Raw genomic sequence first — 57,671 nt, forward strand, 5'->3', positions numbered from 1 at the left:
ATCTTCATCTGATTTAGAGTTACCATCTTCCATCATCAAGTTTGCGTCAGAAGATTTTTTATCATTTTTAACAGGAGCTTCTATCTGTTCACCTTGGGTGTTTTTAATAGCATCCTTTATATCTTCTAGCCCATCATTTTTATTTGTATTGCTGTCATCCTTAATATTTTTAGCTGCAACCTTGGCGTTATTTAATAGTGGATTTATTCCTTTATCTATCGCTGATTCTTCATTGTTGTTACTGAAGTTTGTAGTGATATCAGCATTTTTTTCTTCATTGCCTAATATAGCTGAAAGCTCGGTTTTTATTTTTTCAAGAACACCATCATCATTCAAATTTAAAGCTTGTACCATATCCGGAGATAACTCTTTCTTAAGCATTCCAAGCAAATCAGTATTTGACTTACTCTGAGATGTAAGGTTTGAAAGAATATTAATTAGCTTTTCAGCATTTCCACTATTTTGGTCAATAATGCTCTTTATATTCATATAGTTAGTGTTATCAAAGTTTCCCTGCATAAGAGACATAAGCATAGCTAGAAGTGAATTTATATTCTCCCCTTCTTTTGCATCTCCACCTAAAAGCTTTTTTACTATAGCTTCTTTTAAGTCCGTTTCTGATTTTATGTTGTCTATTTCGCTATCATTAAATCCAGCTTCTTTTAAGGCAGCCTTTTCTTCCTTTGATAAAGGCTTATTTTTTGAATTATCAACATCATTACTTCTAGTCTTTTCTACATTTCTTTGTTCATTTAGATTAGTTTGATTACTTTGTCTATTTTCAGCAGGTTGACTAGCTTTTTCAAGTACTTTGTTAAAAACGTCGTTGTTTGAAGATTTTGTGCTTGGTTTAGTCGTATTTGAAAGTATTCTTTTTAAGTTTAATGCGTTAATCTCCATTTATCTCACCTCCTTTCAAGTTCTTAAGATTTCTTATAAAACCATATAGAGCAAACTCGTCATTTGCTTTTTGCTCTATAAAATTTTGCTCTTTTAAAAAGGTTTCTTTTTGTTTTTCCTTCAAGGTCTCTACAGTCTTTCTTTCTATCTGCTTTTGCTTCAGCTCATCTCTTCTCTCTTCTAATACTTTTTGCTTTTTTGCAAGTTCTTCATGAGCTTCATTTATACTGTAATTTATAGCATTTAAATAAACATGCCTTATCTTTTGCTCAATAACTGATTCTTTGTTTGATATCGTTCTATATTTTATATAGTTTTCCTTTAATTCATTGAGCTTTTTCTCTACTTTAAGCTTTTCACTTTGTGCCTCTTTAAAGATTCTTTTGCTTTCATCTTCTTTTTGTAATCTAATATCTAAAAGCTTCTGCAATCTAAAATGGTATTGCTGCATTGCTACACCCCACTTTTTCTTGAGTTGAGAGTTGACAGTGGACAGTTACAGAGTATCTGTTTCAATAAATTTAAGATTTTTCATAGAAAAATCATCCTCCACTATCAATTGTTCCTTGTCAACTGTCCACTAATTAAAAATTTTCCCTAACATATCAATGCTTTCTTGAAAACTACAATGCTCATTCATGCCCTGTCTCAAATATTTTACTATTTCATCATAATACTGTATTGAAAGATCTACTTTCTTATTGCTTCCCTTCACATAAGCTCCAATATTTATTAAGTCCTCTGAATTTTTATAGGTTGCAAGTAAATCTCTAGCATAGGAAGCTACATCTTTATGGCTACTTTCTGCTATCTCTGACATAAGTCTGCTTACGCTGTTAAGAACATCTATAGCAGGATAGTGATTTTTTGTAGCTAATGTACGAGAAAGTATAATGTGACCATCAAGTATACCTCTAACAGCATCTGCAATAGGCTCATTAAAGTCGTCTCCATCTACCAGCACTGTATAAAATGCAGTGATAGAGCCTTTATCTGACATCCCTGAACGTTCCATAAGTCTTGGAAGCTTTGCAAACACAGAAGGTGTATAACCTTTTGTAGCTGGTGGTTCACCTATAGCAAGTCCAATTTCTCTTTGAGCCATAGCAAATCTAGTAACTGAGTCCATCATTAATATTACTTTTTTACCTTTATCTCTAAAGTATTCTGCTATTGCTGTTGCTGTAAAAGCTCCCTTGAGTCTAACTAACGCCGGTTTATCAGAGGTTGCGCAGACAATTATAGATTTTTTCAAGCCCTCTTCTCCTAAGTCCTTTTCTAGAAAGTCTTTTACCTCCCTACCTCTCTCACCAATTAATGATATTACGTTAACATCAGCTTCAGCATACCTTGCAATCATTCCAAGGGTGGTACTCTTACCAACACCACTACCAGCAAATATACCAATTCTTTGTCCTTCACCACAGGTTATAAAGCCATCAATAGCTCTAATGCCCGTAGGTATAACATCTTTAATTCTTCTTCTTTTAAGAGGATCTGGAGGGTCTGCATCTAAGGAGTATAGTGTACCTCCAGATATTAATTCTTCATCTAGGGGATTCCCAAGACCATCTAAAACTTTGCCAAATAACTCATCTGAGCATTTTACACTTAGTGGTTTCCCTTCTGGCACCACTCTACAGCCTGGGGCTATGCCTACCAGCTCCCCCAGTGGCATTAGTATTACATTATTGTCTCTAAATCCAACAACTTCACAGGGTATAGGATTTTCTTTTTCACTATATACTGTGCATAACTCTCCTACAAAAGATCTTATTCCTTCTACTTCTACAGTAAGTCCTATAACCTTTTTTACAATACCCTCGGAGTATGTGAAGTTAGTTTCATTTATTTTTTTATTTAACTGATTAAAATTTATATTAATCATTAATTACACCTCTGAATTCAGTTAAGAGTCTAGAATATTATTCTACAGAACTAAATATTTCCCTTACCTTCTCCATAGCTATTTGAGCACTAACTACTATTTTCCCATTATCTCTTTCTATGATAGCACTGCCTTCCTCTACAGAGTCATCTGGTATTATAAATACCTCACCTCTTAAAGGAATTTGTTCCTTCCATAACTCTATATTTTTGCTGAACTCTTCACAGTAAATTTTATTGCTTTTAATTATTATATTTTTAGAGTTTTTTATTTCAGATAAAGTTTCAAAAACTAAACTATCTAATGATTCTTTATCTTTTACTTCTCTTTTTAAAATATTTTCAATGCAATTTATAATTAAATTTTTTATTTCTGCTTCTTTTTCATTTAAATACCTATCTTTTTCTTCTATGCAGCTTTTTAATATATTATCAGCATTGTTTTTTATAATCTCAGCCTCTGCTAAAGCCTTGTCCAAATTGCTTTTATAACCATCTTCATAAGCTTTATTAAATCCGTCATTATAACCTGTTTCATTTCCCAGGCTATATCCTTTCTCATAAGCTTCTTTTTCAATTTTTTCAGCTTCTGCATAGGCAGCAGATAGTATTCTATCACTTTGCTTTCTGGCATTTTCCACCATAGTTTTTGTTAAATTTTCATAGCTGTCAATAAACATTCTAGCATTAGTTTCACTTTGCTCTTTCTGTTTAACTTCTTCTTTTTCTTCAAACTTTGTAACTATTTCTTTAGGTTTATAGCTAACTACACTGGAACTCTTGATGACTCTATACGATGATTGCATCTTCTCCACCTCTTGATATTACTATTTCTCCTGCTTCATCAAGTCTCCTTATAACGCTGACAATTCTTTGCTGTGATTTTTCTACGTCCATAAGCCTTACTGGGCCTAAGAATTCAATATCTTCTTTTAGTGCTGCAGCAGCTCTCTTGGATTGATTTCTATAGATAGCATTTGCCACCTCTTCTGAACATCCTTTAAGTGCCAACGCAAGCTCTTTAGTTTCCACTTCTCTAAGAACTCTCTGAATAGAAACATCATCAAGAGTAATAATATCCTCGAATACAAACATAGATTCTTTGATTTTTTCTGCAAGTTCTGCGTCTTCTTTTTCCAAGGATTCTGTGATATTTCTTTCGGTAGTTCTATCAACTTGATTCAGTATTTCAACAAGAGTTGGAACTCCACCTATTGCCTTCATATCAGACTTAACTACAGATGATAGTTTGTCGTCTAATACTTTTTCAATTTCCTTAACTACTATTGGTGAAGTATTGCTCATAGCAGCAACTCTAAAAGCTACTTCTGCCTGCACCTCTTCTGGCAGTGCAGATATTATCTGCCCTGCCTTATCTGCCTGTAAATAGCAAAGTATTAGTGCTATAGTCTGCGGGTGCTCATTAGATATAATATTTAGTAGCTGCTGAGCATCTGCTTTTCTCGCTATAGCAAAAGGTCTAAACTGCTGTGTAGCCTCTGTAACCTTTTCAAGTATCTCAAATGCTCTTTGACTTCCCAAAGCTTTAGAAAGCAGATTTCGTGCATATTCGATACCACCTTCAGTTAAATAGTCCTTAGCCTTGTTTATTTCTATAAATTCCTGTAATATCTCCTGTTTTTGATCCGACTTTACAGATGCTATATTAGCTATTTCATAAGTTATTTTCTGTATTTCAGATTCCGGCAACTTTTTAATTATATCTGCAGAAGCTTCAGGACCAAGAGTTATAAATAATATTGCCGCTTTTTGAACTCCTGTTAACTTTTGTGCATCTCTTGGCATAATCTATCACCTCTCATCCTCTGCTAACCATGATTTTACAATATCTGCAACTTGTTCAGGTTTTTCTTTAGCATATTTCTTTATTTCATTTTCAATATGAGACTTTTCGTCTTCTACCTCGAAGTCTATAGGTTTAAACTTAGGATGTCCACCTGATCCATCCATTTCGTCACCTATAATGACATCGATGCCTTGAGATTGAAGTTCTTCTTCAAACAGTTCCTCTTCTTCTCTCTTTTTTCTTCTCCATATTATAAATCCTGTTATTGCTGCTGCTAATAATATAGCTGCTACAATTCCCGATATTATATAAGTCCTAAGCTTCTTAGCACTATCTGTGGCTTTGTTCATAGCATCTAAATCTTTCTTTGCATTATCCTTTAATGCAGTATCGAAAGGAATTCCTTCTACACTTATGCTATCTCCTCTATTACCATCAAATCCTATAGCAGATACAGCAAGATTTTTTACAGAAGTTATTGTTGCTGGATCTACATTACCGTCCAATGCTATAGATGCTGTTAACCTCTTAACTGCTCCTGGCGCCTTTATAGTTTTTTGCTCAACCTTTGGTACATTATAGTTTTTAGTATTTTCTTCATGAGTTGAAGTTCCATTATTATTATTGTTATTTGCAGTTGTATTAGTCATATTGTTATCTACTGGACTGCTAGAAGCTCTTGTATTTGGAGTTGTAGAACTGTCCTTCACATTATGCTCACTAACTACAACGCTTTTTGGATCATAGGTTACAGAATCCTGCTGTACTGCATCAAAATCTAAGTCTGCATTAATCTTTACTTTAACCTTATCCTTTCCGTAAACTGCTTCAAGCATACTGAGTAATCTTTTTTCTACATCTTTTTCATACTGCTGTTTTAGCTGCTGCTGCTTTTCCGCAGGCGTTGTAGAACTTGATATGTCTTTATTATTATTAAATAAGTCTCTAGAAAGCAAATTCATTTTATCATCTATTACTTCTACATTTTCTTTAGGTATATTTTTTACACTTCCAGATACTAAAGAAACAATTGACTTTACTTGATCTTCACTTAGTTTTGCTCCTGATTTTAACTTTATTGTAACAGAAGCTTTTCCTGGATCTGTGTCTTTAACAAAAGCTGTATCATCTGGCAAAACAATATGAACTCTAGCATTTTCTACTTCATCAAAACCCTTTATTGTTCTTTCTAACTCTCCTTGAATGGCTCTCTGGTAGTTTATTTTCATCTCTTGGTCTGTAGATCCAAATTTGCTTTTATCTAAAAGCTCAAAGCCTTGACTTCCATTTGTTAATGGTACATCCGCTAACATTTGCATTCTTAGTTTGTCCACTTGATCCTTAGGAACTAAAATAGAGTTTCCATTGACTTTTGCATCAATTTTTTGATCTTGAAGTTTTTTATAAACTGCAGCAGAATCAGTAGGATCCATATTTGAAAATAAAACATCATATTTTGTTTTACCTAAGGATATACTTAAAAATACTAATGATGCTATAATTCCTGAAATAATTACTCCATAGGCTATTTTTTTATTTCTGCTAAGTTCTTTCCATTTTTCTAATAAATTTTTAAATAACTGTGATAGCTTACCCATTAATCTAGCACTCCTTATTATATCTGTGTTCTACTTAATTCTTGGTAGGCCTCCACAAATTTGTTTCTAATTTGCACTGCCAATTCTAATGACATCTTAGCTTCTTCTGTGTCTAGCATAACCTTATGTATATCAGTATCTTCCCCTGAAATAAACTTTTGTGTTGTATCCTCAGCCTTAAGTTGCTTATCATTAACATTATCGAGCTTTTCTTTTAAAACATCCCCAAATCCACTTCTTACATTTTCCTCCTGATTATTTTGTTTATTTCCAATTTTCTCAAAAATTTTACTATCTGGTACAAATTCATTTACTCTCATAATTCAATTCTCCTTATCTGCCAATTTCTAGTGCCTTTAAAAACATACTTTTTTCTGAGTTAACAGCATTAACATTTGCTTCATAAGCTCTTGTAGCAACTATCATATCTGCCATCTCATTAAGTATATTTACATTTGGCATTGTTACATATCCTTGAGTATCTGCATCTGGATTAGAGGGATCATAAACCTTTCTCATAGGAGAGTTATCTTCTTCAATTCCAACCGCTTTTACTCCCATTGGCACATCCTCATACCTTCCAGTTTGCTTATTTAATTCATTATTTAAATTTTCTTGAAAAACTGCAACCTTTCTCTTATATGGTTGTCCATCAGCTCCCCTTGTAGTATTAACATTAGCTATATTTGAAGCTATAGTATCCATTCTAAGTCTTTCTGCTGAAAGTCCACTTGAACTTATTCTTAAATTGTTAAATGTTTTTAACATTTATTTTTATCCCCCTTCTTTATATTACTTACCATTAACCACGTATCTTTCCATAGATAATCTGCTGTTAACCTGACTTATCAATGCATTGTACATTAGTGTATTTGCTGCCTGATTTGTCATCTCATTATCTATATCCACATTATTCCCATCTTCTCTTATGCTGGAAGTTTTATCTGTTTCCATCTTAATTTCTCCATACTCGCTTCCATACTGCATATGCTTTTCATCACTAGTCTTAAGTTCTAAATCATCTATACTTCGATTAAGTGACTCTTCAAAGGTTACATACTGTCTTTTATATCCTTTAGTATTTATATTGGAAATGTTGTTGGAAATAGCTTTACTCCTTGTAGAAGAAGCATCTAAAGACTTTTTCATTAAATTATAAGTTAATTGGTCTTTTGACATATTTTGTATATTCAACTCATCAACCCCTATATTTCCTAAATTATACTCAGCCTTATATATAATTAGACATTTTTAACAAAATTCCTGCTTAAATAAAAAAAAATTTAATATAATTTTATTTTATATTAAATTTTTGTTTTATCATCAATTTCTATGCTAATATTCTAGTTATAATTAATTATATAATAGTATTTATCCCTTGTGTTAATATATTATTAAAAAGTATTTAAAAGTATATTAACAACTCGGCGACTATTCTCCATATTTTTACATAAATTTATTATTGTCAATTTTGTCCTTATTATTATACAATAGTTTAGCATATTTTGTCATGAGTATTTAATGAGTATTTAATTTAACATATATTTTTTAATTAAAAACAGCTATCAACTTTTAGTTTTTGTTTATGTATCTAAAAGTTAATAGCTGTTTTTTTATAAATTTAATATATGAAACTCCTTCTCCTATTGTCGAATGAGTAAGCGACCATATCAAAATCACAGATTTTGTATGTCTGCTTATATAACTAGCGGCTTTTTAAATTTTCCAATACTCTAAGAATATCCTGTGGAAATTTGTTTGTTTGTGCCAGCATTGCATTTCCAGTTTCTAGCAATATGTTATCTCTAGTAAAATTCATCATCTCTTCAGCTATATCTGCATCTCTGAGATTACTGTCGGCGCCTTCCATTCTATCTGAAATCTCATTTACGTTATTCATAGTGTCCTCAAATCTATTTTCCAGTGCTCCATATCCGCTTCTCACAGAGGTTACTTTGTCAAGGGCACTATCAAGAATATCTAATGCATCACCAATAGCTTTTCCACCACTTTCAATATTAACATCTTTAAGGCTCTTTCCTGCAAGAGCTCCATCTTTTACTTTAAGCTCTCCCGGTGACAAATCATAAATTGGAATCTTTACAATTTCTCCAACATTGGCACCTACAGGCATATTTAGTTCTACAAATTCTCCATCAGGAGATACTGTGCCCTCTTTCAAATCTGTTTTATTTAAAACCTTTTTTCCATTAAATTCTGTACCATCTACTACATTTCCAATTCCTTCCATCATCTGGTCGATTTCATTCTGTATAGTTTTTCTATCTTCAGGTGTACTAGAACCACTTCCACTTTGTACAACAAGCTCCCTTATTTTTTGAAGCATCTGAGTTATACTGTCAAGGCCACCTTCAGCTGCTTGAAGCATACTTATACCGTCTTGAGTATTTCTTCCTGCCATTTGAAGTCCTCTTACCTGCATTCTTATTCTTTCACTTTCTGCTATGACATTAGGATCATCCTTGGCACTATTAACTTTATAACCTGTTGATATTTTATTAAGGGCTGAACTTTGGCTTGCTAAAACCTTTGTATGGGTTCTATATATATTTAACGAAGCCATATTGTGACTTAATCTCATATTATCACTCCAAATCTATTTTTATTTGCATAAATATCTAATCAATTCTATATCTTTTTACTATTATCGTAATATTACAGTTCCCCTTTAGTAAATATAAAACAAAAGGCATTTGATAAAATATTTTATCAAATACCTTTTTATAACTCTATACTCTATTGAATTTGAAGTATTGTATCGCTTATGTTACTATTTACGTTTAATGTTGTTTTTCCTAACATTGTATACCCATCTGCTCCATAAAAGTATACTTGAATACTACTTTTATTATCTAATACATTAACTGAAGTTTCTCCTATATCAAATAAATTATCATTACCTTCAATTTTGTACTTCTTTATGTCAGTTCTTGTTGTAGCATTTATAGTTATAGCTTTGATCATAGACACTACTGGTGAAATTTCAACCTTTGCTATTGCAGTATTGGCATCTCCTATTGAAAATTTCATATTGTTGTTTCTAACCATTCCTTTACCATTTCTTGCTCTAGCATCTTTTTTTATAGTAACTTGATACATCTGTCCCTTTTTATATCCGCCTGAAGGAGGATTTATTACTATAGAATATCCACTTCCTTGAGAAATAGTAACTGGAATAGTTGATCCTATCTGATCATTATTAATTTCATTAACTTGTATACAATCTTTTATTGAATACAAGTCGACTTCTGAGTTAAAGTTTATACTCCAAGCTTTATTTGTGTCTGTTGTAGCTTTTTGTTGTAGTATTCTTTCAGTTGTCTGTGAACTTGCTGCATGAACTGTACTAGAGTTTTCTGGGGTTATAACACCTATATTTAGTGTGCTAAACTGAACTACACCTAAAAGTGCTAAACATGCAGTAAGCTTTTTATATTTTAACTTCAAAATTTATTTCCCCTTTCTAATGGAGTAAGTTAAAGTAAATTACATTTTTCTTTAAATCATATTTAAGGAGCTATAGCTTTCACATGGCTACATTTCAATGCTTTTCCACCATAAGCTTGAACTACATATACATCCTGTCCATCAGTAACACTTAACACAGGATTATTTAGATCTGCTATCTTTGTCCATCCAGTTACATCTTCTCCTAGAATTGGAGTAGGACCATCTACCTTATAGTAGTATTCATATTGTGAGTCTAACTGATTTCTAAGTAGTACATTTCCTGCAGTTCCTGATATGACTAATTGTCCTAATGGCAATGCTATACCATCTCCAAAGGATGCCTCTATAGCATCGCTTTCTGCAAATTGTGTACTTCTTGTTACATAAACTTTATTATCTCCACCAGCTTTATACTCAATATATCCAGCCGGAATTGATATAGTAGCTTTATATTTAATTGGGTCAAATGGATTAGGGCTTGGTACATATTCAACCATTTGTGAAGCTATTCTTACCCTAACGTTATCTACCATCTTATAGACATTTACTACGTCCCCTTGCTGCAGCTCAGTAGTTGGGGCAATTTCAACTATATCATTTTCTGTTAATCCATTAGGAAGTTTACCATAATTAGTTACTGCTATACTTACTTTGCTGCTATCAAATCCTGGTTTTCCTGACAGCGCTTCTTTTATTTCCACTTGAACTGGTTCACTTTCTAGAACACCTGGTGAAGTTCTTGTTACATAAACATACTTAGCATCATCTGTTAATGTCTTTTCTTTTCTAAGTGTAATTGTTGTACTTAACACCTTTCCTGCTACAGATGGAACAACAATATCTTGTCCTAATAATTCTGACTTATTAGGATCTCTATAAACCTTTATTGTATCTCCAACTTGTAAATTAGCTAATACCGGTAGATTTGCTCCTGTATCATCTATATTTACATATATCTTATCATCTAGTAGACCGGCATTATTTATAACCTTAACAGATTTAGCTGGCATTGGTTCGCTTGCCATAGATAATGATAATGTAACCTTTGCTCCATAACCCACTATTGTACCAGTATATTGTATTGATGAGCCCTTAGCTCCACTGCCTTTTTTAGGATTTAAATCCCAGTTAACTAATAATTCATGTACACTATTGTCACTCATTACTGCAGTAACCTTATCTGGTAAATATTCCTCTAAATTATTTAAATCTGCTCCCACTGCATTTTTGGTAGGTGTTGCTACTTTATCATAAGATACTATTTTTAAATCCTGTTTTGGTTTTGCTATTGCAGTAGAGGAATACTCGTAAATTGCTCTTCCATTAGAATCCTTATTAGGTGAAATCTTTGGTTGATTTGCAATAAACATAGCATTGCCCTTAGTGTAATAAACCTTATCGCCCACTAAATTAATAAAGTTAGTATAGTCATTTGAGTACTTATCTCCTGATATTCTTAAATAGTCTACTAATGGTGCTCTGTATATTTTATTTCCATCTGAAGCATCTGCGTAATACATCCATTTTCCGTCATCTGTTATATTCATTGAGTATATAACGGCATTGGAACCAGTATTCCCATTGCTTACTACAGTAGATCCTGAACTTCCTCCATTTTTAAGTGTCCATTTTAATTGTCCTAAATCAGTAACGTAATAAATCTTATCATTAGCCAAAGTAATAAATTTAGCACTATCAGAGGATACCTTAGTTCTATAAGTTCCATCAGTATGTACTGAATATATAGAATTACCTTGGTACTTGTTTGTAAAATAAATCATATCTCCTGATACAAGTAAAAATTCTGCTTCATCACTAGTAATGTTAGTTCCTGGCGACTTATTAGCATCTCTGTTAACTTTTCTTATGTTTCCAACTCCTGTTCCAGAGTGATAACTATAGTATATATATTCTCCCGATACTACCACATAAGAGGCCTGATCTGTACATACAATTCTTCTTCCTGTACCATCTGTTTTTATCTTATATATTTTTTGGCCATCGGAGTAGTTACTATAATATATCCAATCTCCAACAACATTTATAAATTTCGCGTTATCTTCAGATATTTTATAGCTTTGTATTCCATTTGTCTTATATATTCCACCGCCATCTCCTGCATTGCTATAGTAAGTCCAATCACCTTGTTGGCTTGTTAATCCATTATTATTTAAGTTTCCTAATCCATTGTTGTTAGAAATATTGTTAATTGGTGGTATAAAACTATTGTCTATTTTAAATTTAACAATATTTTTTCCTACTTGTAATTGTGTTACAGGCGTTCCTGTAGCTATAAGTGTTTTATCTGAAGAAAGTATTTGTAATTTCATATTCAAATCTGTAGTAACTAAGTTTAACAAATAGTCATCATTACTTTCTCCTTTTAATGTATCCGGTGTTCCTATTTTCTTTATTAGATCACTATTGTTATTATTATAAACTTTAAAATATTTTGGTTCTAAAGTATTAGGTCTAACATCAACTTTACCAACTACATTATCATTAGGTACTCTTACACTTACAAAATACATAGTAGATCCCACAGAATTTACAGTTACTTCAGCATAAGCAGTAGAACTCTGGCTATCTTGTTGAAAGTCTGTCCCTACAAGATTATAATTTGTTCTGCTTCCATCCACATTATAATATGTTATATTTTTTGGAGTAAAATTTGCCATATCTACAGGTGTATTGGGGTCGAATAAATTTACTATTTTATTATTAGCAAGGTCATTATAGTAAATATTTGTATATTGGGAAGAGTTGTTCAGTATATCATTTAACTGCTTCACATTTTTTGAAATATACCCTATATCATAGGCCTTATCACCAATTATAATAGCATTGCCCGGTAATGCAGCAAATGCAGTAGTTGATAGCATAGTAGCCATAGCTACAGAAGCAACTAACACTTTTATCTTTTTCATTAAAATTTCACCTCATTTAAAATAATTCTATTTAAAATAACTAATTAATTATTAATTTGATACAACCTTTAATATCAATAAAACTGGATCCTTATAGTGTTTTACCGTACCCTTTATATAGTATGTTTGAGGAGTACCTAAATCTATAAACGGCTTGTCCCACTGAACATCTACATAAATTGTTTTTCCATCTGAAGTCTTAGCAGCAACCTGTGTAGGCATCGAGTAGTACCTTCCTTGAACCACAGTTTCTCTAATTTCTGGTATTTCAACAATCTTAGGAACTACTATTAAAGTCAGATACGCCTTATAAATAGAATCCTTCACTGTTCCTTCAAGCCTTACAATGCCAGTTTTGCTTGTATCAATACTTTTTGTATTCCAGGTTACAGGTAAATTCTTCTTACTAATTTTATCAAATACAGTTTTAGGTAAAGTATATGGATCTCCCTGTACTATTTCAATGGTAGTATCGTCATATTGCTCACCAGGATCTGTGCTGCTTCCGCTACCTCTTACAACTAATGTAAGTTTTGCTTTCTTGTTATACTTTTCAACGGTTCCATAAAAAGTATACACCCCTGGAGTGCTGATTTGAGGATCTCCATACTCCCAGGTTACAGCTACTTTACTCACTGTTCCATCTGACATTTGAGCCTGTACAGTACTTGGAAGAGAGTATGAATCTCCAACTCTAATCTCATCTGTGATATCCTCAACCTTAGTAGGAATAGGCTTTACTATAAGCGTAGTATATACAGTTCTATATGTACCATCTATTGTTCCATACAATGTATATATTCCTGGCTTTGTTGTATTTACCCTTGATAAATTCCAGGTAACAGGTACTTCTTTTATAGTTCCATCAGTAGCAGTTACTACAATTGTAGGCCTAGCTGTATATTTTTGATCCTGCCATATAGTATCAGTAAAGTTATCAACATAAGCTATATCTAACGGAAGCGTCTCTGCTATTTGCTGCGAATAATAATCTACTACACCCTGTCCACCTAAGATTTTTATATTATTAACTATTTTTGATCTCAGAAAGTTCATTGTAGCATCTGAAATTGGACTGTCTATATATAAAATTGGTGATGAAGTCTTCGGTGCCATTGCAGCTGCCACAAGGGAATCTGGAAAATCTTTTGCAGATGCTAAAAATATAGTGCCTGTACTTATTTCATTCTGAAAAGCATTTATTATACCAGTATTCCTTTCATAAATATCCCCCTCTGCTATTCTTTTAGCATTTGGTATGTATGGTAAAACAGAATCACTTATCTGAGCTTTTCCACCTACTACATATGCTTGGTCTAATTTCTTGTTAGCCTGAAGATATTTTTTAACTGAATCTGGCATATAATCTCTTCCAGTTAAAATGATCGGCATTCCTTTTAATGCTGCAATAGATGCTATAGACATGCCGTCGTGGAAATCATCACCATTAACTACTGCAATTTCTGTAGCTTTTCCAAGCTTTTGGGCAACTAAGATGTCTGTTTCATATCTATCTGTTCCACCAAATCTTGTAACTTTAATTCCTCTTGCCTTAAGAGAATCCTCTACACTCTGAGACACAACCCCTTTTCCGCCTATTATAAACACATTTTTTACATTTAATCTATTAAGCTGTACTGATGTATAAGGATTTAATATTTCTTTATTGGTAAGCAAAATAGGGGCATCATATTTTTTAGCTAATGGGGCCGCAGATAACGCATCTGGAAAGTTTTCACCATTAACTATAACCGCATAATCTGTATTTCCCTGCCAACCATTTTCACAAACCTTAGCAGCGGTTTCGTATCTGTCAATTCCATTAAACCTAACTGTAGTAGTAGCTGCATGTACCTTAGTAAAACTAAAAGAAATACTTAAAGCTACCGCTGCTACTAGTGCTGCAAGCTTTTTACTTTTAAGCACAAATAAAAACTTATTGTTATTCATGTAAGGCAAACCACTCCTTCTTTCGTTAATTATAAAATCACTATATATAATGCTGTAAGGCTTTAACTCCCAATAAGATATCTTCTAGAACTTAAACCTATATATGATTCTGCTGCTGTAACCTTTGCTAAGTATAGCTATATTATCTATAATTCACTTTTTTATTATTATCGTCCATTTTTATGTAATATTTATATAATATTTCTTGGAAAATTAGTCTTGTAATGTTTATGTTATCCAAATATTTTTACCGCATTATAATTAAAGCCGTCAAAGTAACCATATGTAAACAGGTTATTTTAACAGCCTCTCGAAAACTAATATTATTCTTAATAAAATCTAAGACCATTTCCTTCATCTTTAATATACATCTCAAACATCTGCAGCGCCTGTAGTTCAGTTATTTGTTTATTTACTAATTTACGGTGTAATATATATAAATTAGCATTCATATCTGGATCTACACTTTTTGTTTCTTTCATTTTTTTAAGAATTCTTTCCTCAAGAGATAGTTCATTTACAGCTGTCTCGGCTTCTAATAGATTTAATAAATCCTCTGCTTCTTTCTTTATATTTTTATCTTTAGTAACAACTTTTATAGTATTTAACCCAGATTTGATTTTATCTATGCATTCTTGGCTTATTAATAATTTTTCTTCATTACTCAAATTAAATTCCCACCTTTTCGATGATTACTATAGTTTTCTAACCATGCTACATATTTCTATTTTATCAGTGCAGTTTCTTTAATGTCAATTGTATAGAGAAAAAAATGTAAAAACTACGGAATATATAATAATTAAATAATCTATTATCATAGTTTTTAATATAGTTTTTAATATAGTATTTACCAAATTAAAAACTATTTGTAATTTTATAAATTTTTACAATTTTGCAAAATTATATTTATTATAGCACAGTAAATGTATTATAATAGATTATAATAGCCAATATGACCTCAGTTTCACTCTATCTAATAAGGAGATTTCTCATATGGAACTTAGAATTAAAGAAATATTAAGTATTGAAAAAACTGCTAGTTTTGATTTAGAAGAATATAAAACTATATTGTGCTCATCAAAATACGGTCTATGGAAATGGGATATTTTAAGCAGCAAAATTTATTTTTCCCGAAAATGTTTTGAATTGCTTGGCTACAGCGAAAATAATATATGCAATTCTCTCAACGAATTAATCCATAAAGATGATATCAAAGAATTTTTTAAAACTATAGATAATAATATAAAAGACAAAATTGACATATTCAACTTTGAATGCAGACTGACAAGATATGACGGAAATTACATCTGGTCTTATATTGAAGCAAAGTTTTTCTACAATAAATATGGTAAAATTACTAAAATGCTAGGCTCTATTACAGATATCACACATAGAAAGACCTGGGAAAATAACCTTTATAGCATAGCTTATTATGACAATCTTACAAAACTTCCAAATTCAAATATGCTGCAGAGTGACTTGGAAAAACTGTGCAGCGATGATATTGTATTTTCTGTAATTTGTATGAACATTGATGATTTTAAAACTATAAATAATACTTTAGGTCATGATGTAGGTGATAAATATCTAGAAAAAATATCAAAATTACTTCAAAACTTTTGTGGAGATAACTGTTCAGTATACAGACAATCTGGTGATGAATTTGTTTTCCTTCTTAAAGGTGTAGATAAGAAAGAGATTATAGAACATTTTGTTAACTTAGTCCAGAAAACTTTAACCAGCAATACATTTCATATAAATGATAATCAATTAGGTATAACCACAACAATTGGAGTCAGCATTTTTCCAAAGCACTCTAAGCTTCCCTATGAACTTCTTAGGTTTTCGAGTAACGCTATGTATTTTGCCAAAAATTTTGCTAAAAGTACTTACATAATATATAGTCATAATATATCTTTAAAAGCCTTAGAAAAGGCAAAATTCGAAAATAACTTAAGACTTGCTCTTATAAATAATGAATTTCAGATCTATTATCAACCTCAAGTTAATATAAAAACAGGAAAACTAATAGGAATGGAGGCTCTTCTTAGATGGATTAAACCAGATGGAACCAAAATTATGCCCTCAGAATTTATTCCTATTGCAGAGGATACCGGGCTTATTTTGCCGCTAGGTGAGTTTGTGCTGAGACAAGCTTGTAGACAAACAAAATTCTGGCATGCTAAATACGGTTGTCCCTTAAAAATTTCTGTAAATATATCTGAAAAGCAGCTTGAAAACAAGAATTTTATTGATATAGTCTCTAACGTTTTAACTGAAACAGAATTCAACCCTAAATACTTAGAGTTAGAAATAACTGAAAGTACAGCAATTAAAGACATAAATAATATTGTAATACTTCTTAATAAGCTTAAAGACATTAACGTTAAGATAGCTTTAGATGATTTCGGCACTGGCTACTCATCTCTAAGCTACTTAAAGGAGTTGCCCCTAAACACGATTAAAATTGATAAAAGTTTTATAGATAATATCGAATATGATCAGAAGAAAAAAGCAATAATGAAATCCGTTGTTATTTTATCTCATGACATAGGTTTGAATATAATATGTGAAGGTGTGGAGACTGAAACCCAATTGGAATTTTTAAAAAGCATTAACTGCGATGAAGTGCAGGGATATTATTTTGGGAAACCTCTTTCCGCTCCTGATTTTGAAGCTAACTTTCTAATATAGGGGTAAAAACCCTATATTAGAAAGCTATGGATATGTCCTTGCTAAACTGCACTTTCTTTTTTGCTATCTAAGAATTGAATGCCATCGGCTTCAACTTGGGTAATATATTTTTTATTTCCACTTTCTTCAGTATAGCTTCTTGTTATTATCTTTCCACTTACCCCTATGAGTTTTCCCTTGGTAAGATGTGGATTGATTTTATCTGCGTGATTGCTCCAATAAACAACTGAAATAAAGTCTGCATCTTTTTCTCCATTTTTATTTGGAAAGTTTCTATTTACCGCAAGTATAAATTTAACGACGCCTCTTGTACCATCATCAAGCTGCATAAAGTCAGCGTCCTTTGTAAGTCTTCCTATAAGTACTACTTTATTCAAAATCTTTCCCTCCTAATCTGTTTTCTATAATTATGTCCAAATTAGGAGGGCTTAAACAATAAATCCGTCTCTATTGCTTACTTCCACATTTATCACAAAAATGAGCCTTTTTATCTATTAGAGTACCACAGACTCTACATTCCTTTTTATCCTTTAACTTAAGAATTTTCTTTTTAATTTTTTCCTTTTCTTTTTCTAACTTTTTAATTTCTTCACAGTGCTCTATTATTTTTTTAGGGTTATCCTCACCGCTCTTATGCATTTTATATATTTTTTTACCTATTTCCATGCATATTTCATTTATGGCCTTATCACAAGATGCCATGGACAGCGATAAATCTGAATACTCAATTAATTCTTGAGATTTTTTAACAGCTATATCTGCATTCTCCTTAAGGGACATTTTTATAAGCTTTAGTTTATTACTCATTGACATGTTTAATCTTCATCATCCTTAATAGTCCACATTGGATATATAGATGGATTTTCTACATGTCTCATACTATCTACTGCGGATTTAATCATATTGTATTTTTGCAGACGACCGTTAACTATTCTCCAATTTATATTTTTTATAAATGTATCAATGTATTTACTTCTGTCTGTTCCAAAATCCATAAAATATGCATGTTCATAAACATCCATAATTAATAGAGGATATGACTCCCATACTGCTCCGACATCATGAGCATCTGAACCAAAAACATGAAGTCTATTATCCAAAGGATCAATGGCAAGTATGGCCCACCCTCTGACTGCTAATCCTACATTTTTAAAGTATTGAAGAAAGTTTTCATAACTGTTAAAATCTCTTTTTATTAGCTTTATTATTTCTCCTGTTGGATTATTAAATCCTCCTGTCATGTTCTGAAAGTAAAGCTGATGCAATTTTACTCCATCAAGAGCAAATGTTTCTCCTAGTTTTAAGCTTCTCATTTTACTATAAGTAGCATTACTGTCCTTAAATTCCTTTGCATCATTTGGTATATTCCATATTTCATTCATTTTTGATACATAGCCTTCATATAGTTTATAATGCTGTTGAAGCTGTTTTAATGTTATACCCTGTACAGATGAAAAATCATATTCTTTTGGTGTTAATTTAAACACTTGCATTTCTCCCTGTAATATTAATTCATAATAATTATATTCAGCTGCATGAAAAAAGGTACCTAGCTTATGTAATTAATTTCCTCCTTATGATATACTAATTATTAACAATTTGCTGAGTTTGGGGAGGGTCTTATATGAGGACATATAAAAAACTTTTGAGTACATTGCTATGTTTTGTGTTATCCTTATCTCTAATATCTTGTAAACTTAATTCAAGTAAATCTTCGAATTTGTCTCCTAAAGCAGAAGAAACAGTATCAAGCTTTTTTAACTCTCTTAAAGCTGGTGATTTTGATAAGGCAGCTAATTATTTAGATAAGAGTAATAAGGAATATAATACTGATTTAAAATTTAAAAACTCCCTTGAAGAAAAGTTAGTTAAAACTGCTGTTTCAAAAGTAAGTTATAAAATATTATCTTCACAAGCTAATTCCAATAATGCAGTTGTTGAAGTGGAAATTACTTCACCTGACCTTCTAAATATTTATAACGATGTAATGTCAAATATAATAACGCCTATAATACCTGAATATAGTAGTGCTAATGAAAGTGAAAAGCAAAAAATTAAGAGTAAAGCTGTAAAGGCCGCAGTAGAGTATGTAACTAAAACTTTAAATAGTGAAGGTTGTCCTAAAACTACTAATACAGCTAAGCTAACCTTATATGAACAAAATAGCAAATGGATCATAAAACCAAATGAAGATTTCATATATGCCTTAACAGGAAAGATGCCTCAACTACTCAGAAAGTAATTGAGGCATCTATATTTTAGTCCTCTTCCCTTAATATGTTTACATTTTTGCCTTCCATAACTCTATTCATATTTCTTACGGAGCACATCTTTCCACACATAGTACAGCTATCACTATGTTCTGGCGTGGATTCTCTTCTATACCTTCTTGCTTTTTCTGGATCTATAGAAAGTTCAAACATTGATTCCCAATCTAACTTCTGTCTTGCTTTTGCCATAGCTAAATCCCATTCTTCAGCACCTTTAACTCCTTTTGCTATATCTGCAGCATGGGCAGCTATTTTACTCGCAATAATACCTTCTTTCATATCTTCTAGATTAGGAAGTCTTAAGTGTTCTGCTGGAGTAACATAGCATAGGAAATCTGCACCATTTGCTGCTGCAATAGCCCCTCCTATAGCACTTGTTATATGGTCATACCCTGGGGCAATATCTGTAACTAAAGGTCCTAAAACATAGAATGGAGCTCCATGACATAGCTTCTTCTCTAAAATCATATTGGAGGCTATTTCATTTAAGGCCATGTGTCCAGGTCCTTCTATCATAACCTGTACATTTTTCTCCCAGGCTCTTTTTGTTAACTCACCTAAAATCATAAGTTCTTTAATTTGGCTGGCATCTGTAGCATCTGCAAGGCAGCCTGGCCTACAAGCATCTCCAAGACTTATAGTTACATCATATTCTACACATATATCTAGAACCTTATCGAAATATTCATAGAATGGATTTTCTTTGTTATTAAGTTCCATCCATGCATATAAAAGTGATCCTCCTCTAGAAACTATATTCATAACTCTTTTATTCCTTTTAAAAACCTGAGCAGTTTCTCTGTTTATACCAGCATGAATAGTCATGAAGTCAACTCCATCTTTAGCATGCTTTTCAATTACTCTTAAAAATTCTTCTGAAGTTATATCACTTAGTTCTTTATCATAAAAGCCTACTGCATCATACATTGGAACTGTGCCTAGCATTGCTGGACTTATTTCTACTACCTTTCTTCTGAACTCTTCAGTTTTCCCAAAGGAACTTAAATCCATTATAGCTTCTGCTTTCATTTCTATAGCTTTTTGTACCTTCTCAACTTCTGCATCTACATTACAGCAGTCCTTTGAAATTCCCAAATTAACATTTATTTTTGTTCTTAAACCTTGTCCTACTCCTTCAGGACTTAATGCTTTGTGATTCTTATTCGCAGGTATGACAACTTTTCCTTCAGCTATAAGCTCTCTTAATTGACCAACATCCATATGTTCCTTTTCTGCAACTACTTTCATCTCATTTGTAATGATGCCTTTTTTAGCAGCATCCATCTGTGTTGTATAGTTCATAATCTTCGGTCTCCTTTTTATATAATTTTAGTAGTTCATAAATATCCCCATATGTAATGCTGGCTTTTTAACTTAAATATATTTCTAATAAAAAAAATGAAAGCTTACCAAAAGATAAGCTTTCATGTAAAATCCAAAGAATATACTAATTTACACTATTGCTTCCCTCCGGTAGTGTTAACTACATCAGGTTCCAAGGTTTAGGCAAACGCCCTCTCAGCCAAACGGCACACCTAGCAAATACAAAGGCTCTATTTATTTCTACATAAAAATTATACTTCAATATATTACCTTTGTAAAGGATTAGAATATATTTGTTTAAACTACACTTTTTACTACTAAATTTATACTCTCTACTAAGTCGATTTCATAAGGTTCTATATCATTTCTTGTTTCAGCGTCATATATAACTCTTATTACAGGCCTGTCAGGAAAATTTTCATTCTGCCTTACTACATATCCTTCAACATTATTTGATAACTTAACACAGCAGCCTAGAGGATAAACTGAAAAGGATTTTCTAAATATCTTGACTATTTCTTCATCAAAAATTGTACCACTTCCTGCTAATATTAACTCATAGGCATCATTTGGACTGAAAGTTTTTTTATAATCCCCGCTATTTGCTATAGTATCATACACATCACTTATAGTAATTATACGAGCATATTTTGATATACTCTTGCCTTCTAAACCATAAGGATATCCTTTACCATCCATTCTCTCGTGATGTTGTAGAACTGCTCTAACTACTGTCCCAGGAATTCTGATATTCTTTCTCAGAATATTAGCTCCTATATAAGGGTGTTCCTTAAATTCATTTAACTCTTCTTTTGTTAAGTTTCCTTTTTTTTCTAACAAACTCTTTGGCAGCTGAGCTTTGCCTATATCATGCATAACAGCAGCTAGTCCTAACTCTTTTACTGAATTGGAGTCCATTCTCATAGCATGTCCTATAAAAGTTGCCATAACACAAACATCTATACTATGCACGTAGGTCTGGTTGCTATTTGTTTGGATGTCATATAAGCTTTTATTTATATCTGCACTTGTACCTATATAATCTATAAGTTCATCAACAATTTTCTGATAATCTGACATTATCTTTTTATCAGAAACGACAGTTATATTCTTCATCATCCTTGACATACATTCCATAGTTGTCTGCTTTAATCTGCTGACATTTTCATCTTCTACTTCAACATCCTCTAACCTTTTATCTTCTACATATACATAAAATATTCCCAGTTCTCTCATTTTATTAATGTAATTATTATTTAACACCGTACCTGCTCTTAATAAAACTCTTCCATCATTAGTGAATATATTTTTACCTAATACTTCATTTCCTTCTAATCTATTTATAATCTCCAGCTTCATATTTCACCTCGAAAGTTAAATTTGCTAACAAATATTGTTTCTGTAAATAATTATATAATATTTTATATGAGAATAATAATAGATAATATGACACTATACCCAAATATATGCTAAATATGTCTCTACTTTTACCTGTAATGCTATAATTATATATTTAATTATACTGCAAATATAATTATAAGTGCACTATTTTTTATAAAAAATGAACCGCCTTTGAAAGGCAGCTCATTTTCTAATTTTTTATTCCTGTTTATCCGATGACTACCCGCTCTAATACTCCCATCGCACTCTGTGAAAGCGGGAGTAAAGAGCGGCTACGTCCCTGGATTCGTTCAACTAAGAATTAGATGGGTTTTAAAACTCCATCTGATTCAAGTTTCACTTTATCCTCTTATGTCCAAATTCTGTCCTAAATTAGGGTTAACTGACTTTTCAATCATATCTGTCATAGCTTGTGCATTTTCTTTACCTGTATTCATAGCCATTTTCATCACTGCAAGGCTAGCTTGATCCATTACCTTAGATTGACTCATTGCCATTGATACTCCTGCTATATCCATAAAAACACCTCCCGTCAGATTATTTAGTATCTCTTCTACTTATAGATATCGTTTATAAATTAATAATTTGAAGGCCTCTTAATTTTTATTATAAACTTTGTAAAATAATTTACTGCATTTCTGATGGCTTTCACTTGTTTAGCATAAATTAAACTAATATTTAGATTTCCATCAAAGACATTAATACCTATAGAGAACGTAACGTTTGGTATTTTTTCAAGACTTTCTAGTATCCTTACAGAAGTCAACTTGTTACAGTTATATAATTTCCTTATTTACTACTTTATACTATAAAATTGCAATCTTCTAATTCAAAAAAATTATAGAACAAAATTTAATAATAAAAATAATCAATACAAAATTCTACCATATTTTACCATTATTCGTTGACACATTAAGCTTCAAATGCTATTATGAGTACGTTGTCAAAGCCTTTTACTCAATATAAAAGGCTAAAAAGTTTAATGGGGGAAGGTAATCATGAAAAAACTTTTATCTTTAACAGCAGCAACAATCATGGGGTTATCATTATTATTTAGTGGTTGTGCTAAAGAATCTAAACCAACAGAAACTAAATCAGCTGAAAGTAGTAATACTAGCAGTACTTCAAGCAATAGCACTTCTAATTCTAATGATAAGAAAGATTTCAAATATTATACTGCTGAACAAACAAAAAAGGCTATAGAAGAAAAGAAAGACATAATTTTATTGGATATTCAAGTTGAAAAAGACTTTAAAGAACATCATATTAAAGGGGTTATTCCTACATATGCTTATCCAGTTAAAACTGATGAAGAAAAGGCTAAACTTGAAAAAGTATTGCCAACACTTCAAAAATCCAATAATCCTATAATAATAGTTTGCCCAGGTGGTGCTGGCGGAGCAGAAAGAACTTATGCTTATTTATCAGAAAAAGGGATATCCAAAGATCGTCTATTTATATTACAAAATGGACAAAAAGGATGGCCATACCCTGAACTTCTTGAAAAATAAACTTGTTAATAAAAAGAGAAGCTGTACAAACTACTATACAGCTTCTCTTAATTTTACATATGATTATATTTCTCTAGTTTCATGCTTTAGCCATTCTTTTTCATCTTTATTTAAGTATGGAGAAAGCTTACTGTAAACTTCTCTATGATAGTTATTTAACCATGCTTTTTCTTCTGGAGTAAGCATGTCTACCCCTATTCCTTTTAAGTCTATTGGACAGAAGCTAATTGTTTCAAACTTCATGAATTGTCCAAATTCTGTTTCTTCATCTTTAACTACAAGAAGAATGTTTTCTGTTCTAATTCCATGTCTACCTTCTTTATAAACCCCAGGCTCATTAGTTACAATCATACCTTCTTCAAGTACAGTAGGGACTACATTGCAACGAATAGCATGAGGTCCTTCATGTACGTTTAAGAAGAAACCTACACCATGGCCAGTTCCACATTTATAATCTATTCCATATTCCCATAATGGTCTTCTAGCAAGTATATCAAGATTAGTTCCGTTAACCCCACATAAGAATCTAGCCATACTTAAATCAATAACACCTTTAACAACTAAAGTGAAGTCTCTCTTTTCTTCTTCAGTAAGAGTTCCTAATACCATAGTTCTAGTTATATCAGTAGTTCCATCTAAATATTGCCCACCTGAGTCTAATAAGAACATGCCCTCTTTTTTAAGCTTATAGTCACTTTCTGGAGTTGCTGAATAGTGCATCATAGCTGCATGTTCTTTATATGCTGCTATAGTAGTAAAACTAATACCTTTAAATAGATCTTGTTCTGCTCTAAAGCCTTCTAATTTATCAGCAGCAGATATTTCACTAATTTCTTCTTTGCCTAAGTTATTATCTATCCAGTGTAAAAACTTAACCATTGCTACGCCGTCTTTTATATGGGCATTTTTAATATTTTCTATTTCAACTTCATTTTTTATACCTTTAATTTTTGTTGTTATATTATCTTTTTCTATAATTTCAATACCTTCATTTAAACCTTTACAAATGCCAAAGCTTGTTTTAACAGGATCCATCATTACTTTACTTTCTTTCGCAAGTGTTTTTAAGTAGTCGTTTACATCTTCATAAGCTTTTATAACAATTCCATCTTGTTCTAATTCTTTTTTAACTTCATCTTTAACCTTTACAGGATTTATAAATAATACAGTTTCTTTTTCTGAAACTACTACATATGAAACTGCTACCGGGTTGCATGGTACATCAACTCCTCTGATGTTTAAAAGCCATGCTATATCATCAAGAGAGGATAAAACAATATGAGTAGCTTCATCTTTTTTCATTTCCTCTTTAACCATATTTATTTTCTCTACTCTTGATTTACCAGCATACTTAACATCATGAACAAAGATTGACGCTGTAGATATACTTGGTCTATCCTTCCATAGTTCATTAATTAAATCATATTTATATTCTAAAGTTATTCCTTTTTTTGATACAGCCTTCTCTATATTTCTAGCTAAAGAAGTTGATAGTACACTTCCATCGAAGCCGACAACTCCATTTTGAGGTACTACTTTTGAAAGCCATTTTTCTATTGTTGGTACTGATGGTTGTCCCATTTTAAATAACTTTATACCTGATCCTTGTAATTGTTTTTCAGCCTGTATAAAATATCTACCATCAGCCCATAAACCAGCATCATCTAGAGTTATTACAGCTGTTCCAGCAGAACCTGTGAAACCAGAAATCCACTGTCTGCTTTTCCAATGCTCTGCAACATACTCACTTTGGTGGGCATCTGAACTTGGAACTATATATGCATATATGCCCTTTTCCTTCATCTTCTCTCTTAAAGAATTTACTCTTTCTTTGATACTCATAATAAAAATCCTCCTCTTTTATAGAGTGTTTATTTGAAAACTTTATAATAGGAATTTATTTGAAATTTTGAATATATTCTCATTATACATTAATTCCAAGTTTTTTTATATAGTTTTACAGTAAAAATTTAAGTATAACTATAAAAAGTTTCAATTTAATAAAAATAATTTGATTAATATCAAAAATTCATTCATATTTTTCATATTTATTAACATATTAAAGTATAAAAAAGAAGCTGTACAAACCATTATACAGCCTCTCTTAGTCTTTTAAGCTAGATTTTTTTAAATTATAGAATTATTATTTTATAAAGATTTTAACAATTGTAAAACTCCTTCTGCTTGATGATTGGCCTGTGCAAGTATTGCCTGAGATACTTGAAGAAGAATATTATATTTTGCATAATTCATCATTTCTTTTGCCATATCAGCATCTCTAATTCTTGATTCTGCTGCAGTTAAATTCTCTGCAGTGTTATCAAGATAGTTAATTCTATGCTCCAGTGCATTCTGGGTAGCTCCCAGTCTTCCCCTAGCAGAAGATACACTTTTTATAGCATCATCATATATTTTAATTGCTGCACTAGCATTCTCAGGATTTGAAAGATCTAAAGCACACTCTGTATTGCCTCCATTAAGTTGTACATTAGAAAATATAGCTATAACTTTTCCATCCTTTGATGTAACGTTTGTCCCTGCCTGTCCACTTATATTAAGTGCTTTTGCTCTCATATCTTCTAACTTAATTCCTAAACTTTGCCCTGTATTAGGTCCTACTTGAAGTCTAAGCTCCGAGTTAACTCCATCATATTTATAAGCACTGTCATTTAAAAGTTTCATAGTATTAAACTCTGTATTATTTCCAATACTGTTAATTTCCGAAGTTAACTGATTAATTTCTTCTTGTATATTCTTTCGATCTTCATCATTTAACGTTCCATTAGCTGCTTGAATAGCTAATTCCTTCATTCTTTGAAGAATAGAATGAGTTTCATTTAAAGCTCCATCTGCAACTTGTATAACCGAAATGCCATCTTGAGCATTTCTTGATGCCTGCTCTAATCCCCTTATTTGAGCTCTCATTTTTTCGGAAATTGAAAGACCTGCAGGATCATCTGCTGCTCTATTTATCCTTAGCCCAGAAGAAAGCCTCTCCATAGCTCTTCCAAGCATATTCAAGTTGTATGTCATATTCCTATATGCAATCATTGCATTTATGTTATGCCCGATTATCATATAAATTCTCCCCTTTTATATAGTTCACTTCTAAAATAGAATTATTGTTCCATGCATACTCAGTATAGAGTTTATCAAAAATAGATTGTTACCTATATTTTACCATAAAACATTTGCTTTATATATAATAAATCACTATTTCGTAATTATTTTCCTTTTTTGACAAAAGGGGCATGAAATAAAAAAATTGTAGATAAATTTTATATTATAATTCTATCTACAATTCTTTTATTTTTAACTTAATAAATTTTTTCTCTGATATCTTTGTGAGTTAATCTTAGTACTAATTCAGCTCTGCTTTCAATCTCTTAAGTGCAGGCTCATAATCACCGCAGTTTCTATAGCACTGCACTGCTTTATTTTTAAACCCAAGTACATCGTATATAATGCCTGTATTATAGTAAGCAAAAAAACTAGTAACCCCTTCTACCTTCCCATAAGGAAACTTTGTGCAGGCTAAAAAGCTTTCTATGGCTTTTTCAAACATAGCATTATTCATATATATAAGTCCCATAAGAAAAAGAAAGTCTGGGCTATTCTTATAAACTTCAAAAACATTTTCAAGAATTAGAGCATCAGAATATCTCTCACTATTAATTAAAGAATATCCATAAGTTTCTACTAAATCATTTGCATATTCTAAAAAATAATCTAAGTCAAAGGACAAAGCTTTCTCAAAATATGAAGAAGCACCTTTGTAATCTTTAAGTAAATAATATGACTTTCCTAACTGATAATAAAGATATGGATCTTCTTGATTTAAACTTATTGCTGATTTTAACATATCAATATTTCTTTTAAGTTTATTAGTCCTATTTAAAACTTCTTTTGTATACCCTATGTGTTCTGCTATTATATCCAAGGTTTCAGTTCTATAACTTTGTCCATCTTTAGAAGTTATCTGCTCATGTATTATTCCTTCATAGTGAAAGTGCTTTTTATTAAAAAGCCTATTAACCCATTCTGTATATTTCTTGCTTTCAAAGGCATCTTCCATTATATTTATTCTTTTTATTCTTCCTACTTTATTTTCATTTATAGGATTGTTTATAAAAGCATCTACAGAGTATTTAAAAAAGTCAGTAACAACTTCATCTGCATCTAATACTAGTATCCAATCGTTGGATGCTTTTGATATGGAGAAGTTTCTAGCTTTTGAAAAGTCGTTACACCAAGTAAAGTCATAAATTTTGTCTGTAAATTCTGAGGCTATAGCCTTTGTGTTGTCTGTAGATCCTGTGTCTACTATTATTATTTCCTCTATAAAAGGAGCTACCTTGGAAAGGCAACTTTTTAAGTTGGATTCTTCATTTTTAACTATCATGCATAAGGTAAGCATATTTTCTTCTCCCTTTATTATGTATTTCTTTTGTATTACCATAGTTTTTTAAATTATATAAAGTTTTTACATAGAAATTGAAGCATTAGCAGTTAACTTCTAACTGTTAATGCTCCATTTAAGTATTTTCTTATTACCCATTCTTTTATTTCACTAATTTTTAATATCAAAGAATACAAATGTCAATTTTTAATATACTGATAATAAAGTGTATGATATAGCTAAATCTTTTTTAGTTGCTATTTTTATCTAAAACACATTCTTTTATTGCTTTATATACCTTCTCTCCACAAGTACCATCAGTATTAGCATAGACCTTTGATGCTATGCCTTTTCTATTTTTAGCTAATGTATCATAACCTTTAGAAAATTTCTTTACAAGTTCATACCACGGTTCGTCTTTATCGTAAAAATAATAAAAAGCATTTGAAGGTACTAATGAATTTTTAGGCATTTCTTTATCCAAAAATAATACTTTTTTCTCTGTAAGTAAATATGAACGTAGTAGGGATCCATCAGCGGAAATTAGCACATCTGCCATCTTTAAAACTGGTAAATAATCATCAGTTTCATCTAAAATTACATTATTATACATACCAATTTCTCTATTTATATACTTATGTGTCAAAATATCATAGTAACTTAATAACTCTGGTGTGTATTTCATAATGGAAATCCTTGTAAGCGGGTGAGGTCTCCAAATCAATACACTATTTTCATCAATATTGCTTATATTTAAAATATTCGATAATACTCCTACTTTTAAAAACGGTTGATCAGCAAAAAATAAGCATCCTGTATTCAATAAATAAACTGTTTTTCCTTCTAATTTTTCTTTCCATTCTTTTGGATAGGATATATCTTTCTTTGTCAAACTCACCATATGATCAAGTTTCGGAGAACCAAGCAACAAAACTTTTTCTTCTGATATTCCATCCCGAATAGCTACTTTTTTCACATGTTCACTTGACAAAATAATTTTGTCCACATTTTTTACTGACGGAATATCATATGCTAAATACATAGAGTTTTTATCTGATGCAACAAAAGAAGAAATATGATAAGGTACATACACTAACATATCTGTATATTTTTTTAAATTAGATGTAAAATACTCTTCATAAACCTGAGTAATAGTATTATACTGATCATATATGTTATGAACAAATATAATATCTGGTTCTTCCTCTTGAAGATTATATTCACTATAATGTTTAATAGGAACGTTTTTAGGAAACTGATTGCCTTCATATGTTTGTATAGCATTATCTTTAGATAATTTATAATAAGGGATTGGTACAACTTGAGCAATGCAATCTTCGTCTTTTAATGCAGCTTCATATACTGTTTCAAGGCTATCCCACATAGAGGCTTTATATGGGAAAAATACTATATTTAATTTGGCTTTAACTTCATCTTTAAATATTGTTTTTGTTAATATTACTTCATTTTTCAGAAAAATAATATTTTCCTTACTTATAATTTTATTATCATTTCTTAAGTAATAGAAATTTTCTCGAATACTATATAATTTAGTTATTGTTTTTTTAGGAGTATCTTTTTCATTTTCTAACTGCTCTAAAATTACACTAACAGCTGCTAAACAATCATCTATTGCACTATTTTTGTCATGTAATTTATATAAAATTTCTAACATTTCATATATTGTATCCACTAATTCAGAAATTCTTTTTTTTCTTTTTAAAAACATATTCTTACTCCTTGAAGTTTTATAGATTTAGCTTATAAATTAATTTTAAATTTGGAATTCTATATAGCATACAGCACTGTTTCAATTGCGTGGTTACTATAATGTCTTATGTAAAACTTATAATCAGGCACTAAACTTTGTAAATACAATGGAATTTCTAAAATATCTTCAGGCTTATGATAAATACAAATTGCCAATCTTGGTCGATAAGTAACTATTGTTTTTTTTGCACCTTTTAAAGCTTCCAGCTCTGCTCCCTCAATATCCATCTTAATAAAAGTAGCTTTTTCCCCATTTAGTACTTCATCTAAACTAATTACATTAACATTATAGTCTCCATTCTCTATTATACGTGAACTACTGTTTGCTTCAGAGTTAAAATGTAGTACTTCTTTTTTATTCCACAAACCTGCGTTAAATAATTCAATATTTTTTATATTTTCTTGTTTAATAACTTTTTTACATTTCTCATAGTTTGATCTATCAGGCTCAAAAGCATAAATTTTTTCATATTTTCCATTAGACCACTTTTTAAATAATAAAGATGTTTCACAATTAAAACATCCTGCATCCACAAAAATCTCATTTTCTTGAGGTAAAATCAAATTATTTTCAAAATATTGTTTATCAAATAAAATTTCAAATTTAAAATCTAAGTTACCACTTAAAATATGATCATCTGGAAACCCCATTGAAATAAGTTCGTTATGTATTTCATTTTCATAATCCAATGTCCCTATTACAACAAAATCTTCTTTATGATTACTAATTAATTCTTCAGGAGAAATAACTTTTAAGCCACAATAATTTTCTTTTTGTTTATTTGTATCTTTATCACAAAAACAATACCAATTTAAGTTGCTAAATAAATCATATATATAATTACCATATTTACCTGCACCATAGATAATAAATTTGCTTTTAGGATATTCTTTACTAATTTTTTTATAACTATTATAAAATTCGCTAAATACTTCATTTTTACTTGAATCAAACTCAGATATATAAGAAATCATATCTAATAGATAGTTGTAATCTTTAGTTAAATTATACAGAAGTCTTAAACCAAAAATTTGTTGCGATTTTTCATCCATTAAGCTATCATAAATTTTCTTTACTTCTGGAAAAACTTCTTTAAATATATTTTCATTACTCACTTTTATTCTGCTCCTTATAAAACATTATTTAAACTGTTATTTTTCTATTTTGTAGTAATAATATAATTTAATTATTACTACAAAATAGCTTGAAAATATTATATAAGTATTTGAATTAATGTTCCTTTCTAATCCAAATACTTCCTCCATGAACGGGAATTTTTAACGGCCATTTTTCTAAAAAATTATTCATGTATTTTTGCTCCATCATATTTTGAAAAAATATAATAGAATAATTGGAGTTATTTTGCAAAAAGGCTCTTAAGAGATATAATTCGTTCCAAATCATTCCATCAAGAATCCACTGCTTTGGATATTCAAATGGATAGAAAATATCATGCAAATGAATATACACTCCTTTTTTTAATCTAGGAAAAATTTCAAAAAATAAATAATTTACATCAGAATTAACCTTAGATACATGAGTTGAATCAATAAATAAAACATCTCCACTATCCAATTTTTCAAAAACTTCAAGTGGTATATCCTGCAAACCTTTTTCTATCAAATTAATCTTATCAGTTTCTTTTAAAATAGATTTCAATCTATCAGAATACGGTTCTATAAAAGTTAGTTCTATTTTATTATTTAAATAAAACTCATTAGTATCTAAAGTTACAGCAGATGTATAGCCAGAACCTACTTCTATCATTTTATTAGGTTTCAGAATACGAAGCATACAATGTAATCCAATTGCGTCTGCAGCACTTAAGGTTGGATTCCCATATCTATGTCTTAAATCCGTGGACACAAATTTCATTGAAATATCTTGCCACTCTGGTATTGAATCATACAAATTTGTCATTTGTTTTAGAATGGAAATTTGTTCTTTTTCATTTAAGTTAATATCTAAAACTTCTTTATTCTTATTAAATATATCATCTTGTTTCCTTATAATACTCTCTATTTCTGGATAAAGGGAATAATAATGCCCTATATAAGGAAAATATCTAAATATATTTTCATCTTTAATACAAGGAACAAAACGAAATAATTTTACAAAATCCGGATCAATAACGGCAGGAAATTCATGTTCTTCGAGCTCTTTAATAATTTCTTTCGAATTATTGGGAGAAACAAAAATTGCAACATCATTTTTATATTTACACAGTTCATTTAACGATATACACTGAACTCCATCAATAATTTTTCCCTGTTTCCTCAAATCATTGTCACAAAAGAAATTTACTTTAATATTGCTATTTTGTAAATATTTATTTAGATATAATCCATTCTGACCGGCACCAAATATAGCAATAAACTTTGGCATTTTGTTATTTTGAAATTGTTTAAGTACTAAATTTATTAATACATGACTTAAATTCATAATGTACCCCCCATCACCGAATTAGTAATTTGTTAATTCTATTACTTTTTATTTTATTTAAAATATTAATATATTATCTAAATTTAAACAAATCGTTAAATAATCATTATACTTTCATATATGTTCTATTACCTCTAATAAAATTATTTATAAATATCTTTTCAAAAGTTCATTGTATTTCTGTCTAATTTACATGCTGAAACAGGAAATTCAATAAAATTTTCTATGTTCTGTAAATCTTCGCTACTGCAAACGCAAATTATCATATTAGGTTTTGAAGGCTTGTTTAATCTGTTGTATATAATTCCATCTAAATCCTGATAAAATATTTCAGCATTAGGAAAATGTTCAAAGCTTTTCTCGCATATATTTGTAATTATGTGATGAGAATTGCTACTTGAATCTTCCTTATATGGAACATCAAAAATTAACCTTTTCGTCCATTTAGTTTTCAAAGCAACATCTAAACCATCAGTTATATGCTCTAAAACTCCACGTGAAATTACATAGTCAAATGGTTTCATATTTTCAACAAACTTAACCAAATCCATCTGATTATATTGAATATTGTCTTTATAATAATGCTTTAAAGCATACTCGATACCATCTTTTGAAATATCAACTCCAAGTATTTTGGAGTTTTTTAGTTCTGATAGAGTTTTACAACCATGACCAACACCACATCCCAAATCTACTATATTCATTTTTTCTTGCAAGCTCGTAAGCATATCAAATTCAATAATTTTTTTAAAGAAAATATAAGAACTTCTATGCCTTATATCTTCATCTATGTCATGGCTAACTCCAAAAATAAGCCTTTCTCCATCATTATAAACTATTTTTTCAAAATCTGTTAATTCTCTACGTATTGCATCAACAATACAAGGAAATTTGTGATCCTCAAGTATTTTAATAATCTCTTGTGATTCATTTGGTGAAACAAAAATTATTAAATCACTTTTATATTTATTCAATTGATCTAACGATATACATGTAACCCCATCAATAATAGTTTCCTGCTTTTCTGAGTTATTATCACAAAAAAAATTCACTTTAATACCGCTATTTTGTAAATATCTATTCAGGTATACCCCATTTTTACCTGCTCCAAATATTGCAACATATTTATTTGCTTGGGTATTTTTTAATTTATCGATTATTCTATTAATCAACATGTAATTTAAATTCATAGTACCCTCCTAATTAGATATTGTAATTATTGAAAATATCTTTACTGTTTTACATTTAATTTTCTATTATAAAATCCTATACTTTGATGTGAATATATGAAATTATCATTCTTTATACTATTTTATTTTTATTCAACTTATCTTCATAATACTTACAAATATCAAAGATTGTTTGATTGAATATATTTATTAAAGTTAGTGTTTCTGGTGATGAGTAATCTAAGCTTTCAATATTTTCTAATGCAGTAATCCATTTTACCGGAGGTACATTAAATAGTTCACCATCTATTTCTTGTTTAGTTGTTATATAAGGAAATTTCTCTGATTTAAGTTGTTTTATAATTTCAGTTGGTGTTCTATTGGCAATAATCACCAAGGTATCTTCCTTTTTTTCCTTGAGTTGATCTGGTGTTATGCAATAAATATTGTCAAAAATATAGCCCCACTTTTCTGAATTATTATCTGAAAAAAAGTCTACAGAAATAAGTTTTGAACGTAGCTCTTGATATAGTCTAATTCCATACTCTCCTGCTCCAAAAATACATATATGATTAGCTTTATTTTTAGACAAAGATTTTATATATCTATCTAATTTTGATAATTGTTCTGTAATATTATCTGGAATACTTGCTTCTTGCAGCTTTTCATTTGCGTACATATAAGCTTCTTTCATTTTTCCTCCTTTAAAAAAACAGCACATTCTATGATAAAAATTATAAGGGCTACCATATATAGAGCTCATTTCTTGTTCAGTTAAATCTTTTAGAAAACCAATGTGTAATTGACATCTTTCAGTATTATGGCACTCTAGAATTCGACTACCTTGAGAATTGTGTATTCTTGCTAAAACCAATGGTTCAGCTATATAAATTGTATTTTGAGAACGCATTATCCGAAACCATAGATCATAATCTTGTGTTGTTATTAAGTTTTCATCGAAGACTCCAACTCTATCAAAATGGCTTTTGTGAATTAGTAAACTACAGCCATGTATTAACCCTTGTAATACTGGAAAAACTGAATTGGTTAATTGATTAATGGAATATACTTTGTTATGCGCAACACGTGTCACATTTTGTGAATTTACATCTAATAAATCATAATCACTCCAAACAATTTTTGTCATGTTACCATCTTCATATAAGGCTCTCATTTGCTTTTCAATTTTATTTGTATAATACATATCATCATGAGAAAGCCAAGAAAAATATTCTCCCCTCATATTTTTGATGGCTAAATTAAGTGCTGTTGCAACTCCACCGTTTTTCTTATAAAAATAGCGAATCTTATTGCCATAGGATAACGCTATTTTCTCGGTCTCTCCATTGTCATTGGAGCCGTCATTTATCACAATAACTTCAATATTAGGATATGTTTGACTAAGTGCACTGTCTATTGCTTCTTTTAAATAATTACTTCCATTATAAACAGGTATTATAATTGATACCAAAGGCTTGTACATAACTTTACCTCTTTCGATGATTATTTTTTATTTCTACTTAGAATTTCTTCGTATAAATTTATATGAGCTTTAACGTAATTTTTGTAACTATAAAACTTTTCAGCAAGTTTTCTACCTTTTTTACCTCTCCACTCACACTCTTTAGGATTTTTAATAAGTTTTTTAACTGCACTTGTTAATTCATCAACATCTTTATACGTCACGGCAATTCCACATTCAGGTGCAAATGTTATTTCTTTTAATACAGTATTATCAAAAACAATAACCGCACATTCAGATGCCATGGCTTCTATTGCCATCAATCCAAAAGACTCAGCTAAAGATGGCATTAAAAAAATATCTGAAGCTGTATAAAACTTATATAGTATATCCATATCATTTTGCCACCCTAATTCAATAACATTATACTTCTCAATTATATGTTTAGGTAATTTTTCAAATCCAACTGTGAGAATTGTTACACGTTTTGATTGGTCTAGTTTCTCTAACATTTCTATTATATATTTTAAACCTTTTATTTTGTTTGAATCAGCCCTAAAGCCTAAAACAAAATTGTCTTTACAGATTCCAAAATCTTTTTTTGCCTTTTCTTTATTAAAATTTTTAAAATATTCTACATCAATACCAAAGGGGATTTTGTGTATATTTTTAAATTTATACGTTAAAGGACTATTTATTATGTAATCTTCCATAAATTTCGATGAAACTACAATATCAACATTCATTTTATTATATGTAAGTTTTTTTATATTCCACATGTGCGAAGCTTTATCAACCTGCATAGGAAAAACAGAGTCCTTGAGTTTTGGGCAATGTAAACAACCATTTTTCCACCCTGTACAATCTATAGGATGAATACAGTGACCTGTAACAACCCAAGGATCATGGATAGTCCAAACAGAAGATTTTAATCTAGTTAACTTTTCAAAGTCTTGTATAGAAATAAAATAGTTGTGAATTAAATGGTAATGTACAATTTGAGAATTTTTAAATAAAGAATGTTCAGCTAAAACTTTGCCATATGGATAAAGCAAATTAGCCATACTTAATTGGTATTCAAGACTTCTTAAAATGCTTCTGATAAATCTCTCATTATTATTCAATAATGAAACCGTAGTTTTTTCGTATCCTAATTTTTCTAATACTAGTTGGTATGCATTATGACCTAATCTATTTAAATCTAATTGCAAATCGTGTCCATTAAATTTTCGTCCCATTAAGTCACAATTACTAACTTGAATAATATCCATAATGTAGCACCTCTCAAATTGTTTTAACAATACAATCTAATATTATTAAAAAATTAATTTAACTACTTACTTTCCCCAAACTTTTTTATCTATAATTTTAGTATAGCTCTGTATAATTTTAATCACAGTTGAGGAAACATTTTTTTCTAAATAATCTGGTACAATAGAGCCTAGATCTCTATCCTTTGACATTTTACTGGCAAGTTCCACAGATTGCAACACTTGTTCCTCTGTAATTCCACCAATAATAAAACAACCTTTGTCTAAGGCTTCTGGCCTTTCTGTAGATGTTCTTATACTAACAGCAGGGAATTTACAAATTGAACTTTCTTCAGGCAATGTTCCACTATCAGATACTACACAAAAAGAATTTTGTTGAAGAAAGCTATAATCCGTAAAGGAAAATGGTGGAAGCTGTTTAACAAGTGCATGAAATTTAAACTGATGTTTATTAATTAAATTTGCACTACGTGGATGAACTGAATAAATTACAGGAATCTGATATTTATCTGCCATTGCGTTAATAGCATTCATTAAACTAAGAAAGTTTTCTTCTATATCTATATTCTCTTCTCTATGTGCTGAAAGAATAATATATTTTCCCTTTTTAAGCGATAATTTTTCTAATATTTTACTATTTTCAATTTTGCTTTTATTAGCATAAATCACCTCTGCTATAGGTGATCCCGTAACATAAATATGTTCTTTACGAATTCCCTCTGCTAACAAATATCGTCTAGCATGTTCAGTATAAGGTAAATTCACATCAGAAATATGATCTACAATTCGTCTATTTATTTCCTCCGGAAGATTTTCATCAAAGCAACGATTTCCTGCTTCCATATGAAAAATTGGAATTTTAAGTCTTTTAGCCGCAATAGAAGCTAATGCTGAGTTCGTATCACCTAATATTAATAAAGCATCTGGTCTAACTTCTAACATTATATCGTAACACTTTGCAATAATATTGCCCATTGTATGTCCTAAATTATCACCAACTACATTAAGATAATAGTCTGGTTTTCTAAGCTGTAAATCTTCATAAAAAATTTCATTTAAATTATAATCATAATTTTGTCCAGTATGAACAAAAACATGTTGAAAATATAAATCAGCTTTCTTTATTAATTCAGAAAGCCTTATAATTTCTGGTCGAGTTCCTACAATAGTCATCAATTTTAACTTTTTCAAAGTATGTGCCTCCTTAAAAATAATGTGGATATAACTCTTTGTGATCTAAAATCCACATTTTAGTGTCTTGAATCATTTTTTCATAAGCTGGAACAGTAAAATGAAAATCATTCCTATTATTTAACAAAGATTTATCTACATCAATAGACTCATTAGGTAAAATATTAATTGGAGTCTTTCTCAAATATAAATTAAAAAGTTTTAAAAGTTCAAATTTACTAATTGTTTCATTATTGACGAGATGATATATTCCACATATATTTTGCTCTAACGCCATTTCAAATGCTTGAGCTAATGTTATTGTCGACACACCTGTCCAAATCGCAGATGTAAAACCTTCAACTGTATTATTTTGATTTAAAAACCAATTTAATAATCCAATTCCATTCTTTTTTCTATCAGGTCCTATTATTGACGTTCTTATAGTTAGATTTTTTTCATCATTAATTTCTCCTAATGCTTTCGTTCTTCCATAAAGAGTATCACTATCCCTAAAACTATTTTCGCTATAGTAACCACTATTGCCAGAAAAAACACAATCTGTACTTAAATGAATTAGTTTTGTTTTTTTATTTTTTAAACTTTCTGAAAGAAAGTTTGGAAGATAACTATTTAAATAAATTGCATCTGATATATTTTTATCAACTTCTTTATTAAGAAGTCCAATACAATTAATTACAGCATCAAATGAATATAGATTGATAGCATTTTTCAAATCATCTTTATTTAAAGCATTTCCAATAATATTTTGGCAATATGAAAGTGGAGTTTTTGAAAATCCCACAACATTATGTCCCTTCTCTTTCAAGTAAATTGTTGTAACATGTCCTGCCATTCCACCTGCACCTAAAACTAATATATTCATCTACTTAACTCCTTTTGTATAAAGTCTAACTTTAATAGTTTATCTTTTACTTGTTCAACATTTAAAATTTTTGTATTATTTGAATTAAATTCTGTGATTAATGGCTTTTCAAGTTTACCCACTTCAAAATATTTAGAATAGTTTAAATCTCTATTATCTGCTGGCACCTGATAGTAATTTCCCAAATCTATTGCATGCATACTTTCTTCTTTAGTAAGTAAGGTTTCATAATTTTTCTCTCCATGTCTTATCCCGATGTATTTTATTTCATTATTCGCATTAAAAATTTCTTTTACTGCTTGTGCTAAAACTGCAATAGTACATGCAGGAGCCTTTTGTACCATTATATCTCCTGTCTTAGCATTTTCAAAAGCAAATAAGACAAGTTCTACTGCTTCATCAAGACTCATAATAAATCTTGTCATATTTGGATCAGTAATAGTTAGTTCCTTTCCCTGTTTAATTTGCTCTACGAATAATGGAATTACTGATCCCCTTGATGCCATTACATTACCATATCTTGTTCCACATATAACAGTTTTATCAGTAGTACGAGATTTAGCTACAAATATTCTTTCCATCATCGCTTTACTAATACCCATAGCATTGATTGGATAAGCAGCTTTATCTGTGGAAAGGCAAATTACTTTTTTAACTCCCTCTGCTATAGCAGCAGTTAAAACATTATCCGTACCTAATACATTAGTTTTAACTGCTTCAAGAGGAAAAAATTCACAAGACGGTACTTGCTTTAACGCCGCTGCATGAAATATATAGTCAACCCCGAACATAGCATTTTGAACACTTTGTAAGTCTCGTACATCTCCCAAATAAAATTTAATCTTACTATTATTATAAAATTTTCTCATATCATCTTGCTTTTTTTCATCTCTTGAGAAAATACGAATTTCTTTAACATCTATATCTAAGAAACGCTTTAAAACTGCATTCCCAAAAGAGCCTGTCCCACCTGTAATCATTAAAGTCTTGTCTCTAAACAAAGCATTTTCACTCCTTTAGTTATCAACGTGATATTTAATTAATCTCTAGCACTATTACATAATTTTGAAATATCTTCTCCAGAGTATAGTTTTTCTATAATTTTAATTTGTTCTCTCAAATCATAGCCCGCTTTTAAAATTAATTCATCATTCTTTTTGCGCTCATATCCTTTTGCGACTTTCTCAATCGCTTCTATCCAATCAGAAACTGAGTTTGAAATATAGTTCAAATTAGGAGTAATTTTAGCTTCTTTAGGAACACCTTTACTTGTAAGGCATTTTAAACCTGATGCTTGTGCCTCTATTAACACTAATCCTAATCCTTCAAAATGAGAAGGCAATAAAAAAACATCCATTGCCTGTAACAATTCTGGTACGTCCGTACGTTTTCCCATAAATAACACTACATCTTCTAGCTCATATGCTTTTATCTTGTGACGAATATTCGCTTCTAGCTCTCCGCCACCTATAAGCATTAATCTTGAGTTAGGCATTTTTTCATAGATTCTCTTAAAAATATCAATAATCATCTTATGGTTTTTCGAATAGGTAAATCTGCCAATATGACCAATAACAAAACATTCGTCAAGCCCTAATTCTTTACGATACTTCTTTCTAACGTTAGGTGAAAAACTGTATTTAGATACATCAATAGCATTTTTTAATATGTTAATGTTATTTCTAGAAATTTGCTCTCCAAATAGCCAATCTGCAGCGAGCCCTGAACAAGCACAAAAGTCTGTAGCATACTCTTTTGGAAGAGTATTTTTATAAAAGTTATGTTTTTTTATGTATTCATTTCTCTTTTTATTATCCGATATATCAATCATTGTACTGTGTGAATGTATAATTACAACAGGACATTTTCTTTCCATAGCTAATTTTTCAACTAAGTATCCCTTCCAGAAAGATGTATGTAAATGAATAGCATCATAGCCTTCATCTAAAATCTTATTAAATTCTTTAATAAATTGTTCTTCATTTTCTTCTGATGAACATGATAAATAATGAATTTTACATCCTTGGGTTACAAGTTCATTTGCAAAATCCAAATTTTTGCTTCTTGTTGCAAAATCAAACTGAAAGCGACTTTTATCAATAAATCTCCAATTTTGCAATGCATATTGTGTAATTCCACCTCGTGCATTAGCAACAGGAAATTGTAATACCTTAATTTTTTTCATATCAGCCTCTCTTTAATATTCCATTACATATGTATTATCTTTTTTTAAAAATGCTTCTATTATGCCTACTATAGCAATTGATTCTTCTGCTGTTAATTTAAATCCTTTTTTATTGTTTCCATTTATCATAGATATAAAATCGCTCAATTCATATCTAAGACCTTCCCCTGCAAACTTAGAAAAAAATTTTTCATTTTGCTCTTGATTTTCATGTCTTACTTCAAAATATTGAGTTTTCCACCAAGGTGCTTCAACATAGATATAACCTTGAGTTCCTGAAATTAAAAGCTGTCCTTCTGATTTTACACCTAGTCCAACTTTTGCAGTTGATATAGAATTGTTATAACCAATATGTATTTTAGTATATAAGTCTACTCCACTTTTATTTATAACAGTTTCAAATCTTAAATCTTTATAGCCTAAACCTAATAGTTTTATGATTGCAAGCAGAGGATAACTAGCAAGTTCTGTAACACTTCCACCATCTTCTTTTACATTTAATTCTCTGATATTTCCTGATACTAATTTTGTAAAACAGCCCTCTACATCTTTTATTTGACCAATTCTTCCACTTTTAGCTATTGATAATAATTGTAAAAATCCTGGAGCATATGCTGTTTTAATTCCTTCAAGCAATATAAGATCTCTTTCTTTAGCAATCCTATATACTTCTTCTGCTTGTGCCGCTTTTAAAGCCACTGGCTTTTCACATAATACATGTTTATTATGTTTTAATGTTTCAAGTATGTACTCATAGTGCGTATTATGAGGTGATGCTATATAAACTGCATCTATTCTTTCAAAAAAAGTTTCTAAATTATCTGTGTAAAATTTTAACTCAAATTGCTCTGCAAATTTTTTTGCACTATCAACACGTGGATTATATACACCTTCTAAATTGCTTCCACTTACATATTTAACTTCTGGCACAAATCTTTTGGCAATTCTACCGCTGCCTATAACACCCAATCTAACAATCTTATAATTCTTCTGTCGCATCATAGTACTAGAAATACCTTTTGTACGTTCTAAATAAACAACATCACAATATTGCTTTAAAAAATCAAATTTATCTTTCCAATCTGAACCTACTGTAAAAATATCTACATCATACTTTTGAATATCCTCAATTTTTTGTCCCTCATGATCTTCAATTATAATCTCATCAGCAAATCCAGTTTTTTTAACATTTTCTATTCTCTGCATAAGTGAATCAATAACATTCATTTTCCCTCTATATTCATCATACTGTTCTGTTGTTATACCTACAATTAGATAATCACCTAATTCTTTTGCACGTTTTAATAGTTTATAGTGTCCATCATGAAATAAATCAAAAGAACCATAAGTAATTACTTTTTTCATAATATATCATCACTCCATTTTTCGTTTTTTTAAATTAAATATATTTTTATGATGATAACTTATATTTTGCAAAAGAATGTCCTTGTCTTTGCTCTACAGGAGGAAATTTTCGGTAATCCCCAAACTTAAAAGTTAAATACTCATCATAATCTTTTACTCCTGGAAAATAATGCCCCTCAAATTGTATATCTTCAAGTTCTTCATACCATTTGCTGTAATATCCATAAAACCCGTTATTAGGGGTAGGAAAGGTTAATATTCTCACCATCTTTGTTTTCTTTTTATTACTTAGCTTCATCAAGACTTCATACATATAGAAAATAAAATCTCTAGGTATAATAGTAATGCATGAATAAATTAATCTCATAAGTATATTTTTATCAGATTTTGCACCCACTTTTGACCAAAGCATTTTTCTAACTATAGTGCATGCCAAATCATGTAGCTTTCTAATGTATAGACGATCAGGAACATTATCCAATGGAAATATATCAATAAAAACCCCAGTTGCATAATTCATATGTTCTTGCCCCTTACGTACAAACTCTGTACCGACACGTCTAATTTTACCATATCCCCATCTATATTCTTCAGTGTTTGTATGTGTTTGTAAAAAAAATCTTTCTCTATCTAATTCACTTTCACACACCTTGCAGAACTTTTCATATTCAGTACGGAGCATCGCAACATCAGCATCATCATCCCATGGTATGTATCCTTTATGACGTACTGCTCCTAACAAAGTTCCTGCTATAATGCAATATTTTATATTGTGCTTTTTACAAATACGATCAACTTCAATAAGCATTTCTAGTTGTATTAATTGCATTTTCCGTAAATCTTCTGAAGGCATAATCTTATATTCAGTATTCATATATGAATCATCCTTATTATGTATTTTTCTTCATTTTTAACAATCATAGCAATGCTAAGCTTCATTGTTTTTCGCTCCTAAAGCTAGAATTTGTCTAATTTATTTATCGTATTTTGTAAAAATTACTTAAGATAAAGGTGGAGATTAAAATCATAAGACTTAAAATTCATAGTCAAAATACAAAAATTTTTCTACATACAAATAAAGTCCCTTGTATGAAATATAAAATTGAGTTTGAAAAAAGGTTTTAAATAAAAAGAAGTCAAGAATTACCTTGACTTCTTTTTTATTCAATTTATAATTATCTTAATAATTGAAGTACTCCTTGTGGAGCTTGGTTAGCTTGTGCAAGCATTGCTTGAGAAGCTTGTTGTAGAATGTTGTTCTTGCTAAAGTTCATCATTTCTTTAGCCATATCTACATCTCTAACTCTTGATTCTGCTGCTTGTAGATTTTCAGAAGCATTATCTAAGTTAGCTATTGTATGTTCTAATCTATTTTGATATGCACCTAATAATGATCTACCACTTGATATTGTTTTTAAATTATCGTCAACTGTTTTAATAAATGCAGTAGCTTTAGTATGGTCAGCTACTTCACCCTCTTTGTCTTTTAATGCAGTAACTATAGTGTCTAATTTTATACCATCAGTTGTAAAATCTAATTCCATAGCTTGATCTTTATTAGATCCAACTTGTATTTGTACTTTACCACTAGTTCCTGCTGTACCATCTAAAAGATTTTGTTCATTAAACTGAATGTTTTTATTTATTCTTTCTAACTCTAGTCCTAATTGTTTAACTTCTTTTCCTATAGCAGTTCTATCAACTGAAACGTTAGTATCATTAGAAGCTTGAACTGCTAATTCTCTCATTCTTTGAGCTATAGAATGTGCTTCGTTTAAAGCTCCTTCAGCTGTTTGGATCATTGAGATACCATCTTGAGCGTTTCTTGAAGCTTGATCAAGACCTCTTATTTGGGCTCTCATCTTTTCAGAAATTGAAAGACCTGCAGCATCATCTCCAGCTCTGTTTATTCTTAAACCTGAGCTTAATTTTTCCATTGATTTTGCTGAATTTCCAGTGTTGATTCCCATATTTCTATGAGCGTTCATAGCATTAAGATTGTGATTAATTATCATAATTAATTCCTCCTTGATTTTTAAAGTGCACTTCCTTGCGCACTGTTTATTTATTTTTAAAAGTCATTAATGACTTTTAAATCTTAACTAATAATTTTATCGTAGCTGTTAGTAATTACTTTATATCTATATTAAAATTTTTCTGGATTTTTTTACCCTTGTACTAAATTTTTCGTAAATTACTTTTATTACTTTATACTATTTTAAAAAATATTTTACTTTAAAATAGATTTTAATTAGCTTCTAAATATATTTTTCAATTCCTAATTCTAAAGTTATTCTCTTTTCCCTGAATTTCTATAGTATAATCTTTACACATCTCAATAATTCTACTTCCCACTCCTTCATCAAAATACAACAACCTTTCTGCAGTAAACTCTGAAGATATAATAATAGGCAAGTTATTCATATACCTATAATTTATAATCTCAAAAATTATATTAATATCCGCCTCACTAATCTTCCCTTTAAATAAATCATCTACAATAAGTACTTCCGAAGCTTTGTATCTTCTTAAAGAGTTAGCATAGTATTCCTCATCAAGTATATTTTGCTTTAATTTTAAAATTTCATCTCTATAAGACATGTACACTACAGGAATTCCCTTAGCTAAAAGATTTAATCCAATAGCAACACTTAGATGAGTTTTACCACTACCAACTTGTCCTAAAAAAGCTATACTGTTTCTTCTACTCTCCCTTATATTGTTAAAATTTTTAAAATAATCTATGGAAGATCCCTTAATCTTTTCTGTTGTATTATTATAGGGTTTATAATTACCGAAGGTAAGTCTATTTCTCTCTGTTTCTATCCCTGATGCTCTCCATAGTATTTTGCTTTTGTCCACATCTTTACAGCTGCAAAACTTAATAGTATCCTGCTCCTTTGAGTTATGCCTTATAATATACCCACTGCCACCGCACAATGGACAAACTTCAGATGATTCCTTTAAAATCTGCATTTGTTGAAACTTTTGGCTCTGGAGGCTTGTACCCTGACCATTTTCCTTCTGATTTTTGCGTATCCTTTGAATCACAGCATTTATTCTTCCCATGGTTTCCTGTAAATCCTCCATTAATACAATCCTCCCTGTATTTTTTGTAGCTTTCCATAAATGCCTCCGCTTCAGCTTTACTCTTTATTCCGTTATCCTTCCAGTTGTACAAAACCTTCTCAATATACCTTAAGTTTCTCGCATTAGCATTTATAGCCTGCTCCATTGCAAATATTATAAGCTCAAAATCCTTAAATTCCTCTGCAAAGTATTTTAATCTTTCAAGCTCATAGCCCCCTGGCAGTCTTATATTTTCACTGTAGAAAACTATGATTTTCTTCAAATCAACTCTGTCCAGTTTGTCCCTATCATTATCATCACTATGTGTAATCTCTGTAGTATTATATGGTATTAGTTTATCAGAATTTGATGCATCATCGGGCAATTTTGACCCAATGGAAGGATCAGTTTCGCCTTCCATTGGGTCATTTATAACCGTAGATTGTTCCTTTTCATCGAATTTATCTTTATGTTCCTCAAAAAACTTTTCAAGTTTATCATAAGCTATTGTGTACCACTTAGTTTTGTCCATTTTACATTTGTTAAAATTACTTGATAAAACTATCCCTATAGCTTCAAGCTTTTTTATAGCCTTTTTTATGGTGCTTGCAGATAAAAAGCCTATTTGCTTATGCCACTGTTCATAGCTATTGTATACCCAAGGCCTACCTTCTAATATATTATTACTTCTCTCTAACCAATAATGAATTTGATTCAATACTATACTTTCATTAAGTCCCAAAAGCTGTGCCAACTTAGGATTAAAAATCATTATACTTTCATCATTTATTAGTATACTGCTCAAATTTAACACCCCCAATTATTCAGTTGACAGAGGACAATTGACAGCTGACAGTGTAAGAAAATCACCCATAGCTATCCACTTTCCACTATCAACTGTCAACTAAAAAATTTCCTCAGTTTTTCTATTGCCCTTGTCTTTCTTTTTACAACTGTAGTTCTGTTAAGTCCCTTTAGCTCTGCATATTCCTTTATAGTTCTTTGTTTAAAATAAACCCAATCTATAATCTCTCTTTCCTTAGTGGATAGCATATTTAATGTAGCTCTAAGTATAGTTATTTCTTCTTTTAAAATAGCTGCCTCCTCTACATTTTCATCTGATACTAAATATTCAATAATTTCTATACCATCTTTAGTTAGGCTATTTAAACTACAACTAAATTTTTCATTATTCTTTTTACTAATCACCTTTCTTAACTCTCCATTGAAGGAGTTTTGTATTGCTGTTTTTGCATATGAAAGAAAGGGAACATTTTTGCTACAATCATACTTATATACAGCATTAATTAGGGCTATATTCCCTATTTGAACTAAATCCTCTAGCTGATGTTCCTTTATATAAATTCTAACTGCATTTTTTATTATTAAAGGTTTGTACATTTTCAAAATAATTTCCAGTGACTTTTTATCTCCACCCTGTGCCTCTTTTATAATCTCAGTTAACTCTAGATTATCTATCTCAATCCCTCCATAACTAGAAATTTATCATATATTTTTTTGCTAGTTTATTTTTATCTGGGTTGTTTCGGAGTTTCTTAATAGCCTTACTAACATATGATCTTACAGTTGCCTCTTTATATTTCTTTCTTTTTGCATATTCCTCAATTGTTTCAACCTCACTCAATTGGCACTGAAGGGCATCTCTTTGTTTCTTGCTAAGCCTCGGCATTAGTTCCTTATATATTAATTCTTCATTTGTAATTTTAACTATTACATATTCTTCAACTCGAATCATATCTGACGAATACTTTGTAATGTTTGTACTTTTATAGCATTCATTTAAGGAGCTTATCTTATATGATGGCTTAACATAATCTCTTAAAAATCTTAGACAACAATTTTTTATAAGCACATTTATATAAGCACAGAATTGTTTGGGATCTATACCTTCAAATTCATGAATTCCATCAAGTATCTCATCTTCTACCATAGTTATATAATCAAAGTAGTACTTATTCCCACAGCTGCTACCTATATATCTTTTATATAAGTTGTTAGTATAATCTATAAACATTTCTTTCAGCTTTATGTAGGCTTCATATTTTCCCCTTTTTACATCTTCAATTAGTTTTTTTAATTCTTTTTGATTAATTTTCATTTTGCTTCTCTCCTTTTCTCCTTTTCTCCTACTCATCTACTGCATATGTAATAGATAAAAGTTTTTAATATTAAATAACTTATATATTTATTGGAATTAATTGTTTATCTACTATACATATACATTTTTTGATTATTTTGTTGCAAATAATTTAAATTTTTTTCCAACAATTGCATGACATTTTTCTTGAGTTATATGTAAAAACTTGCGATATATGACTGCTTTTATTGCATCAACAAAAATAAGGTAGGACTTTTTAAAAGTCCTACCTTATTTCTCACTGAATTTATTATTTATAACAGCGGATAAATTATTTATACTTGTTGTAAGTACTTCCAATTTACTTTCTAGCCGTACAAGGAGATATACGGATACAGCTATTGGAAAACCTACATTTCCTATCATAGTCAATAGATCTGCGTTCATATAAATAACTCCTTTATTTGAGAAGTTGAAAGTTTAGAATTTACAGTTAACAATTATAAAACTTTTTCCTACTTTTGTCGGAAAAATAATTGATTTAGATAACTACTTACCCTAATGTGAATATTAAAAATTACCAATTTAGATTACCTCTGAATTAGCTCTCTATATTCTATTTCACCTCAAAATCAGAAGTTGTTTTGTCAATTAATTGAGCAGAATCCTTTGACTTTAAGTCTCCACCAGAGCTTGCAAATATGTTTTTTGCAATTATAGCATCCATAGCTGCTTTAGCTTCCACCTCTGTTATATCTTCCTTTACATTATTGACCCTTATAGATATCTTCTTTCCCTCTTCATTTAAGAAATTCATAACTAATGTTTTACTCATAAACATAACCCCCTAATATTTTTACTTTAACTTTATGCGTTAATTATTCCGCTTTGATCTTCTCTAAGCACTTCATCTAGTGTTTTTCCTAGGAGCTTTCCTATTTCCACTGCTGTGTCAAATAAGGCTTGCTCTGTGGCTGTAGTTTTTATTTTTGCAAACCTCTGTTTTTTAATTATCTCCTTTCCATTTTTGTCCACACCGTCCTTGTATTTGATGACTAGTGTGCTGCTTAGTTTTGTTGTTGTAGCTGCCATATTTATCAACCCCTTTCACCTAATATATACGACCTTTACTAAAAAAGGTGACAAAAAAAGAGGCCTAAGCCTCTTAGCAATTTATATTGTTTTATTAAATATCCTAGAATTGCTATATATGCCCTTATTGTACATATTACTGGCATTTTTAGCATTTGATATTTTATTTATCTCTTTTCTTACGCTTTCTCTTCTTTTTAGCATTATTTCTGAAAGCTTTTTTTGATACACCAGTATTTGCAGCTCTTCTGCAGTTTCCGAAAATTCCTGCTCTGTATAGTCTAATTTACTAATACGGTCTATAGTTTGCTGTCTTTTATTTAATAGGCCTTCAAGAGCATCGAAATCTTCTTTTTCAAGACTTTCTATAAGCTTTAGAGTATCTGCATTATAAGTCTCGAGCTGTTTTTTTAGCTCTATATTTTCCATAATACCACCTATTTACTTCCGAGCTGCTGAGCTAACCATGCCTGCTGTGAATTCATCTTACTCATAGCTGTTTCAAGAGCAGAAAACTTTTTATAATAGTTTTCTTCTTTTACCTGTAATGCTTTCTCCATATTTGATATTGCAGTTAATTTTTCCTTAATTCTATCTGTAAAAGCATTATTATATTCCGTAGAGTCTCCCTTTATTCCAGCTTTTTTTATAAGTGTACCCTTACCATTAAAGGTTCTAGTATAATCCTGCATTATATCGTTTAATCTTTGAAATATACCTTCTTCATTATATCTTGTTTGTCTATCTGCTGCAGCATTAATATCCTTTGAATCGCTAGCTATATAGCTAGGTTGAGAATTTGATTTTTTAATAAATATATTCATGACCTTATCTGGATTGTTTTGTATTGCAGTTCTTAACTTTTCCTCATCAATAACTATTTGTCCGCTCTTAGACAAATCATTAGTTGTTGATAATCCTATGTCATTAAGTGAAATACCAGCATCCTTTACTGCATCATAAAATGATGTTCTCATTTTAGTGAGCATCGATTGTAGGTCACTATCATTAGAGATTATACCCTGCTTAGCTTTATCTTCCCATTTTTTTATATCGTCATCCTTCATATCTGCTTTTTGGGAATCCGTCAAAGGTTTATAAGTGTACTGTTTCTTTTCACTTATTTTGTCATTTATACCTTGAATAAGTGAATTGTATTGATTTATAAAATCTTTAACCTTATCTACTATTTTGTTTGGATTTCCTCCTGTAGTAAAGCTTGTCTCTCCTATGTCTTTTAGACTGTATGAGATACCATCAATTGCAAAATCATTGGAGGCCTGATATACTGTTGTCTTTGGTTGGCCTGGTTCAGTAATTTCAACTTGAGCATCTGTACCAGTAGCGTTCACTGCTCCTCCAAATAATGTTCCTACAAAGCTTCCTGTGGTGTCTGAAGCTGATATAGTCTGTGCAGCCCCTGTAGCTTTGGATGTTATAGAAAAACGTTTTGTAAGCTGACTATAGCTTATATCCACATTTTCTTTTGTTTCAATGTCGCTTATAATATCATTTAAAGTCTTTTTTGAATCTGCTCCACCTAAACTATAATTAAATGTAGTATTATTAATTTTAAAACTTATATCTCCTGCTCCAAAAATATTTGCTGCTTTCTCATTTAAGTTCATAGACAAGTTTACACTATTTCCAAAGCCAAGAGCCGTTGATGCACTTCCGCTTACATTTATTTGATCTGACACCGTTGATTTAAATACAATGCCTGTTCCATCAGCAGATTTTTCAGCGGATACCTTACCATTTAAATTTGCATTGTTTGAAATTGCATAATTAATTGAACTTATAACCTTATCCCAGGCATCAGAATCTGTAGAGTTATAAGGAATATCAAGTGCACTTGTATGATCTGTTTGGTCAAATAAATTTAAGGTTTCAGCAGAGTTGTTGCCAATTTTTATACTTAATGAATTATTGCCAAAGGCAGAAGATAACACTTTGTCATATGATACAGTATTAGTTGCTGCATCTACATTTGGTTTATAACCTTGAGTACCAGTAGATAAAGAAAAATCTTTTTCATATTTACTTATAATAGCTGATGTACTTCCTGATGTTACTGAAGTTCCATCTACAGTAACGTCGCTTGTATAAGTATTGCTAAATTTAATTCCGTTTCCACTGTCTGAAACTACAGCTTTAAATTTATTTGCATCTACTCCTGCAGCAGATAGTTTACTATTGATTTGTGTGGCCAATGCACTCATTGAATAAGTTCCATCGTTTAAAGTTATAGTTTTTGCACCGCTTCCATCACCTAAATCTACAGTAAATGTCTTTGCAGCATCTCCCGTACTTATTTTTAATATTGATTCAAATTTTATATTTTTACCTGTAGAATCTACTATTGCTCTTACATTATCTTTTAAATCCGCATCTTCAGCTATCTTTGAATTCACAGCAGAAGCCAATGAAGATGGATTATAAGAACCTTCTGCTATATTGATTGTTTTAGTATTACCTCCAACAGTAATCATAAGCTCATCGTTATTTCCTTTATTAATGGTAACTGGAGGTGTACCTGTCGCCATTGTTTTGGTATTAAGAATAGTTGTACCAACTTTGCTAGCATTAGTAGCCATGTTAATAACATTTATTTTATAATTTCCAGCAGCAGCACCTGAACCTGCTTTAATTGATACACTAGTTCCAGAATTAACACTTGTCTCAAATCCTGAAAATGTATTTTCATTTAGTATAGAGCTCGAGCTTAATATATCAAAATTCTTACTAGAAAAAGCTTTTAAAGTGTTTATTTGATCTCTGTAAGCATCCTGAGTCCATTGAAGGTAAGTTTGCTGCTGTTTAAGCTTATCCTGCTTCAATCTTTCTGCATCCATTAGCTTCTTAACCATTGAATCTACATCCATACCTGTTGCCATACCCGTAATTCTAAGTCTACTAACTGCTCCACTTATATCACTCATTTTTATATCCTCACTTTCCCTTTAATATTTACTTAATTTTAATCAATTACTACTTGGATCCCTTTGATATTTGGTAAGCCTGATTCCAAGTATCTCTTACCTCTTCGATTAAGGGAATAACCTCGTCCATTATTGCTATATCCTTCTTTACATTTGCTTGTACAAGTCTTCTCACTATAAAATCATATATACTCATAAGAGAATTAGTCCACTCTCCACCTTTGTTTACATCAAGCGTAACTATAAGTTCATAAAATATATTCTGAGTTTTTACTATATTTTCATGAGCCTTTTTTACATCTTTATCTAAAATAGCCTGTCTTCCCATTTTAGCAAACTTTACAGACCCATCTAACAGCATAAGTAATAACTGCTCTTTTGATGCATAGTTTACACTATTGGTTTTATATGCATTATATGCGTTTTGTGCATACATATACTTAACACTCCCTTTTTTTAAGTTGAGAGTTGAGAGCTGAAAATTAAAAGTTAATGAAGTTATTCTTAACTTTCCCCTCTTGACCCTTAATTTAATTATCGTATGTAAATTTACTTTATTTAATAAAAAACTGAGAATTAAGGTTTATTATATTAAATAAATCTTAATTCTCTAGCGATTATCTTCTTACATCTAAAATATGACCGGCTTCTTCATCTTTAGCTTGGCTTTCTATTTCCTCTTTATAAGCTGAAACTTCTACTTCCTGTACTTTTACTGCATCTACAGATAATATTTTTTTTTCTTTTTTCTTTTTTTGTTTTTCTAATTCAGAATCAAAGCTCTCTTGATTGTTATTTTTTTTGTTCTGATTATCCTTATTTATTACTATTCCGCTTTTAGTATGAATCTTACCAGCACTTGTAGTTTCCTTCACTCTTTGACGCACTTCTGGGTCTATTTTATTTAACCTAAATTCCATAGAAACACCCCCTTAAGTGAATAATCAGTATTTTAGCACTGAGCAGTAATGCTTTTATGCTTTGTCATCTACAAAGAGACCAGCTAATTCACAGAGTTTGTCTACCATATCGATTATTTTCTTCGGTGGAACTTCCTTAATAACTTCTTTAGTAACATCGTCAACAATTTTTATAGTCATATCTTTATGTCTTCCATATGACTCATATTCAATATGAGTTGCCTTATCTTCAAAAAGCTTATTTAATTTATCTATGGCCTTTTTTACATCTTTATCACTTATTCTTTTCACTTCATTATTGCTATTTTCATCAAATTTCAAACTATTATTTTGCTGTGAATATTCCGCATTTATTATATTATCTACTGTTACATGATTAAGATCTAAAGATGTTTGTCCTCCTTGACTAACACTTTTAACTTCCATGCTATACACTCCTTATAAAAATCTTAAATTCTGATTATATTAATACCATCAGAAAACATCGGATAAAATTAGCAGTAGACAAAATCCGTTACTCTATTTTCTTATATTCTTTAAAACACTTAGATCCGCAGCCGCTGCATTTTTATTTTCTGCCTCTATTTCTTTATATAGTTCTTTCCTTAAAATTGTTATGTTTTTAGGTGCAGATATGGAAAGTTTTACAGAGCCATCATCTATTTTTACTACAGTTATTTCTACGTCTTCACCAATAAGCAGCGACTCACCTTTTTTTCTGCTAACTACTAACACTTAACCATCTCCTTAGAGTCTTTCGTCTCCATATACGATTCCTAAATAATTATTCCCTAAATAGTGGATATTTAATATCATAATTTGGATTATCTAATATTATTTGTTCACCTAATCTTCTTTTTATATTAATTACAATTGGAGCTTTTAGGTTTATTGTTATATCTTCTATTTTAGAGCTTAATGTTACTGTATTTAAAATAAATACATCTTCATGACTTTCCAATTCAAGCTCTTTTGCTTTTTCTTCTTTTAAATCAAATTCATAATCTTTTATAAAAAGAAAAGGTGAAACTACTACAATACCTATATCCTCATCTTCCACAGAGTGGAGTATGCTGAATACCTCATTTTCCTCTACTGGAAACAAAATAAACTTTTTTAATTTTTCAAAACCGGGAAGTCCCTTTTTAAATTCTACTATGTCTTTTTCTTCATATTCCTTTACACCATGATACTTTGTATTTAATTTCATACTTAACAACCCCTTTTTTTAGTGGACAGTTGACAATTGAGAGTTGACAGTGAAAAATAAACTATTAGCTCTACACTGTCCTTTTATTTTCTTATCTCATATAGTCCATAAGTGTTGGTTGAAGCACTTTAGCACTGGTTTGTAGTGATGCTAAATATACTGTCTGCATAACTGCAAATTCCATAGTTTTTTCAGTTATATCTATATCTTCTGTTTTAGATAGTATATCTGTCATATTGAAATTTGATTGCTCATTTTGGTCTTTAGCACTGTCCATTCTGTTTTGCATAGCACCAACCTCTGAACGAACTTTTAATATTTGAGACATTGCATCATCTATGTCTCCTAAGTCACCTGTTGTAAGTTTATTTGTTGCATCTGCAGAAATGGAAGTTCCAGTATCATCTTTACCATCAAGATGATTTACTATTCTCTGAAGAAGATTTCTTATATCATCTTCACTTCCATCTTTCTTTTTATAGCTTATAACGCTTTCTGCAGAAACATTATATTTTACTAATACCCCTTGAGAAATTTCTGTTTGCCTGTTTGATTTTATCATTCCCAATTGAATTGCATCTTGTGAGGCTGGGTCAGTACTATTAGGATCTAATTCTGTTCCGTCTCCTTTTAGGTATACAAGTTTTGTATTACCTGAGGATTCACAATCAAAGGTATAAGTGGTTCTCTGTGTAGGATCCGTAGCATTGGTCTTATTTCCCATATCAGCTGGTATTGTGAAAGTTAATCCATTTCCTATATCAAAGGTACCATCGCTTTTAGCGCTTGGTGTAGACACTAGTTTATAAGTAGTCCCGCCGTCTGTGCTTTTTAAAACATTTACCTTTGTAACCTTTGGTGGAGTAGAAGCATCTACAGCTGCTGCTTCTATTTTAAAAGTTACTTTTCCAGAACCATAAAAAGTTCCAGATACACTAGCGTCACCACCGGTAGTAACCTTTGTTACTGAACCGACCTTAGAATCTGTTACAGCATCTACAGGCTTTGTTGTAGCTCTTGTTCCACCAAATATATACTCACCATCAAAGCTTGTATTTAATATTTGAGAAATTTGCCCTATCCTTTGGTTTATTTCGTCTTTTATCTTAGTTCTTTCTTCTGAACCATAGGCTGCATTTCCTGCTGAAACTAACTTTTCTCTTATTGATTGAAATACATTCCCTAACTGTCCCAATGATGTATCCGTAGTATCCATCCAATTTATTGTATTAGTTATATTTTTATTATATTGCTTATTTGCACCTATTGACGTATGCATCTGCATTGACCTTGATACATTAAAGGGGTCGTCTGAAGGTTTTGCAAAGTTTTTTCCTGTCGTCATTTGTTGTTGAATAGTTTTTAAACTCTGCATATTTCTATTCATATCACTTAAAAAATTATTTGAAAGCATTTTATTTGTTACACGCAACTTTTATCACCTCTTTATCTTCTAAGTCCGTTGACTACAACATCAAGCAACTGATCTACTGTTGATATAATTTTTGCATTTGCTTGATAGCAGTGTTGAAACTGAACAAGATTGGCCATTTCTTCATCAAGGGATACTCCTGATATGGAGTCTCTTGATTCTTGAAAGCCTGCCAGCATCTTAGCCTGGTTTGTTACCATTCTTCTAGCTTCTTGTTCCTGTATACCAAGTCTATTTACCGTATCTTTAAAATAGCTATCTAATGTCATTCCGCCGGTAGCATTTGTTATTACAGATATATTTAACTTTGAATCAGTCTTAAAACTATCTTTCAAAAAATCCTTTCTTGTAGATTCAGAACTTATATCTTGTATTTTCATCAAACTATCTCTAAGCATTTCAACAGCTAAAGCTCTTGTTCCATCACTTTCTCCTATTGGGTTACCGCTAGCATCATATTGTGCTGCAGATTTTATTAGCATAGGATTTTTTAATATTGCATCATTCACTGTAATATTTGCAGCAGTAATCTCTTTTTCTGCTGCAGTTATTCCCGCAACATCTCCAGTATAAACTCCTTTTTTGGCAGCATCTGCATTTACAAAGAAGTTATTTATATCTGTGGCACTATCTTTTGATGGGTCTAAGCCTTGGCTCATTATAGCATTTACTGAAAGCGCCAATGCTTTTGCAAATTTATTTAGTTGGCCTTCATAAGTATCTATATCTTTCTGAACTGACATATATCCTTTTAATTCACCAGAAGGAGCTTTAAATAATGCTAAATTTTCAAAATCCACTTCTAAAGGTGTATCTGACTTAGCTAAGTTATCTGCATCTTTAGTACTAGTTACTTTACCGTTTCCATCAATCTTTAATGCCACTCCATTGTTGTTAGCCCAAAGAACTCTACATTCACTTAGCTGCTTAAACTTGTCTTCAGCGCTTACATAGTTTGCATCTCCCTTAGCACCTGTATCTGCAATATTAACTTTTATTGTTACTTTATTGGCATCTGTGGTCTTATCACCATTTTTATAATAGGTAATTGTATAGGCTCCAGCACCATCAAACTTTTCTTCTGATGAACCATCCTTAACAATACTGTCTATATATGAGAACCTGCAAGTATCCTCAGGCTTAATAGCTTGTACTAAGTTTAACGGTGTTTTACCGTCAGCTGCCATAGGTGGAATTCCATTGTCTCCTGCTTCAGCATACTTAGATTCATTAGATGTAGTTACATCATAAGCATCAAAAGCTCTTTTATCTACCTTAATACCAAACTTAGAACTTAATTGGTCTAATAAAAGATCTCTTCTATCCATTAAATCATTTGGGTTATTTCCTGCTACCTTAACTTGCGCTATTTGCTGATTTATTTGATTTAACTGTGTTATTATGCTATTTATATCAAATACAGTATCCTTTATAACTGTTTGAGTATTTTTTTTAAGGCTTTCAAGCTCTGTATAGCTATGATTTAACTCATTAGCAAGCGCTAGTGATTGCTGTGCCACTATAGACTTTGCATTAGATTTACTTGCAGAAGTTGCTAAGGTGTTCCATGAATCAAAAAACTTACCAATCAAACTAGAGATACCTGTATCTGTAGGCTCATTCATTATATTTTCTATTTCACTTAAGAACTTGTCTCTACCTGTAAATTGACCATTTATCCCCATTTCTACTCTTACTTGATAGTCAAGAAAACTATTTCTTATTCTATCAATAGATGCAACGTCAACACCTGTACCCATTTGTCCTGGTCCTACTGCATTATTTAAACTAGGCATAGGAAAAGGCCTAGAGGTTTGAAAAGTAGCCCTTTGCCTCGAGTATCCTTCTGTATTAGCATTTGCTATATTGTGAGAGGTTGTGTCTATTGCTTTTTGCTGAGCAAACAATCCTCTAGTTGATATATTAAAAGTCCCAAATAAACCAGACATTATCTCATCTCCTTATCTTCTCTTTCCATAGGAATTATAGGTCTTCGGACATTTATCAGGGTTTAGGACATTTAACATTTGCGTTGTAAATCCTAAACCTTGTCTTATCAGCATGTCATTTGTTTCTTTTTGCAGCTGTATTTCCTCTAAAAGTTTTACTATATTTCTGTAGTTATTTTCTAGCTCTTCATCCTTTACTTGCTCTATGATTTTGCTCATAGCTTCACCGTCAGTTAACTTCCTTCTTTCCATCTCTAAATGAGCAACTTCTACACTGCACTCATGAAGCTTATGTGATACCTTATCTAAGGAAAATACATCTCTTTTTGTAAGGTATTCAAACTGCTCATCTAATACTTCAAGCAATATTTTTAATGCTTTATGCTCTTCCAATATTATTTTGTTTAACTCAGCAGTCATTCCACACCTCCAACTTAATCTATTCCGATTTTTTCTTTATCTCTTCAAGAATTTTTGCTGCTACAAGTTTTGAATCTCTTTTATAAGTACCGTTCTCTATTTCATTCTTTATCTTTTCTACTTTTTCCTTTGAATTTACCAAGTTACCATCTGGTGAATATGTGCTTAGACTCTTTCCTAAAGATGATATCTGTATTGAATCACTTTTCTTCACCTTATCTGTTTTATCCACACTCTGCTTTGCATTTGAGTAAAGCTTTATCATTTTACTTGGATCAACTCCATTGATCTTCATATAAATACACTCCCAACGTCTTTTGACCAACTTATTCTCTTCTTCTTAATATTAGTATTATCGGATATATATATAATATATTTATACCTTAAAAATAAAAGAAAATAGCCTATTTTTTGCTTAAAATGCCTGTTTTTTGCCTATTTTAATATTTGCATTAGTTTAATTAAAATAACTAGTTAAAGTTATAGTTAACAATTAATAAAAAACAGCCTAGTTTAAGGCTGTTTTATTTTCCTAATGATTTAATTCTATCTTCACTACTTACTATGCTCGTAATTCTTACACCAAAGTTTTCATCTACTACTACAACTTCACCGTAAGCAACTTTTTTGCCATTTACAAGTATTTCCACAGGTTCTTCTGCTAATTTATCAAGCTCTAT

Annotated in this window: 58 protein-coding genes and 1 riboswitch (2 of these 59 running past the window's edge); of the genes, 3 read left to right on the plus strand and 55 right to left on the minus strand. The window is 30.7% G+C overall.

The features are described from left to right. The 14 genes from ACZ5N4_RS21340 to ACZ5N4_RS21405 all read right to left on the minus strand — a co-directional run. A protein-coding gene (locus tag ACZ5N4_RS21340) for a flagellar hook-length control protein FliK (RefSeq protein ID WP_464204502.1) crosses the window boundary here: on the minus strand, nt 1–900 show its 5' portion. The gene continues 546 nt to the left of window position 1, outside the view; the window shows 900 of its 1,446 coding nt (coding positions 1–900); it begins with the start codon at nt 898–900; the stop codon falls past the left edge of the window. Next, nucleotides 890–1,351, minus strand: coding sequence for a flagellar export protein FliJ (gene fliJ, locus ACZ5N4_RS21345; RefSeq protein ID WP_464204503.1), 462 nt, complete (start codon nt 1,349–1,351; stop codon nt 890–892). Before fliJ ends, ACZ5N4_RS21340 begins: the two co-directional genes overlap by 11 nt. A gap of 129 nt (nt 1,352–1,480) precedes the next feature. Continuing rightward, nucleotides 1,481–2,788 (minus strand): flagellar protein export ATPase FliI, encoded by a 1,308-nt coding sequence (gene fliI / locus ACZ5N4_RS21350; protein WP_464204504.1) that lies wholly within the window; start codon nt 2,786–2,788, stop codon nt 1,481–1,483. 37 nt (nt 2,789–2,825) lie between these two features. Next, the gene (locus ACZ5N4_RS21355) at nt 2,826–3,593 is read right to left on the minus strand and encodes a FliH/SctL family protein (RefSeq protein ID WP_464204505.1); all 768 of its coding nucleotides are present in this window, start codon (nt 3,591–3,593) and stop codon (nt 2,826–2,828) included. Further along, the gene (gene fliG / locus ACZ5N4_RS21360; protein WP_211145116.1) at nt 3,577–4,593 is read right to left on the minus strand and encodes a flagellar motor switch protein FliG; all 1,017 of its coding nucleotides are present in this window, start codon (nt 4,591–4,593) and stop codon (nt 3,577–3,579) included. Before fliG ends, ACZ5N4_RS21355 begins: the two co-directional genes overlap by 17 nt. Before the next feature lie 6 nt (nt 4,594–4,599). Beyond that, the gene (gene fliF, locus ACZ5N4_RS21365; RefSeq protein ID WP_464204506.1) at nt 4,600–6,192 is read right to left on the minus strand and encodes a flagellar basal-body MS-ring/collar protein FliF; all 1,593 of its coding nucleotides are present in this window, start codon (nt 6,190–6,192) and stop codon (nt 4,600–4,602) included. Between the two features lie 17 nt (nt 6,193–6,209). Further along, nucleotides 6,210–6,512, minus strand: a complete 303-nt coding sequence (gene fliE, locus ACZ5N4_RS21370; protein WP_464204507.1) for a flagellar hook-basal body complex protein FliE — start codon at nt 6,510–6,512, stop codon at nt 6,210–6,212. 13 nt (nt 6,513–6,525) lie between these two features. Continuing rightward, on the minus strand, nt 6,526–6,960 hold the full coding sequence (gene flgC / locus ACZ5N4_RS21375) for a flagellar basal body rod protein FlgC (protein WP_178906448.1): 435 nt from the start codon (nt 6,958–6,960) through the stop codon (nt 6,526–6,528). A gap of 24 nt (nt 6,961–6,984) precedes the next feature. Further along, nucleotides 6,985–7,386 carry a flagellar basal body rod protein FlgB gene (gene flgB, locus ACZ5N4_RS21380; protein ID WP_464204508.1) on the minus strand — a complete coding sequence of 134 codons (402 nt, stop codon included), beginning with the start codon at nt 7,384–7,386 and terminating at the stop codon, nt 6,985–6,987. Between the two features lie 511 nt (nt 7,387–7,897). Then, entirely contained in the window at nt 7,898–8,794 is an 897-nt protein-coding gene (locus ACZ5N4_RS21385; protein WP_464204509.1) for a flagellin N-terminal helical domain-containing protein, read from the minus strand. A 155-nt stretch (nt 8,795–8,949) separates the two neighbouring features. Beyond that, entirely contained in the window at nt 8,950–9,660 is a 711-nt protein-coding gene (locus tag ACZ5N4_RS21390; protein ID WP_464204510.1) for a hypothetical protein, read from the minus strand. A gap of 62 nt (nt 9,661–9,722) precedes the next feature. Continuing rightward, nucleotides 9,723–12,590, minus strand: a complete 2,868-nt coding sequence (locus ACZ5N4_RS21395) for a DUF5050 domain-containing protein (protein ID WP_464204512.1) — start codon at nt 12,588–12,590, stop codon at nt 9,723–9,725. 51 nt (nt 12,591–12,641) lie between these two features. After that, nucleotides 12,642–14,540 (minus strand): Ig-like domain-containing protein, encoded by a 1,899-nt coding sequence (locus ACZ5N4_RS21400; protein WP_464204513.1) that lies wholly within the window; start codon nt 14,538–14,540, stop codon nt 12,642–12,644. 329 nt (nt 14,541–14,869) lie between these two features. Beyond that, on the minus strand, nt 14,870–15,208 hold the full coding sequence (locus ACZ5N4_RS21405; protein ID WP_464204514.1) for a hypothetical protein: 339 nt from the start codon (nt 15,206–15,208) through the stop codon (nt 14,870–14,872). 325 nt (nt 15,209–15,533) lie between these two features. Between ACZ5N4_RS21405 and ACZ5N4_RS21410 the strand changes: the two genes are divergently transcribed. Then, nucleotides 15,534–17,234: a sensor domain-containing protein gene (locus tag ACZ5N4_RS21410; RefSeq protein WP_464204515.1), complete on the plus strand. Its 1,701-nt coding sequence runs from the start codon at nt 15,534–15,536 to the stop codon at nt 17,232–17,234. Between the two features lie 41 nt (nt 17,235–17,275). Here ACZ5N4_RS21410 and ACZ5N4_RS21415 read toward each other — a convergent pair whose 3' ends face one another. The 3 genes from ACZ5N4_RS21415 to ACZ5N4_RS21425 form a co-directional block, all read right to left on the minus strand. After that, nucleotides 17,276–17,611, minus strand: a complete 336-nt coding sequence (locus ACZ5N4_RS21415) for a single-stranded DNA-binding protein (protein WP_464204516.1) — start codon at nt 17,609–17,611, stop codon at nt 17,276–17,278. Nucleotides 17,612–17,681: 70 nt separating this feature from the next. Then, a complete protein-coding gene (locus tag ACZ5N4_RS21420) occupies nt 17,682–18,041 on the minus strand; it encodes a hypothetical protein (RefSeq protein ID WP_464204517.1) in 360 nt (119 codons plus the stop codon). A gap of 8 nt (nt 18,042–18,049) precedes the next feature. Further along, nucleotides 18,050–18,721 (minus strand): superoxide dismutase, encoded by a 672-nt coding sequence (locus ACZ5N4_RS21425; RefSeq protein ID WP_464204518.1) that lies wholly within the window; start codon nt 18,719–18,721, stop codon nt 18,050–18,052. Between the two features lie 137 nt (nt 18,722–18,858). On the opposite strand from ACZ5N4_RS21425, the gene ACZ5N4_RS21430 reads away from it, so the two are divergent. Further along, complete coding sequence (locus tag ACZ5N4_RS21430) at nt 18,859–19,476, plus strand: hypothetical protein (protein ID WP_464204519.1); 618 nt, start codon at nt 18,859–18,861, stop codon at nt 19,474–19,476. 16 nt (nt 19,477–19,492) lie between these two features. Here the strand turns inward: ACZ5N4_RS21430 and thiC are convergent, their stop codons facing one another. The 3 genes from thiC to ACZ5N4_RS21445 form a co-directional block, all read right to left on the minus strand. Beyond that, nucleotides 19,493–20,806, minus strand: a complete 1,314-nt coding sequence (thiC, locus tag ACZ5N4_RS21435) for a phosphomethylpyrimidine synthase ThiC (protein WP_464204520.1) — start codon at nt 20,804–20,806, stop codon at nt 19,493–19,495. A gap of 146 nt (nt 20,807–20,952) precedes the next feature. Further along, nucleotides 20,953–21,051: riboswitch (TPP riboswitch) on the minus strand. 73 nt (nt 21,052–21,124) lie between these two features. Continuing rightward, nucleotides 21,125–22,186 (minus strand): HD-GYP domain-containing protein, encoded by a 1,062-nt coding sequence (locus ACZ5N4_RS21440; RefSeq protein WP_464204521.1) that lies wholly within the window; start codon nt 22,184–22,186, stop codon nt 21,125–21,127. Nucleotides 22,187–22,569: 383 nt separating this feature from the next. Then, entirely contained in the window at nt 22,570–22,746 is a 177-nt protein-coding gene (locus ACZ5N4_RS21445; protein WP_464204522.1) for a YjfB family protein, read from the minus strand. A gap of 480 nt (nt 22,747–23,226) precedes the next feature. On the opposite strand from ACZ5N4_RS21445, the gene ACZ5N4_RS21450 reads away from it, so the two are divergent. After that, nucleotides 23,227–23,739 carry a rhodanese-like domain-containing protein gene (locus ACZ5N4_RS21450; RefSeq protein WP_464204523.1) on the plus strand — a complete coding sequence of 171 codons (513 nt, stop codon included), beginning with the start codon at nt 23,227–23,229 and terminating at the stop codon, nt 23,737–23,739. Nucleotides 23,740–23,802: 63 nt separating this feature from the next. On the opposite strand, the gene ACZ5N4_RS21455 is transcribed toward ACZ5N4_RS21450, so the two are convergent. The 35 genes from ACZ5N4_RS21455 to fliY all read right to left on the minus strand — a co-directional run. Beyond that, nucleotides 23,803–25,581 (minus strand): aminopeptidase P family protein, encoded by a 1,779-nt coding sequence (locus tag ACZ5N4_RS21455; protein ID WP_464204524.1) that lies wholly within the window; start codon nt 25,579–25,581, stop codon nt 23,803–23,805. A 306-nt stretch (nt 25,582–25,887) separates the two neighbouring features. Next, nucleotides 25,888–26,817, minus strand: a complete 930-nt coding sequence (locus ACZ5N4_RS21460) for a flagellin N-terminal helical domain-containing protein (protein ID WP_464204525.1) — start codon at nt 26,815–26,817, stop codon at nt 25,888–25,890. A gap of 283 nt (nt 26,818–27,100) precedes the next feature. Beyond that, nucleotides 27,101–28,156, minus strand: coding sequence for a glycosyltransferase (locus ACZ5N4_RS21465; RefSeq protein WP_464204526.1), 1,056 nt, complete (start codon nt 28,154–28,156; stop codon nt 27,101–27,103). A gap of 232 nt (nt 28,157–28,388) precedes the next feature. Then, nucleotides 28,389–29,867: a hypothetical protein gene (locus ACZ5N4_RS21470; RefSeq protein ID WP_464204527.1), complete on the minus strand. Its 1,479-nt coding sequence runs from the start codon at nt 29,865–29,867 to the stop codon at nt 28,389–28,391. A gap of 59 nt (nt 29,868–29,926) precedes the next feature. Then, nucleotides 29,927–31,024 carry an FkbM family methyltransferase gene (locus ACZ5N4_RS21475; protein WP_464204528.1) on the minus strand — a complete coding sequence of 366 codons (1,098 nt, stop codon included), beginning with the start codon at nt 31,022–31,024 and terminating at the stop codon, nt 29,927–29,929. Between the two features lie 115 nt (nt 31,025–31,139). Beyond that, nucleotides 31,140–32,351 (minus strand): class I SAM-dependent methyltransferase, encoded by a 1,212-nt coding sequence (locus tag ACZ5N4_RS21480; protein ID WP_464204529.1) that lies wholly within the window; start codon nt 32,349–32,351, stop codon nt 31,140–31,142. Between the two features lie 161 nt (nt 32,352–32,512). Beyond that, nucleotides 32,513–33,541, minus strand: coding sequence for a methyltransferase domain-containing protein (locus ACZ5N4_RS21485; protein WP_464204530.1), 1,029 nt, complete (start codon nt 33,539–33,541; stop codon nt 32,513–32,515). 112 nt (nt 33,542–33,653) lie between these two features. Continuing rightward, a complete protein-coding gene (locus tag ACZ5N4_RS21490) occupies nt 33,654–35,003 on the minus strand; it encodes a glycosyltransferase (protein WP_464204531.1) in 1,350 nt (449 codons plus the stop codon). 20 nt (nt 35,004–35,023) lie between these two features. Next, the gene (locus tag ACZ5N4_RS21495; protein WP_464204532.1) at nt 35,024–36,253 is read right to left on the minus strand and encodes a glycosyltransferase; all 1,230 of its coding nucleotides are present in this window, start codon (nt 36,251–36,253) and stop codon (nt 35,024–35,026) included. Nucleotides 36,254–36,319: 66 nt separating this feature from the next. Further along, nucleotides 36,320–37,444 (minus strand): non-hydrolyzing UDP-N-acetylglucosamine 2-epimerase, encoded by a 1,125-nt coding sequence (gene wecB, locus ACZ5N4_RS21500; RefSeq protein ID WP_464204533.1) that lies wholly within the window; start codon nt 37,442–37,444, stop codon nt 36,320–36,322. 13 nt (nt 37,445–37,457) lie between these two features. After that, nucleotides 37,458–38,309 carry an SDR family oxidoreductase gene (locus tag ACZ5N4_RS21505; RefSeq protein WP_464204534.1) on the minus strand — a complete coding sequence of 284 codons (852 nt, stop codon included), beginning with the start codon at nt 38,307–38,309 and terminating at the stop codon, nt 37,458–37,460. Next, complete coding sequence (locus ACZ5N4_RS21510) at nt 38,306–39,310, minus strand: polysaccharide biosynthesis protein (protein ID WP_464204535.1); 1,005 nt, start codon at nt 39,308–39,310, stop codon at nt 38,306–38,308. The genes ACZ5N4_RS21505 and ACZ5N4_RS21510 overlap by 4 nt, the downstream gene beginning before the upstream one ends. A 38-nt stretch (nt 39,311–39,348) precedes the next feature. Beyond that, nucleotides 39,349–40,494: a glycosyltransferase gene (locus ACZ5N4_RS21515; protein ID WP_464204536.1), complete on the minus strand. Its 1,146-nt coding sequence runs from the start codon at nt 40,492–40,494 to the stop codon at nt 39,349–39,351. A gap of 12 nt (nt 40,495–40,506) precedes the next feature. Then, a complete protein-coding gene (locus tag ACZ5N4_RS21520; protein WP_464204537.1) occupies nt 40,507–41,859 on the minus strand; it encodes a Gfo/Idh/MocA family oxidoreductase in 1,353 nt (450 codons plus the stop codon). Between the two features lie 46 nt (nt 41,860–41,905). Next, nucleotides 41,906–42,733, minus strand: a complete 828-nt coding sequence (locus tag ACZ5N4_RS21525; RefSeq protein WP_464204538.1) for a LicD family protein — start codon at nt 42,731–42,733, stop codon at nt 41,906–41,908. Between the two features lie 301 nt (nt 42,734–43,034). Beyond that, on the minus strand, nt 43,035–43,874 hold the full coding sequence (locus ACZ5N4_RS21530; RefSeq protein WP_464204539.1) for a flagellin N-terminal helical domain-containing protein: 840 nt from the start codon (nt 43,872–43,874) through the stop codon (nt 43,035–43,037). 256 nt (nt 43,875–44,130) lie between these two features. Next, nucleotides 44,131–44,928 (minus strand): ATP-binding protein, encoded by a 798-nt coding sequence (locus tag ACZ5N4_RS21535; protein ID WP_464211024.1) that lies wholly within the window; start codon nt 44,926–44,928, stop codon nt 44,131–44,133. Continuing rightward, nucleotides 44,810–45,733, minus strand: coding sequence for a DnaD domain-containing protein (locus ACZ5N4_RS21540; protein WP_464204540.1), 924 nt, complete (start codon nt 45,731–45,733; stop codon nt 44,810–44,812). Before ACZ5N4_RS21540 ends, ACZ5N4_RS21535 begins: the two co-directional genes overlap by 119 nt. Nucleotides 45,734–45,828: 95 nt before the next feature. Continuing rightward, nucleotides 45,829–46,431: a sigma-70 family RNA polymerase sigma factor gene (locus ACZ5N4_RS21545; protein ID WP_464211025.1), complete on the minus strand. Its 603-nt coding sequence runs from the start codon at nt 46,429–46,431 to the stop codon at nt 45,829–45,831. Beyond that, on the minus strand, nt 46,424–47,047 hold the full coding sequence (locus ACZ5N4_RS21550; RefSeq protein WP_464204541.1) for an RNA polymerase sigma factor: 624 nt from the start codon (nt 47,045–47,047) through the stop codon (nt 46,424–46,426). Before ACZ5N4_RS21550 ends, ACZ5N4_RS21545 begins: the two co-directional genes overlap by 8 nt. A gap of 270 nt (nt 47,048–47,317) precedes the next feature. Further along, nucleotides 47,318–47,473, minus strand: a complete 156-nt coding sequence (locus ACZ5N4_RS21555; protein ID WP_464204542.1) for a YvrJ family protein — start codon at nt 47,471–47,473, stop codon at nt 47,318–47,320. A 169-nt stretch (nt 47,474–47,642) separates the two neighbouring features. Next, the gene (locus ACZ5N4_RS21560) at nt 47,643–47,861 is read right to left on the minus strand and encodes a DUF2922 domain-containing protein (RefSeq protein WP_464204544.1); all 219 of its coding nucleotides are present in this window, start codon (nt 47,859–47,861) and stop codon (nt 47,643–47,645) included. 32 nt (nt 47,862–47,893) lie between these two features. After that, entirely contained in the window at nt 47,894–48,118 is a 225-nt protein-coding gene (locus ACZ5N4_RS21565) for a DUF1659 domain-containing protein (RefSeq protein WP_464204545.1), read from the minus strand. An 81-nt stretch (nt 48,119–48,199) separates the two neighbouring features. Then, entirely contained in the window at nt 48,200–48,547 is a 348-nt protein-coding gene (locus tag ACZ5N4_RS21570) for a flagellar protein FliT (protein WP_464204546.1), read from the minus strand. An 8-nt stretch (nt 48,548–48,555) separates the two neighbouring features. Continuing rightward, nucleotides 48,556–51,060, minus strand: coding sequence for a flagellar filament capping protein FliD (fliD, locus tag ACZ5N4_RS21575; RefSeq protein ID WP_464204547.1), 2,505 nt, complete (start codon nt 51,058–51,060; stop codon nt 48,556–48,558). Nucleotides 51,061–51,109: 49 nt separating this feature from the next. Beyond that, nucleotides 51,110–51,496 carry a flagellar export chaperone FliS gene (gene fliS, locus ACZ5N4_RS21580; protein ID WP_464204548.1) on the minus strand — a complete coding sequence of 129 codons (387 nt, stop codon included), beginning with the start codon at nt 51,494–51,496 and terminating at the stop codon, nt 51,110–51,112. A 181-nt stretch (nt 51,497–51,677) separates the two neighbouring features. Further along, nucleotides 51,678–51,980, minus strand: a complete 303-nt coding sequence (locus ACZ5N4_RS21585) for a hypothetical protein (protein WP_464204549.1) — start codon at nt 51,978–51,980, stop codon at nt 51,678–51,680. A gap of 54 nt (nt 51,981–52,034) precedes the next feature. Further along, nucleotides 52,035–52,406, minus strand: a complete 372-nt coding sequence (locus ACZ5N4_RS21590) for a flagellar protein FlaG (RefSeq protein WP_464204550.1) — start codon at nt 52,404–52,406, stop codon at nt 52,035–52,037. Nucleotides 52,407–52,499: 93 nt separating this feature from the next. After that, entirely contained in the window at nt 52,500–52,715 is a 216-nt protein-coding gene (csrA, locus tag ACZ5N4_RS21595) for a carbon storage regulator CsrA (RefSeq protein ID WP_464204551.1), read from the minus strand. 49 nt (nt 52,716–52,764) lie between these two features. Then, nucleotides 52,765–53,190, minus strand: coding sequence for a flagellar assembly protein FliW (gene fliW / locus ACZ5N4_RS21600; RefSeq protein ID WP_464204552.1), 426 nt, complete (start codon nt 53,188–53,190; stop codon nt 52,765–52,767). A 91-nt stretch (nt 53,191–53,281) separates the two neighbouring features. Further along, on the minus strand, nt 53,282–54,622 hold the full coding sequence (flgL, locus tag ACZ5N4_RS21605; RefSeq protein WP_464204553.1) for a flagellar hook-associated protein FlgL: 1,341 nt from the start codon (nt 54,620–54,622) through the stop codon (nt 53,282–53,284). 14 nt (nt 54,623–54,636) lie between these two features. Continuing rightward, nucleotides 54,637–56,571, minus strand: a complete 1,935-nt coding sequence (gene flgK / locus ACZ5N4_RS21610) for a flagellar hook-associated protein FlgK (RefSeq protein ID WP_464204554.1) — start codon at nt 56,569–56,571, stop codon at nt 54,637–54,639. 12 nt (nt 56,572–56,583) lie between these two features. Next, nucleotides 56,584–56,991, minus strand: coding sequence for a flagellar protein FlgN (locus tag ACZ5N4_RS21615; protein WP_464204555.1), 408 nt, complete (start codon nt 56,989–56,991; stop codon nt 56,584–56,586). Between the two features lie 19 nt (nt 56,992–57,010). Then, complete coding sequence (gene flgM, locus ACZ5N4_RS21620) at nt 57,011–57,286, minus strand: flagellar biosynthesis anti-sigma factor FlgM (RefSeq protein ID WP_464204556.1); 276 nt, start codon at nt 57,284–57,286, stop codon at nt 57,011–57,013. Between the two features lie 229 nt (nt 57,287–57,515). After that, nucleotides 57,516–57,671, minus strand: partial view of a flagellar motor switch phosphatase FliY gene (gene fliY, locus ACZ5N4_RS21625; RefSeq protein ID WP_464204557.1) — the end only. 1,035 nt of this gene lie beyond the right edge of the window; 156 of the gene's 1,191 nt are visible here — the last part of the coding sequence; the start codon falls outside the window, past its right edge — the gene reads right to left on this strand; its stop codon occupies nt 57,516–57,518.

It is taken from the genome of Clostridium nitrophenolicum (assembly GCF_055391695.1).

Bases quoted from the DNA above. Each gene is read 5' to 3' on its own strand.
- fliJ (WP_464204503.1), bottom strand. From the start codon at position 1,351: ATGCAGCAATACCATTTTAGATTGCAGAAGCTTTTAGATATTAGATTA.
- fliI (WP_464204504.1), bottom strand. From the start codon at position 2,788: ATGATTAATATAAATTTTAATCAGTTAAATAAAAAAATAAATGAAACT.
- ACZ5N4_RS21355 (WP_464204505.1), bottom strand. From the start codon at position 3,593: ATGCAATCATCGTATAGAGTCATCAAGAGTTCCAGTGTAGTTAGCTAT.
- fliG (WP_211145116.1), bottom strand. From the start codon at position 4,593: ATGCCAAGAGATGCACAAAAGTTAACAGGAGTTCAAAAAGCGGCAATA.
- fliF (WP_464204506.1), bottom strand. From the start codon at position 6,192: ATGGGTAAGCTATCACAGTTATTTAAAAATTTATTAGAAAAATGGAAA.
- fliE (WP_464204507.1), bottom strand. From the start codon at position 6,512: ATGAGAGTAAATGAATTTGTACCAGATAGTAAAATTTTTGAGAAAATT.
- flgC (WP_178906448.1), bottom strand. From the start codon at position 6,960: ATGTTAAAAACATTTAACAATTTAAGAATAAGTTCAAGTGGACTTTCA.
- ACZ5N4_RS21385 (WP_464204509.1), bottom strand. From the start codon at position 8,794: ATGAGATTAAGTCACAATATGGCTTCGTTAAATATATATAGAACCCAT.
- ACZ5N4_RS21395 (WP_464204512.1), bottom strand. From the start codon at position 12,590: ATGAAAAAGATAAAAGTGTTAGTTGCTTCTGTAGCTATGGCTACTATG.
- ACZ5N4_RS21400 (WP_464204513.1), bottom strand. From the start codon at position 14,540: ATGAATAACAATAAGTTTTTATTTGTGCTTAAAAGTAAAAAGCTTGCA.
- ACZ5N4_RS21410 (WP_464204515.1), top strand. From the start codon at position 15,534: ATGGAACTTAGAATTAAAGAAATATTAAGTATTGAAAAAACTGCTAGT.
- ACZ5N4_RS21420 (WP_464204517.1), bottom strand. From the start codon at position 18,041: ATGAGTAATAAACTAAAGCTTATAAAAATGTCCCTTAAGGAGAATGCA.
- ACZ5N4_RS21430 (WP_464204519.1), top strand. From the start codon at position 18,859: ATGAGGACATATAAAAAACTTTTGAGTACATTGCTATGTTTTGTGTTA.
- thiC (WP_464204520.1), bottom strand. From the start codon at position 20,806: ATGAACTATACAACACAGATGGATGCTGCTAAAAAAGGCATCATTACA.
- ACZ5N4_RS21440 (WP_464204521.1), bottom strand. From the start codon at position 22,186: ATGAAGCTGGAGATTATAAATAGATTAGAAGGAAATGAAGTATTAGGT.
- ACZ5N4_RS21445 (WP_464204522.1), bottom strand. From the start codon at position 22,746: ATGGATATAGCAGGAGTATCAATGGCAATGAGTCAATCTAAGGTAATG.
- ACZ5N4_RS21450 (WP_464204523.1), top strand. From the start codon at position 23,227: ATGAAAAAACTTTTATCTTTAACAGCAGCAACAATCATGGGGTTATCA.
- ACZ5N4_RS21455 (WP_464204524.1), bottom strand. From the start codon at position 25,581: ATGAGTATCAAAGAAAGAGTAAATTCTTTAAGAGAGAAGATGAAGGAA.
- ACZ5N4_RS21460 (WP_464204525.1), bottom strand. From the start codon at position 26,817: ATGATAATCGGGCATAACATAAATGCAATGATTGCATATAGGAATATG.
- ACZ5N4_RS21465 (WP_464204526.1), bottom strand. From the start codon at position 28,156: ATGCTTACCTTATGCATGATAGTTAAAAATGAAGAATCCAACTTAAAA.
- ACZ5N4_RS21470 (WP_464204527.1), bottom strand. From the start codon at position 29,867: ATGTTTTTAAAAAGAAAAAAAAGAATTTCTGAATTAGTGGATACAATA.
- ACZ5N4_RS21480 (WP_464204529.1), bottom strand. From the start codon at position 32,351: ATGAATTTAAGTCATGTATTAATAAATTTAGTACTTAAACAATTTCAA.
- ACZ5N4_RS21485 (WP_464204530.1), bottom strand. From the start codon at position 33,541: ATGAATTTAAATTACATGTTGATTAATAGAATAATCGATAAATTAAAA.
- ACZ5N4_RS21490 (WP_464204531.1), bottom strand. From the start codon at position 35,003: ATGTACAAGCCTTTGGTATCAATTATAATACCTGTTTATAATGGAAGT.
- ACZ5N4_RS21495 (WP_464204532.1), bottom strand. From the start codon at position 36,253: ATGGATATTATTCAAGTTAGTAATTGTGACTTAATGGGACGAAAATTT.
- ACZ5N4_RS21505 (WP_464204534.1), bottom strand. From the start codon at position 38,309: ATGAATATATTAGTTTTAGGTGCAGGTGGAATGGCAGGACATGTTACA.
- ACZ5N4_RS21515 (WP_464204536.1), bottom strand. From the start codon at position 40,494: ATGAAAAAAATTAAGGTATTACAATTTCCTGTTGCTAATGCACGAGGT.
- ACZ5N4_RS21520 (WP_464204537.1), bottom strand. From the start codon at position 41,859: ATGAAAAAAGTAATTACTTATGGTTCTTTTGATTTATTTCATGATGGA.
- ACZ5N4_RS21525 (WP_464204538.1), bottom strand. From the start codon at position 42,733: ATGAATACTGAATATAAGATTATGCCTTCAGAAGATTTACGGAAAATG.
- ACZ5N4_RS21530 (WP_464204539.1), bottom strand. From the start codon at position 43,874: ATGATAATTAATCACAATCTTAATGCTATGAACGCTCATAGAAATATG.
- ACZ5N4_RS21535 (WP_464211024.1), bottom strand. From the start codon at position 44,928: ATGGGAAGAATAAATGCTGTGATTCAAAGGATACGCAAAAATCAGAAG.
- ACZ5N4_RS21550 (WP_464204541.1), bottom strand. From the start codon at position 47,047: ATGAAAATTAATCAAAAAGAATTAAAAAAACTAATTGAAGATGTAAAA.
- ACZ5N4_RS21555 (WP_464204542.1), bottom strand. From the start codon at position 47,473: ATGAACGCAGATCTATTGACTATGATAGGAAATGTAGGTTTTCCAATA.
- ACZ5N4_RS21560 (WP_464204544.1), bottom strand. From the start codon at position 47,861: ATGAGTAAAACATTAGTTATGAATTTCTTAAATGAAGAGGGAAAGAAG.
- ACZ5N4_RS21565 (WP_464204545.1), bottom strand. From the start codon at position 48,118: ATGGCAGCTACAACAACAAAACTAAGCAGCACACTAGTCATCAAATAC.
- ACZ5N4_RS21570 (WP_464204546.1), bottom strand. From the start codon at position 48,547: ATGGAAAATATAGAGCTAAAAAAACAGCTCGAGACTTATAATGCAGAT.
- fliD (WP_464204547.1), bottom strand. From the start codon at position 51,060: ATGAGTGATATAAGTGGAGCAGTTAGTAGACTTAGAATTACGGGTATG.
- fliS (WP_464204548.1), bottom strand. From the start codon at position 51,496: ATGTATGCACAAAACGCATATAATGCATATAAAACCAATAGTGTAAAC.
- ACZ5N4_RS21585 (WP_464204549.1), bottom strand. From the start codon at position 51,980: ATGGAATTTAGGTTAAATAAAATAGACCCAGAAGTGCGTCAAAGAGTG.
- ACZ5N4_RS21590 (WP_464204550.1), bottom strand. From the start codon at position 52,406: ATGGAAGTTAAAAGTGTTAGTCAAGGAGGACAAACATCTTTAGATCTT.
- fliW (WP_464204552.1), bottom strand. From the start codon at position 53,190: ATGAAATTAAATACAAAGTATCATGGTGTAAAGGAATATGAAGAAAAA.
- flgK (WP_464204554.1), bottom strand. From the start codon at position 56,571: ATGTCTGGTTTATTTGGGACTTTTAATATATCAACTAGAGGATTGTTT.
- ACZ5N4_RS21615 (WP_464204555.1), bottom strand. From the start codon at position 56,991: ATGACTGCTGAGTTAAACAAAATAATATTGGAAGAGCATAAAGCATTA.
- flgM (WP_464204556.1), bottom strand. From the start codon at position 57,286: ATGAAGATCAATGGAGTTGATCCAAGTAAAATGATAAAGCTTTACTCA.